Annotated in this window: 61 protein-coding genes and 2 tRNA genes (2 of these 63 cut by a window edge); 25 read left to right on the plus strand and 38 right to left on the minus strand. The window is 68.3% G+C overall.

All coding sequences use genetic code 11. The features are described from left to right. From ACFVHY_RS17645 to ACFVHY_RS17670, 6 genes are all read left to right on the plus strand, one after another. Positions 1–25: the end of a hypothetical protein gene (locus ACFVHY_RS17645; RefSeq protein WP_390274176.1), read on the plus strand. Its footprint begins 557 nt before the window's first position; the window shows 25 of its 582 coding nt (coding positions 558–582); the start codon falls outside the window, past its left edge; the stop codon is at positions 23–25. A 49-nt stretch (positions 26–74) separates the two neighbouring features. Next, positions 75–575 (plus strand): helix-turn-helix domain-containing protein, encoded by a 501-nt coding sequence (locus ACFVHY_RS17650; RefSeq protein WP_390274178.1) that lies wholly within the window; start codon positions 75–77, stop codon positions 573–575. A 39-nt stretch (positions 576–614) separates the two neighbouring features. Further along, positions 615–1040, plus strand: coding sequence for a VOC family protein (locus tag ACFVHY_RS17655; RefSeq protein ID WP_390274180.1), 426 nt, complete (start codon positions 615–617; stop codon positions 1038–1040). 60 nt (positions 1041–1100) lie between these two features. Continuing rightward, positions 1101–1952: an esterase/lipase family protein gene (locus ACFVHY_RS17660; protein ID WP_390274182.1), complete on the plus strand. Its 852-nt coding sequence runs from the start codon at positions 1101–1103 to the stop codon at positions 1950–1952. Positions 1953–2036: 84 nt separating this feature from the next. Further along, positions 2037–2112: transfer RNA gene (locus tag ACFVHY_RS17665), tRNA-Thr, on the plus strand. A gap of 152 nt (positions 2113–2264) precedes the next feature. Continuing rightward, entirely contained in the window at positions 2265–3419 is a 1155-nt protein-coding gene (locus ACFVHY_RS17670; RefSeq protein ID WP_390274185.1) for a hypothetical protein, read from the plus strand. A 22-nt stretch (positions 3420–3441) separates the two neighbouring features. Here the strand turns inward: ACFVHY_RS17670 and ACFVHY_RS17675 are convergent, their stop codons facing one another. Both ACFVHY_RS17675 and ACFVHY_RS17680 read right to left on the minus strand, forming a co-directional pair. Continuing rightward, on the minus strand, positions 3442–4158 hold the full coding sequence (locus ACFVHY_RS17675) for a phytanoyl-CoA dioxygenase family protein (protein WP_390274188.1): 717 nt from the start codon (positions 4156–4158) through the stop codon (positions 3442–3444). A gap of 110 nt (positions 4159–4268) precedes the next feature. Further along, positions 4269–4829 (minus strand): TetR/AcrR family transcriptional regulator, encoded by a 561-nt coding sequence (locus tag ACFVHY_RS17680; RefSeq protein WP_390274191.1) that lies wholly within the window; start codon positions 4827–4829, stop codon positions 4269–4271. Positions 4830–4982: 153 nt separating this feature from the next. Between ACFVHY_RS17680 and ACFVHY_RS17685 the strand changes: the two genes are divergently transcribed. Beyond that, positions 4983–5825 (plus strand): alpha/beta fold hydrolase, encoded by an 843-nt coding sequence (locus tag ACFVHY_RS17685; RefSeq protein WP_390274192.1) that lies wholly within the window; start codon positions 4983–4985, stop codon positions 5823–5825. Between the two features lie 96 nt (positions 5826–5921). Here the strand turns inward: ACFVHY_RS17685 and ACFVHY_RS17690 are convergent, their stop codons facing one another. The 4 genes from ACFVHY_RS17690 to ACFVHY_RS17705 form a co-directional block, all read right to left on the minus strand. Then, the gene (locus ACFVHY_RS17690) at positions 5922–6101 is read right to left on the minus strand and encodes a hypothetical protein (protein ID WP_078111764.1); all 180 of its coding nucleotides are present in this window, start codon (positions 6099–6101) and stop codon (positions 5922–5924) included. Positions 6102–6204: 103 nt separating this feature from the next. Further along, positions 6205–6729, minus strand: a complete 525-nt coding sequence (locus tag ACFVHY_RS17695) for an SRPBCC family protein (protein ID WP_390274195.1) — start codon at positions 6727–6729, stop codon at positions 6205–6207. Beyond that, on the minus strand, positions 6726–7169 hold the full coding sequence (locus ACFVHY_RS17700; RefSeq protein WP_390274197.1) for an ArsR/SmtB family transcription factor: 444 nt from the start codon (positions 7167–7169) through the stop codon (positions 6726–6728). The genes ACFVHY_RS17695 and ACFVHY_RS17700 overlap by 4 nt, the downstream gene beginning before the upstream one ends. A gap of 47 nt (positions 7170–7216) precedes the next feature. Beyond that, complete coding sequence (locus ACFVHY_RS17705) at positions 7217–8503, minus strand: DNA polymerase III subunit delta' (RefSeq protein WP_390274200.1); 1287 nt, start codon at positions 8501–8503, stop codon at positions 7217–7219. A gap of 172 nt (positions 8504–8675) precedes the next feature. Between ACFVHY_RS17705 and ACFVHY_RS17710 the strand changes: the two genes are divergently transcribed. Then, the gene (locus ACFVHY_RS17710; RefSeq protein ID WP_078111767.1) at positions 8676–10136 is read left to right on the plus strand and encodes an adenylate/guanylate cyclase domain-containing protein; all 1461 of its coding nucleotides are present in this window, start codon (positions 8676–8678) and stop codon (positions 10134–10136) included. Between the two features lie 155 nt (positions 10137–10291). On the opposite strand, the gene topA is transcribed toward ACFVHY_RS17710, so the two are convergent. From topA to ACFVHY_RS17725, 3 genes are all read right to left on the minus strand, one after another. Continuing rightward, positions 10292–13405, minus strand: a complete 3114-nt coding sequence (gene topA, locus ACFVHY_RS17715) for a type I DNA topoisomerase (protein ID WP_390274202.1) — start codon at positions 13403–13405, stop codon at positions 10292–10294. A gap of 185 nt (positions 13406–13590) precedes the next feature. After that, positions 13591–14175: a hypothetical protein gene (locus tag ACFVHY_RS17720; protein ID WP_390274204.1), complete on the minus strand. Its 585-nt coding sequence runs from the start codon at positions 14173–14175 to the stop codon at positions 13591–13593. A gap of 173 nt (positions 14176–14348) precedes the next feature. Then, positions 14349–14552 carry a cold-shock protein gene (locus ACFVHY_RS17725; RefSeq protein ID WP_004022110.1) on the minus strand — a complete coding sequence of 68 codons (204 nt, stop codon included), beginning with the start codon at positions 14550–14552 and terminating at the stop codon, positions 14349–14351. 337 nt (positions 14553–14889) lie between these two features. Here ACFVHY_RS17725 and ACFVHY_RS17730 point away from each other — a divergent pair, with 337 nt between their 5' ends. Both ACFVHY_RS17730 and ACFVHY_RS17735 read left to right on the plus strand, forming a co-directional pair. Then, entirely contained in the window at positions 14890–17217 is a 2328-nt protein-coding gene (locus ACFVHY_RS17730) for a DEAD/DEAH box helicase (RefSeq protein ID WP_390274206.1), read from the plus strand. Continuing rightward, positions 17210–17761 carry a hypothetical protein gene (locus ACFVHY_RS17735; RefSeq protein ID WP_390274208.1) on the plus strand — a complete coding sequence of 184 codons (552 nt, stop codon included), beginning with the start codon at positions 17210–17212 and terminating at the stop codon, positions 17759–17761. The genes ACFVHY_RS17730 and ACFVHY_RS17735 overlap by 8 nt, the downstream gene beginning before the upstream one ends. Positions 17762–17779: 18 nt before the next feature. On the opposite strand, the gene ACFVHY_RS17740 is transcribed toward ACFVHY_RS17735, so the two are convergent. The 9 genes from ACFVHY_RS17740 to ACFVHY_RS17780 form a co-directional block, all read right to left on the minus strand. Continuing rightward, on the minus strand, positions 17780–18151 hold the full coding sequence (locus ACFVHY_RS17740; RefSeq protein WP_390274210.1) for an Rv3654c family TadE-like protein: 372 nt from the start codon (positions 18149–18151) through the stop codon (positions 17780–17782). Then, positions 18148–18543: a TadE family type IV pilus minor pilin gene (locus tag ACFVHY_RS17745; RefSeq protein WP_390274213.1), complete on the minus strand. Its 396-nt coding sequence runs from the start codon at positions 18541–18543 to the stop codon at positions 18148–18150. Before ACFVHY_RS17745 ends, ACFVHY_RS17740 begins: the two co-directional genes overlap by 4 nt. Then, the gene (locus tag ACFVHY_RS17750; protein ID WP_390274307.1) at positions 18543–18791 is read right to left on the minus strand and encodes a DUF4244 domain-containing protein; all 249 of its coding nucleotides are present in this window, start codon (positions 18789–18791) and stop codon (positions 18543–18545) included. Before ACFVHY_RS17750 ends, ACFVHY_RS17745 begins: the two co-directional genes overlap by 1 nt. 139 nt (positions 18792–18930) lie before the next feature. Then, positions 18931–19305 carry a VOC family protein gene (locus tag ACFVHY_RS17755; protein WP_390274215.1) on the minus strand — a complete coding sequence of 125 codons (375 nt, stop codon included), beginning with the start codon at positions 19303–19305 and terminating at the stop codon, positions 18931–18933. 34 nt (positions 19306–19339) lie between these two features. Further along, positions 19340–19963: a type II secretion system F family protein gene (locus ACFVHY_RS17760; protein ID WP_390274218.1), complete on the minus strand. Its 624-nt coding sequence runs from the start codon at positions 19961–19963 to the stop codon at positions 19340–19342. Further along, positions 19960–20811 carry a type II secretion system F family protein gene (locus ACFVHY_RS17765; protein ID WP_390274221.1) on the minus strand — a complete coding sequence of 284 codons (852 nt, stop codon included), beginning with the start codon at positions 20809–20811 and terminating at the stop codon, positions 19960–19962. The genes ACFVHY_RS17760 and ACFVHY_RS17765 overlap by 4 nt, the downstream gene beginning before the upstream one ends. Beyond that, on the minus strand, positions 20808–22016 hold the full coding sequence (locus tag ACFVHY_RS17770) for a TadA family conjugal transfer-associated ATPase (RefSeq protein WP_390274223.1): 1209 nt from the start codon (positions 22014–22016) through the stop codon (positions 20808–20810). Before ACFVHY_RS17770 ends, ACFVHY_RS17765 begins: the two co-directional genes overlap by 4 nt. Then, positions 22013–23074, minus strand: a complete 1062-nt coding sequence (ssd, locus tag ACFVHY_RS17775; RefSeq protein WP_390274225.1) for a septum site-determining protein Ssd — start codon at positions 23072–23074, stop codon at positions 22013–22015. Before ssd ends, ACFVHY_RS17770 begins: the two co-directional genes overlap by 4 nt. A 955-nt stretch (positions 23075–24029) precedes the next feature. After that, positions 24030–24785 (minus strand): oxidoreductase, encoded by a 756-nt coding sequence (locus ACFVHY_RS17780; protein WP_390274227.1) that lies wholly within the window; start codon positions 24783–24785, stop codon positions 24030–24032. Between the two features lie 394 nt (positions 24786–25179). Between ACFVHY_RS17780 and acs the strand changes: the two genes are divergently transcribed. The 3 genes from acs (at position 25180) to ACFVHY_RS17795 (ending at position 28890) form a co-directional block, all read left to right on the plus strand. Beyond that, positions 25180–27120: an acetate--CoA ligase gene (gene acs, locus ACFVHY_RS17785; protein WP_390274229.1), complete on the plus strand. Its 1941-nt coding sequence runs from the start codon at positions 25180–25182 to the stop codon at positions 27118–27120. 192 nt (positions 27121–27312) lie between these two features. Beyond that, the gene (locus ACFVHY_RS17790) at positions 27313–27822 is read left to right on the plus strand and encodes a phage holin family protein (protein ID WP_390274231.1); all 510 of its coding nucleotides are present in this window, start codon (positions 27313–27315) and stop codon (positions 27820–27822) included. A gap of 3 nt (positions 27823–27825) precedes the next feature. Continuing rightward, positions 27826–28890 carry an alpha/beta fold hydrolase gene (locus ACFVHY_RS17795; protein ID WP_390274233.1) on the plus strand — a complete coding sequence of 355 codons (1065 nt, stop codon included), beginning with the start codon at positions 27826–27828 and terminating at the stop codon, positions 28888–28890. Here the strand turns inward: ACFVHY_RS17795 and ACFVHY_RS17800 are convergent. The 4 genes from ACFVHY_RS17800 to nth form a co-directional block, all read right to left on the minus strand. Then, positions 28805–29998, minus strand: a complete 1194-nt coding sequence (locus tag ACFVHY_RS17800; RefSeq protein WP_065630682.1) for a MarP family serine protease — start codon at positions 29996–29998, stop codon at positions 28805–28807. The two genes, ACFVHY_RS17795 and ACFVHY_RS17800, sit on opposite strands and share 86 nt — an antisense overlap. Continuing rightward, the gene (locus ACFVHY_RS17805) at positions 29995–30831 is read right to left on the minus strand and encodes an NUDIX hydrolase (RefSeq protein ID WP_390274235.1); all 837 of its coding nucleotides are present in this window, start codon (positions 30829–30831) and stop codon (positions 29995–29997) included. The genes ACFVHY_RS17800 and ACFVHY_RS17805 overlap by 4 nt, the downstream gene beginning before the upstream one ends. Beyond that, positions 30828–31448: a TlpA disulfide reductase family protein gene (locus tag ACFVHY_RS17810; RefSeq protein ID WP_240199209.1), complete on the minus strand. Its 621-nt coding sequence runs from the start codon at positions 31446–31448 to the stop codon at positions 30828–30830. Before ACFVHY_RS17810 ends, ACFVHY_RS17805 begins: the two co-directional genes overlap by 4 nt. Positions 31449–31528: 80 nt before the next feature. Beyond that, positions 31529–32218: an endonuclease III gene (gene nth / locus ACFVHY_RS17815; RefSeq protein ID WP_390274309.1), complete on the minus strand. Its 690-nt coding sequence runs from the start codon at positions 32216–32218 to the stop codon at positions 31529–31531. Between the two features lie 334 nt (positions 32219–32552). Between nth and ACFVHY_RS17820 the strand changes: the two genes are divergently transcribed. Both ACFVHY_RS17820 and ACFVHY_RS17825 read left to right on the plus strand, forming a co-directional pair. Next, a complete protein-coding gene (locus tag ACFVHY_RS17820; RefSeq protein ID WP_058251089.1) occupies positions 32553–32816 on the plus strand; it encodes a hypothetical protein in 264 nt (87 codons plus the stop codon). A gap of 179 nt (positions 32817–32995) precedes the next feature. Beyond that, complete coding sequence (locus ACFVHY_RS17825) at positions 32996–33670, plus strand: Crp/Fnr family transcriptional regulator (protein ID WP_004022089.1); 675 nt, start codon at positions 32996–32998, stop codon at positions 33668–33670. A gap of 191 nt (positions 33671–33861) precedes the next feature. Here ACFVHY_RS17825 and ACFVHY_RS17830 read toward each other — a convergent pair whose 3' ends face one another. From ACFVHY_RS17830 to ACFVHY_RS17860, 7 genes are all read right to left on the minus strand, one after another. Next, a complete protein-coding gene (locus tag ACFVHY_RS17830; protein ID WP_078111781.1) occupies positions 33862–34683 on the minus strand; it encodes an MBL fold metallo-hydrolase in 822 nt (273 codons plus the stop codon). Positions 34684–34760: 77 nt separating this feature from the next. After that, on the minus strand, positions 34761–35903 hold the full coding sequence (locus tag ACFVHY_RS17835; RefSeq protein ID WP_390274238.1) for a flotillin family protein: 1143 nt from the start codon (positions 35901–35903) through the stop codon (positions 34761–34763). 77 nt (positions 35904–35980) lie between these two features. Then, positions 35981–36217, minus strand: coding sequence for a hypothetical protein (locus tag ACFVHY_RS17840; RefSeq protein ID WP_390274241.1), 237 nt, complete (start codon positions 36215–36217; stop codon positions 35981–35983). Between the two features lie 40 nt (positions 36218–36257). Beyond that, a complete protein-coding gene (locus tag ACFVHY_RS17845) occupies positions 36258–37508 on the minus strand; it encodes an MFS transporter (protein ID WP_390274242.1) in 1251 nt (416 codons plus the stop codon). Positions 37509–37567: 59 nt separating this feature from the next. Further along, the gene (locus ACFVHY_RS17850) at positions 37568–38329 is read right to left on the minus strand and encodes a TSUP family transporter (RefSeq protein ID WP_390274244.1); all 762 of its coding nucleotides are present in this window, start codon (positions 38327–38329) and stop codon (positions 37568–37570) included. A gap of 8 nt (positions 38330–38337) precedes the next feature. Next, the gene (locus ACFVHY_RS17855) at positions 38338–38811 is read right to left on the minus strand and encodes a RidA family protein (RefSeq protein ID WP_390274246.1); all 474 of its coding nucleotides are present in this window, start codon (positions 38809–38811) and stop codon (positions 38338–38340) included. Positions 38812–38813: 2 nt separating this feature from the next. Next, positions 38814–38978, minus strand: coding sequence for a DUF4177 domain-containing protein (locus ACFVHY_RS17860; RefSeq protein ID WP_004022081.1), 165 nt, complete (start codon positions 38976–38978; stop codon positions 38814–38816). Positions 38979–39021: 43 nt separating this feature from the next. On the opposite strand from ACFVHY_RS17860, the gene ACFVHY_RS17865 reads away from it, so the two are divergent. Together ACFVHY_RS17865 and ACFVHY_RS17870 are read left to right on the plus strand one after the other, a co-directional pair. Beyond that, on the plus strand, positions 39022–40092 hold the full coding sequence (locus ACFVHY_RS17865; RefSeq protein WP_078111783.1) for an ArsA-related P-loop ATPase: 1071 nt from the start codon (positions 39022–39024) through the stop codon (positions 40090–40092). After that, a complete protein-coding gene (locus ACFVHY_RS17870; RefSeq protein WP_078111784.1) occupies positions 40092–41186 on the plus strand; it encodes an ArsA family ATPase in 1095 nt (364 codons plus the stop codon). Before ACFVHY_RS17865 ends, ACFVHY_RS17870 begins: the two co-directional genes overlap by 1 nt. A 181-nt stretch (positions 41187–41367) precedes the next feature. On the opposite strand, the gene ACFVHY_RS17875 is transcribed toward ACFVHY_RS17870, so the two are convergent. Further along, positions 41368–41676 (minus strand): WhiB family transcriptional regulator, encoded by a 309-nt coding sequence (locus ACFVHY_RS17875; protein ID WP_004022078.1) that lies wholly within the window; start codon positions 41674–41676, stop codon positions 41368–41370. 321 nt (positions 41677–41997) lie between these two features. Between ACFVHY_RS17875 and ACFVHY_RS17880 the strand changes: the two genes are divergently transcribed. The 4 genes from ACFVHY_RS17880 to ACFVHY_RS17895 all read left to right on the plus strand — a co-directional run bounded on the left by ACFVHY_RS17880 (position 41998) and on the right by ACFVHY_RS17895 (position 46437). Further along, on the plus strand, positions 41998–44445 hold the full coding sequence (locus ACFVHY_RS17880; RefSeq protein WP_390274249.1) for a penicillin-binding protein: 2448 nt from the start codon (positions 41998–42000) through the stop codon (positions 44443–44445). Positions 44446–44516: 71 nt separating this feature from the next. Further along, a complete protein-coding gene (locus tag ACFVHY_RS17885) occupies positions 44517–45524 on the plus strand; it encodes a metallophosphoesterase (protein ID WP_390274251.1) in 1008 nt (335 codons plus the stop codon). Then, positions 45521–46246 (plus strand): haloacid dehalogenase type II, encoded by a 726-nt coding sequence (locus ACFVHY_RS17890; protein ID WP_390274254.1) that lies wholly within the window; start codon positions 45521–45523, stop codon positions 46244–46246. The genes ACFVHY_RS17885 and ACFVHY_RS17890 overlap by 4 nt, the downstream gene beginning before the upstream one ends. Continuing rightward, positions 46243–46437, plus strand: coding sequence for a hypothetical protein (locus ACFVHY_RS17895; RefSeq protein ID WP_390274257.1), 195 nt, complete (start codon positions 46243–46245; stop codon positions 46435–46437). The genes ACFVHY_RS17890 and ACFVHY_RS17895 overlap by 4 nt, the downstream gene beginning before the upstream one ends. Before the next feature lie 71 nt (positions 46438–46508). Here the strand turns inward: ACFVHY_RS17895 and ACFVHY_RS17900 are convergent. After that, positions 46509–46582, minus strand: a tRNA-Pro gene (locus ACFVHY_RS17900). 200 nt (positions 46583–46782) lie between these two features. On the opposite strand from ACFVHY_RS17900, the gene ACFVHY_RS17905 reads away from it, so the two are divergent. Then, positions 46783–47208: a hypothetical protein gene (locus ACFVHY_RS17905; RefSeq protein WP_058251076.1), complete on the plus strand. Its 426-nt coding sequence runs from the start codon at positions 46783–46785 to the stop codon at positions 47206–47208. 144 nt (positions 47209–47352) lie between these two features. Then, a complete protein-coding gene (locus ACFVHY_RS17910; protein ID WP_390274260.1) occupies positions 47353–47967 on the plus strand; it encodes a lipocalin family protein in 615 nt (204 codons plus the stop codon). Positions 47968–48032: 65 nt separating this feature from the next. Here ACFVHY_RS17910 and ACFVHY_RS17915 read toward each other — a convergent pair whose 3' ends face one another. Beyond that, positions 48033–48476: a helix-turn-helix transcriptional regulator gene (locus ACFVHY_RS17915; RefSeq protein WP_390274263.1), complete on the minus strand. Its 444-nt coding sequence runs from the start codon at positions 48474–48476 to the stop codon at positions 48033–48035. Between the two features lie 211 nt (positions 48477–48687). Between ACFVHY_RS17915 and ACFVHY_RS17920 the strand changes: the two genes are divergently transcribed. Beyond that, positions 48688–49755, plus strand: coding sequence for an acyl-CoA dehydrogenase family protein (locus tag ACFVHY_RS17920; protein ID WP_390274266.1), 1068 nt, complete (start codon positions 48688–48690; stop codon positions 49753–49755). On the opposite strand, the gene ACFVHY_RS17925 is transcribed toward ACFVHY_RS17920, so the two are convergent. Both ACFVHY_RS17925 and ACFVHY_RS17930 read right to left on the minus strand, forming a co-directional pair. Further along, complete coding sequence (locus tag ACFVHY_RS17925) at positions 49742–51106, minus strand: dipeptidase (RefSeq protein WP_390274268.1); 1365 nt, start codon at positions 51104–51106, stop codon at positions 49742–49744. The two genes, ACFVHY_RS17920 and ACFVHY_RS17925, sit on opposite strands and share 14 nt — an antisense overlap. A gap of 21 nt (positions 51107–51127) precedes the next feature. Continuing rightward, positions 51128–52504, minus strand: a complete 1377-nt coding sequence (locus ACFVHY_RS17930) for a DUF2252 domain-containing protein (RefSeq protein ID WP_390274271.1) — start codon at positions 52502–52504, stop codon at positions 51128–51130. 274 nt (positions 52505–52778) lie between these two features. Between ACFVHY_RS17930 and ACFVHY_RS17935 the strand changes: the two genes are divergently transcribed. Next, positions 52779–53309: a hypothetical protein gene (locus ACFVHY_RS17935; RefSeq protein WP_390274274.1), complete on the plus strand. Its 531-nt coding sequence runs from the start codon at positions 52779–52781 to the stop codon at positions 53307–53309. 76 nt (positions 53310–53385) lie between these two features. On the opposite strand, the gene ACFVHY_RS17940 is transcribed toward ACFVHY_RS17935, so the two are convergent. The 4 genes from ACFVHY_RS17940 to ACFVHY_RS17955 all read right to left on the minus strand — a co-directional run. Then, positions 53386–53859: a Dps family protein gene (locus ACFVHY_RS17940; RefSeq protein ID WP_068969841.1), complete on the minus strand. Its 474-nt coding sequence runs from the start codon at positions 53857–53859 to the stop codon at positions 53386–53388. 75 nt (positions 53860–53934) lie between these two features. Further along, on the minus strand, positions 53935–54366 hold the full coding sequence (locus tag ACFVHY_RS17945) for an organic hydroperoxide resistance protein (protein ID WP_390274276.1): 432 nt from the start codon (positions 54364–54366) through the stop codon (positions 53935–53937). 130 nt (positions 54367–54496) lie between these two features. Further along, the gene (locus ACFVHY_RS17950) at positions 54497–55186 is read right to left on the minus strand and encodes a hypothetical protein (protein WP_390274278.1); all 690 of its coding nucleotides are present in this window, start codon (positions 55184–55186) and stop codon (positions 54497–54499) included. Positions 55187–55249: 63 nt separating this feature from the next. After that, on the minus strand, positions 55250–55297 hold the 3' portion of the coding sequence (locus ACFVHY_RS17955) for a lipase family protein (protein WP_390274281.1). Its footprint extends 1242 nt past the window's final position; the window shows 48 of its 1290 coding nt (coding positions 1243–1290); the start codon falls outside the window, past its right edge; the stop codon is at positions 55250–55252.

A 55297-nucleotide genomic window follows, 5' to 3' on the forward strand; every position in this document is an offset into this window, starting at 1 on the left:
GTTCCGGCGCCGCGACCGCGACTGAGGTCACCGAACATCCGACGGCGACATGTCGACGTGGGCATCATCAATTCATGCCCAGCGCACACCCGGCCCGTCACCTGCTGCGCGCCAAGGATCTCGCGGACGTGCGATTCGCCGAGCCGCTGACGGTCGACGACATGGCCGCCGCGGCGAAACTGTCCCGCGCCCACTTCTCGCGGGCCTTCGCAGCCGCATACGGACAGTCGCCACACGCGTATCTGCAGACTCGGCGACTGGAACGGGCAGCGGCCATGCTGCGAACGACAGACCGCACCGTCGCCGACATCTGCATGGCGGTGGGTCTTTCCAGTGTCGGTTCGTTCACCACGAGCTTCACCCGCGCATTCGGCAAGACGCCGACCGCATACCGGGATTCGTTCCCACCCGCTTCCACGTACGCACGGATACCGGCGTGCGTTCTGCGCGTCTACTCGCGCCCGGCGCCGACGAGCCGGACCGAGCCCCCCCCGGGAAGTGAAGCAACACGCGACGGACCAGGTGAGGACAGCACACGGGGAGAAGACCTCGACGGCCGCAGCGACCTACGTTGATCTCACCACCGCAACATCCCTCAAGCGAAGGAATACAACATGATTCGGATCGCCAGCGCCCAACTGTGGGTACACGACCAGGACGAGGCGCTCGACTTCTGGACGTCGAAGGTCGGACTCGAGGTTCGTTCGGACGCGTCCCTGCCCGAGATGGGCGGATTCCGTTGGCTGACCGTCGGCCCGCCCGGACAGGACGAGGTGAGCATCGTCCTCATGGCAATCCCCGGACCACCGGCCATCGACTCCGGCGTCGCGGAGGAGATCCGCAGCCTGATGTCGAAGGGCTTCGCCGGCACGGTCTTCCTCACCACCGACGACTGTCGGCGGGATTATGAAGCACTGACCGCGCGGGGCGTCGAGTTCACCGAGACACCCGAAGAACGGCCGTACGGCATCGACGCGGGTTTCCGCGACCCGTCGGGAAACAGTGTTCGCCTGACGCAACTGGCCGAGGTACTCGCCTAGACCGCCCGGCGTTCCGGCAATCGCGGGTCGCGTCGCCGCGTCGTCGGCGACAATCCGACCATGAACAGCATCCGATCCGGAGTCACGGCGGCTGTGCTCGCGCTGGCCGCCGCAGGTCTGTGCCTCGTGGCCGGCACCGCGAACGCCGCGCCGTTCCCGGTGATCACGGATGCGCCGACTGCCATCGCCTCTCGATATCTCAGCCCGGCAACCGAGTCGCCCGCCGGCGCCAACCGCTTCGCCTGTCGCGACCGCGACGGACGCAATCCGGTCGTGCTGCTGCACGCGACTGCCATGAACCAGAGTGCGAACTGGGCGTATCTCGCGCCGACCCTGGCCAACGCGGGGTACTGCGTGTTCAGCCTGACCTACGGCCAGACGAGCTGGAGCGGCAACACCGGCGGCCTGGGCAACAAGGACCAGTCCGCCCGTGTGGTCTCGGCCTTCGTCGGACGGGTGCTGGCTGCCACCGGCGCCGACAAGGTCGACTTCGTCGGCCACAGCCAGGGCGGCGCGATCGCACAGCTCGTCACCCAATTGCCCGGACGCGCCGAACAGGTGGGCACGATCGTCGGGCTGTCCGCGTCCAACCGGGGATACTCCCGGGTCGGCTCGATCACCGACCGGCTACCGGCCCGTGCCCCCGGTCAGAGCTACTGGGGTCCGACGCATCGCTCGATCCGATACGTGAACCTCGCGACGCGATTCGACGTGATCTCGACGCCGTACACCGTGACCTTGATGCCGCCCGGCCCCAACATCACCAACACGGTGATCCAGGACGTGTGCCCGGCGTCGAAGATCGGTCACGTCGGGATGGCCTACTCCCCGACCGTCGCTGCGCTCGTCCGCAACGCACTCGATCCGCGGCATCGGGTGCCGGTCGTCTGCGGTTCCGACTTCCCGGGTTGACCTGGGCCCTCCGGCTTCGACGACCCGGGTTTTGTTCGTGCCCCCGTCCCTCGCTAGACTCGTCTGCGCTGCCTCGCGTAGCACGCCGCCCTAGCTCAGTCGGTAGAGCAATTCACTCGTAATGAATAGGTCAGGGGTTCGATTCCCCTGGGCGGCTCCATCTCCTCCCCGGCCACGCCTCCTCGACGTAGCCGACCGTTCGAACCGCCCCACAGCAGGGCTTCGAGTAGATGTCCCGATTTGTGTCATTCAGACGACAGCGAGCAGCCCGCTCGTCGTCTAATATCTGATCGACAAAGAGGGGGCCCAGGGGTGGCAGGATATCGGCGCGGCACACGACGCGCCGTCGAGAACGACGGCGTCGGTCCTCTTCGACGACCCTCGGGCCTCTCCAACGCCTCTCTCACCCTCGGCGCGCTCTCGCTGGCCACCGTCATCCCGACCGCGGTCGCATCGATCAACGTGACCACCCTGGTCCACGCTCTCGCCGCGCCGGACACCGTCCAGGTGGCCACCGAATCGACCACAGGGTGGAGCCAACCGATCCCGTTGTCGCCGGGCGCCGGCGGCCCCGCCGCCCCGTCCGTCGCTGCGACACCGACCGGCGGGCCGGCCGCTCCCATGACACGCGACCTGTCTTCCACGGGTACACCGAGAACGCTGGTCATCGACTTTCCGCACTCGGTCGGACCCATCATCGCCGGCGGTCCCCGAACCCGCGCAGTGTTGTCGACGGAGCTCGACGACGAACTCAAAGAACGTGCGGTGCAACAGAACCTGGCGGTCATGACCGTCATCGCCGGACTCGACGCGAACAGTCCGTTCGTCGTCTACACCGGCGACGCCCAGGGCTCCGGCGGGCCCGGCGCGCCCGGTGTACCCGAGGGCGGCACCAGCCTGACTCCTCCCCCGCCGGGTACCGACGGGCCGGTCATCGTGCTGGTGTCGGATCCCCGTGGGCCGTGGAGCATTCGAGTCTGGCTGGAGACCATCCCGCTCGTCTCGGCGCTCCTGAAGTCGATCGGATGGAAGGTCGACCCGCCCCGGACGGACCGCCCTGTCGAGACGCCACGCCCCGATGCCGGCACGGGCAGCGAGCCGGAGGTCACCGAACCACCACGCGGTCGGCCCATCGAGCCGACCACCGACCGTGGCGACACCACATCCGACGCCGGAGCCGATGCCGAGACGCCCAGGGATACCGTCGAAACACGGGACGTGAGCCGGGAAACCCTGCGGGACATCGTGGTCGACGATGACCAGGACTTGCCGACCGAGTCCTCCGATGTCGAAGACGACGGGGGCACCGGATCGGAATCAGGCGAAGCGGGCGACGACGGTCCGTCCGAGGGTTCGGGCAACTCGCGATCCGACTCGACGAGCCGTGACAACTCCGACGCGGGCGACGACAGCGATTCTTCCGACCGCGGTGGTTCCGGCAGCGAATCCGCGGAATCCGCCGCCTGATCCGTCGTCGTAGATCAGCTGCTCAACCGAACACGGACCCGAGTGGTGCTGCCGAGTCGGGCGACAACGGCGAGGTCAGCATCACCGGCCCCTGCGCCATGAATCGTGGAGTTGCACCACGATGTTCGTCAGCCGCGTGCACGGTGAACGGATGGACCACGTAGATGTCACCGGGATTGCCGGTCGCGTAGGCGACGCGACGCTCGCGACTCGCGGCGTCGAGTAGCGGACCGGCGTCGAAGGGGCTCATCCCGTCGTTGTCGAGAACCGTGACAGCGTCGCGATGTGACCCCACCCGGATGCGTGTCGGTGCGTCGGTCGGTCCGACCTCGGAGAGCAGGGTCAGGATCAGCACGGTGTGGGGCCGTCGACTGACCACCCACGATCCTTCCTCGCGCGGTGTGTTTGCGTCGATGTGCCAGCCGCGGTCATCGACCGTCGGCGGAAGCGGGAAGCGGACCGGTATGTTGCCGAGGGCTCCCCGCGGTGTCCAGCCGCCGACGCCACAGATCGCATCGAGCGCCTCGGTCAGCTCCGGACTGTTCGCGAGCAACCCGAATGGGCCGGCTCCCACCATGTCCGACGCCCAGCGCACCGGATCGGTCCAGGCGTCCGGGTCGTTCTCGGACAGACCCAGCTGAGCCCACAATCCTGCCCGCGCCCGGTCCGCGGCCTCGCGCAGCGACGGACGCTCGATCTTGAGGAAACCGTCTGCGCTGAACCTGTCGACGTCGATCACCGTCGCAGCCTCCCACCATCGGGCGTCTCCCGCGAGCGATTTTCGCCGCACCGAGGGCGACAGATCACCAACCGTCGAGAAGCTCACGGCCGCAAAACTTCTGGAATCGACTACCGAAGAGCTTGGTCGATCAGGACCTCGGCGGCGGCTCGTGCATCGTCGGCGGCACGCGCCGAGCCCGCGATCGCCGCCGTGGTCTGGGCCCCCTCGGCGAGGATGGACAGCTGCGCACCGAGGCCGTCGGGGCCTCCCAACTCCGCCACCAGACCCGCGACGTAACGCTGGAAATCAGCTTTCTGCGCACGAACCGCGGCGGCGACCGAGGGCATCTCGGCCCCGAGTTCGCCGTAGGCGTTGATGAACGCGCACCCGCGGAACTCGTCGGTGCCGAACCACTGGAGCAAGAAGTCGAACACGGCGAGCAACCTCTCCCGCGGCGATGACAGCCCCTCCGCACACGCGGCGATCCCGCTGTTCCACTGCCGGGTCCGATCGTCGAGCACCGCGAGGATCAACGCCTCCTTCGACGGGAACATCGAGTAGATCTTCTTCAGCGACATCCCCGCCGCATCGCGGACCTTGTCCATCCCCACCGCGTGGACCCCGTGTGCGTTGAACAGGTGGTCAGCGGCACGGACCACCCGCTCGCGCGGGTCCACGGCGTCGGCCACCTCGATCTCCTCTTCTGCCGGTTCCCGGCTGGGGGTTGCGCGGGGAACGATCGTTCTCTAGTGTAGCAATCACCGGCGAGAACGACCGTTCTCCCGCCCGCCGCATCGATTCCGATCCCGATCGGGTCGCCTCAACAGAGAGAAGTGATCGCAATGGGCTACATCAAAGTCGGCACCGAGAACTCCACCGACATCGAGCTGTACTACGAAGATCACGGCACCGGCCAGGCCGTCGTGCTGATCCACGGCTATCCGCTCGACGGCAACAGCTGGGAACTGCAGGCGCGCGAGCTCATCGACGCCGGCTACCGCGTGATCACCTATGACCGTCGCGGGTTCGGGAAGTCGAGCAAGGTCGGCACCGGCTACGACTACGACACCTTCGCCGCGGACCTGAACACCGTCCTGGAGACGCTCGATCTCCGCGACGTCATCCTCGTCGGATTCTCCATGGGCACCGGCGAACTCGCCCGTTACGCCAAGAACCACGGCACCGACCGGGTCGCGAAGTTCGCGTTCCTGGCGTCGCTCGAACCGTTCCTGGTGAAGACCGACGACAATCCCGAAGGCGTCGACCGGTCCGTCTTCGACGGTATCGCCGCGGCCGCCAAGGAGAACCGCTACGCCTGGTACACGCAGTTCTACAAGGACTTCTACAACCTCGACGACAACCTCGGCACCCGCATCACCCAGGAGGTCGTCGACGCGAACTGGAACACCGCGGTCGGCAGTGCGCCGGTCGCCGCCTACTCGGTCGTCCCCGCCTGGATCGAGGACTTCCGCGACGACGTTGCCGCCGTGCGCGACTCGGGCAAGCCGACCCTCATCCTGCACGGCACGGCCGACAACATCCTGCCGATCGACGCCACCGGACGCCGCTTCCACCAAGCCGTTCCGGACGCCGAGTACGTCGAGATCCCCGATGCGCCGCACGGCCTGCTGTGGACTCACGCCGCCGAGGTGAACGAGGCGCTGCTGGGGTTCGTTCAGAAGTGAGCGTCCCGGGGTGAGTTCGCCCAGCGAGCACACCCGCGTGACAGCAGGACGGCCGCCAGATGGATTCTCCATCCGGCGGCCGTTTGCCGTCTGTCCCTACCGGGCGTCGTCGTCGACCCGTTCCGCGTCCTCGGCGGTCTCGTCGGACGCCTCGGCGTCCTTGTTGTCGGCGAGGGGGTCGTAGCCGGGAACACCCTCGAGCACCGTCAGTTCCTGATCGATGGCGGCCGAGACGGCCTTGGCATCTTCCTTGATCTTGCGGATGAAGTCCGACATCGCTCGCTCCTCGCTCATCGTCCGGCCGCGGCACGCGACCGTGACCTCATGATAGGTCGAGGCCCGCGTCACCCCCCGGCGATCGGAGTCCGGGCGCGACCGATCAGTCCCGGAACTTGTCCGCGTACGACGACGACAGCGCCGGGTAGTAGGCGTCCCAGTCGACCTCGGCGACGCCACGGCCGGCCTCGGCTGCCACCAGACGGTCGAGGTAGTACTCCCATCCCGGGCCCACGTTCTCGGCCATGTCGGCCCGTGGCAGTCCCTGGGCGAAGGTCAGTGTCGTCGTTCCGTGGGCTTCGGCCAGGTCCAGTTCCAGCCGCCACACGTCCTCACCCCCGTCCTGGGCCGGGGACTTCGATTCGACGACCAGCCGGCGCGGCGGATCACATTCCAGGATCGTGAACCGCTCCGGCTCCACGTCGTCGCCCTCGGCGGTCATCCGGAAGTCGACGAACCCGTCGACGGGGTCGCCGGCCCATGTTCCGATCCAGCGTTCGAGCCGCGCGGGTTCGGTGATCGCCGCCCATACGGCGTCGATCGGCGCGGCGAACGTCCGCTCGAGCACCACGTGCGGCACGCCGGCCCGCACCTCTCGGCGGCCGGTGGCCGTGATGTCCGCAGTCATCCTGTCTCCTTGTGTCGTTTGCCTGAATCGGGCTGTGCAAGAGGGGAGTCCGCGGATTCCTCATCGACGAACTCGCGCACGGTACGTCGCACCTCGAGGTCGAGCGCGTCGAGATGACGCTCGTCGAATCTCGGCTGCACGGCGTGCGAGTCCACGGCGTCCGAGTCCACGGCGTGCGAACCCGCAACCGCCGAGTCCACCGCGTCGAGCCACGCCCGGACCCCGGCCAGCGCGCCGGACGCCAGCTCGTAGTGCCGCTCCCGGCCGTGGTCGACGGCCGTCGTCACGCCCGCTTCGCCGAGCACCCGAAGATGACGCGAGATCGCCGGCCGGCTGATCGGGTGGTCGGCCGCGAGATCGACGACGCGCGCCGAGCCGCGAGCGAGCCGCTCGACCAGCGCACGACGCACCGGGTCGGCGATCGCCTCGAAGTCATCCATGCCCTATTAGTAACACAAGAGTTACCAATAGGGAAGGGTGAAGCTGTCTACGCCCCGACCGGGCGTGCGAGCGCGAGTCCGATCCGCGCGACCATGTCGTCGACGGCGAACTTCGGCTTCACGTTCATGTCGAGGGCCTCCCGGCACGCGAGCACGGCTTCGACGCACTGCAGCAGCTGCTCGGGCTTGGCGTAGCCGGCGAGCGGGTTCGCGAGGTCGTCGGCTTTATCCGGATGCATCGCGGTGACCTGGGCGCCCACGCCGACGACGAGCGCGTCGCGGAACAGCGCGGCGAGGTCGACCAGGGCACGGTCGAGGACGTCGCGTCCGACCCGGGTCGCCCTCGACTTCTGCCGCTTCTCCAGTTCCTTGAGCGCGCCGGCACTTCCGCGCGGCATCCGCGCGGTGCCCTTGCCCGTACCGCCCGCCCCGAGCGCGGTCTTCATCTCCTCGGTCTCGGCCGCGTCGAGTTCGGCACTGATCGCCTTGGCGGCCTCATCGGCCGACCGGACGAGCTCCTCGGCGGCGGCATAGGCGGTCGAGTCGCGGGCGGCGGCACGCGCCAGCCCGAGTGCCTTCTCGCGCTGCGTGCGCGCCTCGGGATCCGTCGCCAGTCGACGCGCGCGCCCGATGTGGCCGCCACACACCGACGCCGCCCACCGAGCCTGCCCCGGATCGAGACCGTCGCGCTCGACGAGAACCCGCTCGATGTCGGCGGTCGTCGGCGTCACCAGTGCGACGTGCCGGCAGCGCGACCGCAGGGTCACCGAGATGTCCTCCGGGTCCACCGACGGCGCACACAGCAGGAACACCGTGCGTGACGGCGGCTCCTCGACGACCTTCAGCAGCGCGTTCGCGGCCTGCTCGGTGAGCCGGTCGGCGTCCTCGACGATGACGATCTGCCAGCGCCCCGTCCCCGGCCGGCGCGCGGCGGCCTGCACGATGTCGCGCATCGCCCCGACGGCGAGACTCAGCCCCTCCGGTACGACATGGCGGACATCGGCGTGGGTCTTCGCCATCACCGTGACGCACGCACGACACTCGCCACAGCCGACGTTCGCGGCGTCGGGCGCCTGGCACTGGAGAGCCGCGGCGAAGCACTGCGCGGCCACCGACCGACCGCTGCCCGGTGGTCCGGTGAACAGCCACGAGTGGGTCATCGACGCCCGCGACCACCCCGCATCGACGGCCGGGATCTCGTCGTCGGCGAGGAACAGGTCGTCCGACGTACCCGCGTCGAGCCTCGCCGCAAGAGCACGCGCGGCCCGGGCGGCGGCCCGCAGATCGTCGGCGATGGCCTCTTGCCCGGTCAGCCGATCGAAGACATTTGTCACAGCAACACCCTAATCCGCAGTTCGGACACGCCTGAGGCGCGGAACCGTGTTTAACGATTGCAAGCAGCCAGCTACCGTAGTCTCCGTGGTTCAACAACGGTCGCGGTGGTCAAAGGGCCTGCATCTGGCCCGATGGCTGATTCATACGCCGTGGCCCATTCTCGCGCTGGACATGCTGCGGGCGAACCTCGTCGGCGCACTGTTCACCTTCGCGTTCCTGCGCTTCGGCATGCCGATCCAGGATTCGATCAGCCTCGACGAGATCACCGCGCTGAACCAGGTCATCTTCGCTGCCTACCTGTTGATCGCGATGGTCATCGGCGGGTTCGCCAGCATCCAGCTGTCGCTACCGGTGCTCATCTGGCATCGGCGGCGCACCCGACTGGACAACGAGGCCGCACGACGCCGCGCCCTCGCGCTACCGATGCTGCTGACCGCGGTGAACGCCGCACTGTGGGTCGTGGGCGGCACGCTGTTCACGCTCGTCAACCTGACCGTGTCGTCGAAGAACGCCTTCATCGTCGCGATCGCCAGCACGATCGGCGCGATGGTCACGTGTGCGCTCAGCTACATGCAGGCGGAGAAGGTCATGCGGCCGATCACGGTCGCGGCGATGGCCAACAATCCCGACAACGCCATCGCGCCCAGTGTCACCACCCGCATCACCGCGTTCTGGGTGATCAGCGTGGTCGCCCCGATGCTGGTGATCATCGGGATGATCGTGCTGCACCGCCTCGGCATCATCGAGGCCGACTCCACCGGCCTGGAGCGGCCGATCCTGTGGATGGCGATCTCGGCGCTCGCGTTCAGCGTGATCGCGATCGTGCGCGTTGTCGCCGCCATCAACGACCCGATCAAACAGCTGCGGCGCGCACAGTCCAAGGTCAGCGAGGGCGACCTCAACGTCGCGGTGAAGATCTACGACGGCAGCGACCTCGGCCTGCTGCAGGCCGGGTTCAACGACATGGTTGCCGACCTGCGCGAACGTCAGCAACTGCGCAACCTGTTCGGCCGCTACGTCGGTGAGGACGTCGCGCGGCGGGCCATCGAGACCGGCACCGAACTCGGTGGCGAGGAACGCTACGTCGGCGTCCTGTTCGTCGACATCGTCGGCTCGACGCGCCTGGCGGTGAATCGGCCGCCCCGCGAGATCGTCGAACTGCTCAACGAGTTCTTCCGTGTCGTCGTCGGCGTGGTCGGTCGCCACGGCGGGTTCGTCAACAAATTCCAGGGCGACGCCGCGCTCGCCATCTTCGGTGCGCCGCTCGACCTCGACGACTTCGCCGGCCGGGCACTCGCGTCCGCGCGCGAACTGCGGGCCGAGCTCTACGAGACCCTCGGTGACACCGACATCGGCATCGGGGTATCGGCCGGCAAGGCCATCGCCGGGCACATCGGCGCCGAGCAGCGACTGGAGTACACCGTCATCGGCGACCCGGTCAACGAGGCGGCCCGCCTCACCGAGCTCGCGAAGGACGAACCCACCCGCGTCCTCGGGTCCGCACGCGCGGTGTTCCTGGCGTCTCACGAGGAAGCCGAGCACTGGGAGATCGGCGAGGGCGTCGAACTCCGCGGCCGCGGGATCGAGACGCTCCTCGCGCGCCCGCACCTCGAGCCGGACCGGCGGGACTGAGAGACCCTCCCCAGCCTCTGAGGTGTGCGGAGCGTAAGCCGCCGGGCCGAGCAAGCGACGAAGGAGCGCGTCGAGGTCGACCACCCTCCCCTTCGCCCGCACCTCAGCGAGCAGGGGACTCGCCTTCGCATGTCCCCAGCGATTGTCGGGCGCTCCTACTCGGTGTCCGGCGTCGCCTTCTTGGCCGCCGTCTTCTTGGCGGTCGACTTCTTGGCTGCGGTCTTCTTCGCCGTCGTCTTCTTGGCTGCGGTCTTCTTCGCCGCTGTCTTCTTCGCCGCTGTCTTCTTGGCTGCTGTCTTCTTGGCCGCTGTCTTCTTGGCGGGGGCCTTCTTGGCGGCCGCCTTCTTCGTGGTCTTCTTCGCAGCCTTCTTGGCCGGGCCACGTGCCCGACGATCGGCGAGCAACTCCATCGCGCGCTCCGGGGTGATCGAGGCGACCTCGTCGCCCTTGCGCAGGCTGGCGTTGGTCTCGCCGTCGGTCACGTACGGTCCGAACCGTCCGTCCTTGATGACCATCGGCTTACCGCTGACCTCGTCGTCCTTGCCGAGCTCACGCAGCGGCGGTGCGGCGGCCTGACGACCGCGACGCTTGGGCTCCGAATAGATCTTCAGCGCCTCGTCGAGGGTGATCTCGAAGAGCTGCTCCTCGGTGCCGAGCGACCGCGAGTCCGAGCCCTTCTTGAGATACGGGCCGTACCGGCCGTTCTGCGCGGTGATCTCGTCGCCCGACTCCGGGTCGACGCCGACGACGCGCGGCAGCGACAGCAGCTTCAGAGCATCCTCGAGGGTGACCGTCGAGATGTCCATCGTCTTGAACAGCGAACCGGTGCGCGGCTTGGGACCGGCCTTCTTCGCCGCCTTCTTCGCGGTCTTCTTCGCCGCCGGCTTCGTCTTGGTGGCCGTGCCCCCGCCGGGTGAATCGAGCGGGACGACGTCGCCGTCGGCGGTGTCCGAACCTCCGGTGCCGCCGCCCGACCCGCCGTCACGCGGCGTCGGGCCCGCGGGAATGGTTGCGGGCGTGTCCCCGTCGTCGTCATCGTCGTCCGACGGCAGGACCTCGGTCACGTACGGACCGAAACGTCCTTCCTTGGCGACGATCTCGTGACCGGTGGCGGGGTCCGTACCGAGCGAACGCCCTTCTTGCGGTGTCGCGAAGAGCTTTTCGGCGACCGCGAGGGTCAACTCGTCCGGGGTGATGTCGGCGGGCAGGTTGGCGCGCTGCAGATCCTCTTCCGCACCGTCCGCGGCGACATTGCGCTCGAGATACGGCCCGTAACGGCCGACCCGCACATAGATCGGGCGGCCCTCTTCGTCGTTGAACAGACGGATGGAGTTGACCTGCCGTGCGTCGATCTCCTCGAGATTGACACCGACGAGCTTCTTCAGACCGCCGTATTGCGCGATTGCCGAATGGGCGGAACGGGTTTCACCGTCGGCACCGGAATGGTCGTCGCCGAAGTAGAACTCCGACAACCACTTCGTGCGGTTCTCGTTGCCCGTTGCGATCTGATCGAGGTCGTCTTCGAGGGTCGCCGTGAAGTCGTAGTCGACGAGGCTCTGGAAGTACGCCTCCAGCAGACCGACGACCGCGAACGCGATCCACGACGGCACCAGGGCGTTGCCCTTCTTGACCACGTATCCGCGGTCCTGGATGGTGCCGATGATCGACGCATAGGTCGACGGTCGGCCGATCCCGAGTTCCTCGAGCACCTTCACCAGCGACGCCTCGGTGAACCGCGCGGGCGGGTTGGTGGAGTGACCGTCCGCGGTCAGGTCGGTGGCCGTCAGCGACTGCCCCTCGGTGAGCTGCGGCAACCGGTTCTCGGCGTCGTCGGCCTGACCGCCGCTGAGCTCGTCGACCGTCTCCACGTAGGCCGACAGGAAGCCCGGGAAGGTGATCGTGCGACCTGACGCGGCGAAGGTGCAGCGCTCCCCTGACGACGCGGTACCGGCGATACGCAGGCTCAGCGTGGTGCCCTTGGCGTCGGCCATCTGCGACGCGACCGTGCGCTGCCAGATCAGTTCGTACAGGCGGAACTCGTCGGCCTCGAGTTGTCCGGCGACCTGGCCGGGGGTACGGAAGGTCTCACCGGCGGGTCGGATCGCCTCGTGTGCTTCCTGGGCGTTCTTGACCTTGCGGGTGTACTGGCGCGGCGTCGGGTGGACGAAGTTGTCGCCGTAGAGCTCGCGGGCCTGGGCGCGGGCGGCGTTGATCGCCGACTCGCTGAGGCTCGTCGAGTCGGTACGCATGTAGGTGATGAAGCCGTTCTCGTACAACCGCTGCGCGATCCGCATCGTGCGGTCGGAGGTGAACCGCAACTTGCGGCCGGCCTCCTGCTGCAGCGTCGAGGTCATGAACGGCGCGTACGGACGGCGCGTGTAGGGCTTCTCCTCGACCGAGGTGACGGTCATCCCCGCACCTCGCAGGCCGGTGGCCAGACTCTCGGCGCGGTCGGCGTCGAGCACGATGACGCCGTCGGACCTCTTCAGGACACCCGTCGACTCGAAGTCGCGTCCCGTGGCGACCCGGGCTTCGTCGACGTTGACCAGCCGCGCCTTGAAGGTCTGCGGATTGGAGCTGTCCGCGCTCTCCGCGCTCGCGTCCATCGTCGCGGAGATGTCCCAGTACTCGGCCGACACGAACGCCATGCGCTCGCGCTCCCGCTCGACGATGATGCGGGTCGCCACCGACTGCACGCGGCCCGCCGACAGCTTCGGCATGACCTTCTTCCACAGCACCGGCGACACCTCGTAGCCGTAGAGGCGGTCGAGGATGCGTCGGGTCTCCTGCGCGTCGACGAGGTCGATGTCGAGGTCACGCGGGTTCTCGGCGGCCGCCCGGATGGCCGGCTCGGTGATCTCGTGGAACACCATGCGCTTGACCGGGATCTTCGGCTTGAGCGTCTCGAGGAGGTGCCAGGCGATCGCCTCCCCCTCGCGGTCACCGTCGGTGGCGAGGTAGAGCTCGTCGACGTCCTTCATCAGCGACTTGAGTTCGCTGACGGTCGACTTCTTGTCGGGCGACACCACGTACAGCGGCTCGAAGTTCTCGTCGACGTTGACGCCGAGGCGAGCCCAAGACTGTCCCTTGTACTTGGCCGGGACGTCGGCGGCGCCGCGGGGAAGGTCGCGGATGTGGCCTCGCGAGGACTCCACCACATAGTTCGCCCCCAGGTACCCGGCGATCTTGCGGGCCTTGGTCGGGGACTCGACGATCACGAGGCGTCGAATACCCCTGTTCGAGCGGGATGCGGTGCTGGTCTCTGCCACCGGGGCGTCCTTCGGTTGACTGGGTGGAGAACGTTCCTGCGTGTCAGTTCAGGTGTGTTCGATGGGTTTGTACCTTATGTATAGCGCCGTTTGCACATCTGAATTCCGTCTCGGACCCGGCGAGGTGACCGATCCGACACCGTTCCGACCCGTTGTAGCAGCTCAACGGCTCGAATGCGGCATGACTAATGCTCGTCGACCGGAGGCCAGTCGGCGACGGCCTCGGCACAGGGCGGCACACCGACGTACTCGTGCAACCGGGACAGGCGCCGGTGGCCTGCGATCCGCAGGGCCGGGGACTGCCCGCGCGTACCGACGAGGGTTGGTGCGATGCCGACCCGCATCAGCGCCGTGGCGAGTGCCGCGTGCGAATCCGGAGCGTGGGGATCCAATCCGAGCTGGTAGCGGCCGGCATCCAAGTGACCGGCGGCGATCACCCACAGGCGCAGGGCCCGAAAACTCGGAACCCAACCGGGGGGCATCGCCTTGACCGCTCCCGCGGACCAGGCCGCGTGCAGGGGATCGAGTTCATGGCAGGGCGCGGTCCGGGCCAGCGGGGTGCCCTCGTCCGAGACCGTCGACTCGGCTTCGAGGCCGGCCGCACGCATCTCGACGACGATCTGCTCTGCCCGCCAACGGTCGGCGACCACGATCGAGACCCGCGTACCGGTTTCGGAGCGGACGGCCTGTCCGTGCGCCGCGAGCAGCCCCGCGAGGTCGGCGTACGCGGGCTGTTCGGTCTCCGCGGAGAAAAACGACAACTGGCCCACGAGTCGAGACTAGTGCTGTGTCCCGGAAACAGGTGGCCGGTTCCGGTGGCGGGTTCACGACGCGCGGAGCGCTACGGAACAGGAGCCAGACAACAAACCGCTCCCGCCTCGACGAATCGAAACGGGAGCGGTGGTTTGCCCCGACTGCGTGGTGCAGTCACACGCGGGTCTTCTCAGACAGCGCGGACGCCGGTGGCCTGCGGCCCCTTGGTGCCCTGACCGACCTCGAACTCGACCCGCTGGTTCTCCTCGAGGGTGCGGAAACCGGATCCCTGGATCTCGGAATAGTGGACGAACACGTCGTCGGAACCCTCATCAGGCGCGATGAAGCCGAAGCCCTTTTCCGCGTTGAACCACTTCACAGTTCCCTGTGCCATTCTTGCAATCCTTTACATATCAACTGTCGCGACACGATGGGTCATCGTGTCGTGGCCGGTCGACCGCCATACCTCAAAGAGCCCCGCGAAGATCTGCATCGATCCGCCAAACTAACCTCAGTACCACGGCTGCAACATGCTTGTCGCCCACCGGGCGGTGGGTCGCGAAAGCTGCGGCCGGAACCAGTCAATCATGTTCGGCCCCCCAGCGATAGTCACACGAACCAAAGTGAGTCAAAACCTCGTCAAACTTCAGACCAACGACACCAGCCGGTAACATCGACGCAGGTCGGAGACCCGTCGCTGCACCACTATTTCGAAGAGTTCTCACCAGAAGATGCAGTACTCCACATTCGGGACAGGCCTGTTGGCCCGCACCCTCGCGGGGTCCGACGCCGACCCCTCCCCCCTCACCCACCTCTCGGTAATCCCATCGCGCTCACCGTCTTTCGACGCCTGGCCGGAGTGGGTGCCGCAACCCCTGATCGACGCCTACGCCGACAACGGCATCGAGAAGGTGTGGACTCACCAGGCGCGCGCGGCCGACGCCGCATTCCGCGGCAATCATGTAGCCATTTGCACCGGGACCGCATCGGGCAAATCGATGTCGTATCAAATGCCCATTCTCACTTCTTTGCTGAACGAAAAGAATGCGACCGCGTTATACCTCGCGCCGACAAAAGCTCTCGGCGCCGACCAGATCCGGGCGGTGTCCTCGATCATCGCCGGACGACCGGAGTTCGGGCACCTCCAACCGTGCGCATACGACGGCGACACCGACCCCGAGATCCGGCAGTGGGCGCGCGCCCATTCGCGCTGGATCTTCACCAACCCCGACATGCTGCACATCGGCATCCTGTCCCATCACCACCGATGGCGTCAGTTCTTCCGGCATCTGCGATTCATCGTCGTCGACGAATGTCACCACTACCGTGGCGTGTTCGGGTCCCACACCGCCCTGGTGATGCGGCGTCTGCTGCGGATCGCGCGGGCCGCCGGTGCCGATCCGGTCGTCATCGGCGCGAGTGCGACGGTCGCCGAACCGGCGGAGGCGCTGGGCCGGTTGATCGGTGAACCGGCCGTCGCGGTGACCGAGGACGCATCTCCCCGCGGGGAGCGGACCGTCGCCCTCTGGGAGCCCGATTTCCTGCCGGTGGTCACCGGGGAGAACGGTGCACCCGTGCGACGCTCGGCCGGCGCCGAATCCGCCCGGCTGCTGGCCGATTTCGTGGTGGAAGGTGCTCGTACACTGTGTTTCGCCCGGAGCCGGCGGGGCGTCGAGCTGACCGCACTCAGCGCACGACACCTGTTGTCACAGAGCGCCCCCGAGCTCGAGTCCCGGGTCGGCGCGTACCGGGCGGGATACCTGGCCGACGATCGGCGACGTCTGGAGAAGGCCATCTCCGACGGTGAACTGCTCGGCGTGGCCACCACCAATGCGCTCGAACTCGGCGTGGACATCAGCGGACTCGACGCCGTGATCGTCAGCGGGTACCCCGGCACGGTCGCCTCGTTCTGGCAGCAGGCCGGGCGCGCGGGACGCCAGCGCGAGTCCGGCGACTCGCTCGTCGTGCTCGTCGCCCGCGACGACCCGCTCGACACCTACCTCGTGCATCATCCGGAGTCACTCCTCGGCAAACCCGTCGAGGCCACGGTCACCGACCCCGCCAACCCGTACATCCTCGGTCCGCACCTGCTGTGCGCCGCCATGGAGAAACCGCTGTCGGACAGCGAGATCGACGCCTGGAACGCCCGCGACGTGGCGCAGGACCTGGCCGCAGACGGCCTGCTGCGCAAACGTAAGTCCGGCTGGTACGTCACCGCCGGGACCGAACCCCACGCCGACGTCGACATCCGCGGCGGGATCGGCGGGCAGGTCCTGATCGTCGACACCACGACATCGCAGCTGCTCGGTACCGTCGACACCGGCCGGGCCATGTCGACGGTGCACCCCGGCGCCGTCCACATCCACCAGGGCGAGACCTATCTCGTCGACGAGCTCGACCTCGACGACGGTCTCGCGCTGGCGCATCCGGAGGACCCGGACTGGACGACGTCGGCGCGGGAGACGACGGACATCAGCATCACCGCGACGCTCGCGAGCCGGCGATTCGGCCCGCTGACGGTCGCGTTCGTGGAGGTCGACGTCACCCATCAGGTCGTCGGCTACCTGCGCACGTTGCGCACCGGAGAGGTGCTCGACGCCGTCGAACTCGACATGCCCGAGCAGACGCTGAGCACCCGAGCCGTGATGTACACCCTCACACCGGAGGCACTCGCCGACGCCGGTATCGACGAGACCCGGTTGCCCGGTTCGTTGCACGCCGCTGAACACGCGGCCATCGGCCTCCTCCCTCTGGTTGCGACCTGCGACAGGTGGGACATCGGTGGACTCTCGACCGACCTCCACCCGGACACCGGTCTGCCGACGGTCTTCGTCTACGACGGGTACATGGGCGGTGCCGGTTTCGCCGAACGCGGGCATTCGGCGTTCCTGACCTGGATCGACGCCACCCGAGACGCCGTGGCCAGCTGCGGTTGTGAGAGCGGTTGCCCATCCTGCGTCCAGAGTCCCAAATGCGGCAACGGTAACGATCCGCTCGACAAGAATGGCGCAGTAGCCGTCCTGGATCTTCTCCGTCGGGAATACTTGGCCCATGCATGACGAGGCATCCGACCGGGGGACCCACACGTATCGCCAGGTCACCCGACCCTCTCGTGCGTTCTTCCTGCTCGCCCGCCCGACGCAGAACACCGACCAGTTGCCGTCGTCCATCGGCGAGCGCGACGTGTTCTTCTCCGAAGACGAGGCGCTCGACGCCCTGGACCTCCACTACGCCTGGTGCGCGGCCCGCTCCGGAGGTTTCACCGATGTCGTGACGACGGCACAGTGGTATCTGCAGACGGCGATGGTCGGTCCGCGGGTCTCCGCCTCCCTCGGTGAGGTCTATCTGGCGTCCACCGATGCCCAGTCCGGCGAAACCTGGGCAGCAGCAGGCGGTTTCCTCACCGAGGGGGAACTCATCCACTGGTCGTCGTTCGTCCGGGCCGCCCGATCGTGGATTCCGCTCAACACCGGGACCGATTCGCTCGAACTCGCCTATCGCGGCGACACCGACGTGCACTTCCACCAATTGTGGTTCGCGCCCATGCAGTCCATCCGCGTGTATCCGAAGCGGATCTCCGTCGAATCCGACGGTCTCGGGTAGAGCCGTCCTTCGGCAGGGTCAGTCCACCGGTCCCGCGCGCGCCTGGGCGGTGGCGGCGCTCGTCCCGAAACTCCCGAGTACCACCGGCACCCGAACCGTCACCACCACATCGTCTCCGGCGGTACGGCACTCCACGAGCTCGGCGCCGGAGTCCTGTCGGCGGCTCAGATCTCGTGCCGCCGCGCACGGATTCGGCTCACCCGCGGCATGATCGATCGCCGCGGCCAGAGCGGACAGATCGGCCGCCGACTGGGCGCGGTGGCGGGCGAGCACCGCTGCCCCGACATAGATCACCATCACGAGAACCGCAGCCAGGGCCGCGATCACGAATGCGCCCAACACCGTTGCGTGACCGTCGTCGTCGGCGATCAGCCCACGACGGCGCGTCATGGCCCCACCCCCGGCGCGAACACCACCTGATCCCCACCGGTCGGCTCCTTGGCCGCGACCGCCCGGGCCGACACCGTGAGACCCGGCAGCATCGCCACACCCGATCGGACCTCGACCACGACGACCCGATCGTCCGCATCCGAGATCGACACCCGCGCATCGTCTCCGACCAGCCGTTGCGCGACCTCGCGCCCCGAAGCATCACCCGCAGCGGACAGGCGAGCCACCTCGCGCGCCGCGTCGGTACAGCGGATCTGGGTGGTCACCGCGGCGACCGCACCCACGGCGATGAGCACCATGACGACGATCGCCGCGATCGCGTACGCGGCCTCGACGGTCACGAGGCCCGATTCGTCGGCGAGCAGGCGTCGCAACCCCTTTCGGCGTGTCATCAACCGACCGAGGTGTTGAGCGCCTTTCCGATGATGCCCGTCAGGGCACTCACGATGTTGTCACCGGTGACCACCGTGTAGAGGATCGCGCCGAACGCCGCCGCGGCGATGGTGCCGATCGCATACTCCGCCGTGGACATGCCCTCCTCGTCGGCCATCAGGCGCGTCATGTGCGCGCCGAGACGTCCGATCGCATCCCTCCGCTCGTGCGGCGCGGCGGCTTCGGTGGCGTCGTGGGTCCGGAACATGGTGCGTGACATGGTCTCTCCTGGGAGTCGATGGAACCGAGCGAACGGTGTTGCACGTACTTGGACGCAGCGCGTCGCCGTTCGGATCCCTCGGATTTTCCGACCCTGCCGTTCCAGCGCAAACCCGGACGATTGCCGGCTACGAGGTCGACCACACCCCGAGTTCGTTGCCGCTCGGATCCGTGAAGTGGAACCTACGACCACCGGGAAAAGCATAGGGGCCGTTCACGATCTCGCCACCCGCCGCGCGCACCCGCTCCACTGAGGCGTCGAGATCGTCGGAGTAGAGCAGCACCAGCGGACCACCGCGTACGGCTGCGACCTCGCTCGTCGCGAGACCCCCGACCTCGGGCAGGTCCGGGCCGCCCGGATTCGCGATCCCCGCGTACGCGGGGCCGTAATCGTTGAACTGCCAGCCGAACGCAGCTGAGTAGAACGCCTGCGCCGCGGCCGAGTCGGTGACAGCGAGTTCGATGTAGTCGATGGCGTGGTGTCGGTGCCCGGAGTCGGTCATGGGGACAGTGTGCGTCGTCGCACCGACAAGCACGTCAGATCGAACCCAGAACCGACGAGGCGAGCCCGACGACGACCGGGACGATCCCGAGACAGATGAACGCGGGCAGGAAGCACAGTCCGAGCGGGCCGCTGATCGCGACACCGGCCCGTTCGGCGGCGGCGAGGGCCTCGTCGTGCGCCCGGCGTCGAACATCATCGGCGAGTTCGGCGAGGCCGCCCGCCAGCGACGAACCGGCCCGCGCCGACCGGCGCGCCATCGCGGCGAGTGCATCGAGATGGTCGTCGGACGTCTCGCCGTCCGGTCCGTCGAGCAGGGCCGACCATGCCGCATCCGGATCGGCGCCCAGCTGCAGCAGGTCGGCGACGTGAGCGAGGGGCGCCGCCATCGACGCCGGCGCGCGTTCGGCGACCACCGAGGCCGCGGTCCCCACTGGCAGACCCGCGCGTAGACACACGCCGAACAGATCGAAGGCCGCCGCGACCGCGAACGGGTCGTCGGCGGTGGGACCGGCACCGAGCCACCGCGGCGTGCGATCGGCCGGCGGTGGCGGATCGGTCACCCGATAGAGCAGCCAGCGCGGCGCGGGCCAGATCCACAGCGCGGCCGCGAGCAGCACCGCCGCACACGCAGTGGCGGTGAGGCCGCCGGCGATCATCGTGCCAGCACCTTGCCGGTGATGCGCTCGGACCAGCCGATCCCCGCCGCGACCAGAGCGCACCCGACCACCAGCAGGATTCCACCCAGGCCACCGCCGAGGAGGACCTGGATCGGACCCGCACCGGTCGCCTGGCCCAGTGCGATCCCGAGTAATGGCAGACCGGCGAGGACCGCCGCCGTTGCCCGCGGTCCCGACAGTCCGGCTCGTGTCCGATCCGCGAAGCCACGCCGCGCCTGGAGATCCGAGCGCACCGCGCCGAGCAGGTCGACCATCGGCAGGCCGCGGTCTTCGGCGATCTGCCAGGCCACGCCGATACGACGCCAGGACGCCTCGCCCGAGGTCCTGCCCGCCGAGCCGACCCCGGACACCGGGTCGATCACCGACCCGCCCAGGGCGGCCCGGCACGCCATCGCCTCCAAGCCGTTCGCGATCTCCGCTCCGGTGACCGGGTCATCGGGATCGCGACGTCGGAGTTCGGCGACCGCGACCTCGCAGGCCCGGACCGGTGGCGCACCCACCGACAGTTCGGCGATCATCAGCGACAGCGCGAGGAGCAAGTCGTCCGACTGGCGGTCGAGGCGCTTCTCGGCCGACCGCCGCCGACGTACCCACAGCACGACCGTCACGACGATCGCGGCAGCGACGGCGGCCGCCAACCCGCCGATCAGGAGTGCCCCGAACGGGACCGTCATCGGGATCAGCACAGCCGGAGCCGATCTCCGGGCGTGGCGGGGTTGTCCGGACACCGTCTGGAGTCGGTGTCTCGCTCGCGGCGCGGCCGACAGCTGCACAGCGACGCCCACGGCTCCCAGGACCAGCGAGACGGCGACCGGCGTCGACATCATCGTCGGTCCCCCGACACCGGCCCACGCCCGGCGACCAACCGGTCGAAGTGATCGCGCTCCGCCGTGAAACCGCTGTTCCGCAACCAGATCGGCACGATCGTCACGCGTCCGGCGTCGTCGCGCCGGACGACCCCGATCTCGGCGAGTCCGCGGGTCCCGCCCGCGTTGCGCGCCACGCCGAGCACCACCTGCAGTGCGGCACCCAGCTGACTGTGAAGTGCGTCGCGGGCCATGCCTCCGAGGGCGGCGAGGGCCTCCATCCGCGCCGGCACCTCCGAGGTCGAGTTCGCGTGGACCGTGCCGGCACTTCCGTCGTGCCCGGTGTTCAGCGCGGTGAGGAGGTCGATGACCTCACCGCCGCGAACCTCTCCGACGATGATCCGGTCGGGTCTCATCCGAAGTGCCTGACGGACCAGGATCCGCACCGGCACCTCGCCCACGCCTTCGACATTCGACGCGCGCGCGACCAACCTCACCACCTGCGGATGGCGCGGGGCCAGTTCGAGCGCATCTTCGACGCAGACAACCCGCTCGCGCGGATCCATCGCTCCGATCAATGCGTTGAGCAGGGTCGTCTTGCCGGTCCCGGTGCCGCCGATCACCAGGAATGCCAGGCGGTTCCGGAGGATGTCCCCGATGATCGGCACCACCGCGGACGGGATCGCGCCGCTCTCGACGAGGCTTGGCAGATCCTTGGACGCCGAACGCAGGACCCGCAAGGAGATACACGTCCCGTCCGCGGCAAGCGGCGGGATGATCGCGTGCAGCCGAACGGTGTATCCGCGCCGACCGACGTTCGACAGCTGCCCGTCGACCCAGGGCTGGGCGTCGTCGAGCCGCCGCCCGGCCCCCAGGGCCAGCCGACCCGCGAGGCGGCGTACCGACGCCTCGTCCGGGAAGCGGATCGTCGTCTGCTCGAGTCCGGATCCGCGGTCGACCCAGACCTCGGCGGGACCGGCGACCAGGATGTCGGCGATGCCGGGTTCGGCGAGGAGTTGCTCGAGCTTGCCCGCCCCGGTCAGCTCGGTCTGCAGGAAGCGGAGGGCGGCGAGCAGGTCGGTGTCACCCAGCACTCCCCCGGCCTCTGCGCGGATCGCGTCGGCGATGACGGCCGGACTCGGGTCGGCCGCATCGGCGGCCAGTCGCGAACGAACCCGGTCCAGCAGCGCCTCGTCGGCCGGTCCGTCGATTCGCGCCTGGGTCACGACGCACGCTGTCGGCGCTCGGCGACCCTGGCGTGCACGGTGTGAGCCGCGCGTCCGAGCGGACTGCGGGGCCGCAACCGCAACGGACCACCCTCCAGCCGCCCCGCGAGACGGGGCTCCGGCCGATAGGCGGCGAGCAGTGGGAGTCCGATGGCATCCGCGATCTGTTGCGGACGCAACCCGCCGGGCGACGGACCGCGCACCACCAGCTCGACGGCCACCTCGTCACCGACGACACGGTCGACGATGCGTCGAGCCGCGGCGCATCCGCCGACGGTGGGCGTGGTCACCACCACCACGACATCGGAGGACGCTATCGCGGCGCGCACCACCGGCGCGTCGGACCGGGGCAGGTCGAGCACGACGAGATCACCATGGGTGTGTCCTGCGTCGATGACCGCGGTGACCGCCTCGACACTCAACCCGGCGCTCGGCCGGCGTTGCGAGGTCAACACCGCCAGGCCCTCGCCCGCGCTCGGCAACGCCTGGTGGAGCGCCGTACCGCCGACGACGCCGCCGTCGAGCGAGAGATCCTGCCACCGCAGCCCGCGGCGGCGCTCGACGCCCAGCAGGAGATCGGCTCCGGCGCCCATGTCGTCGAGGTCGAGCAGCAGCGTGGGCGACTCGGTACCTGCCGACGTCAGCGCGACCGCCGCGGCCAGGGTCGACGCCCCGGCACCACCGTGAGCACCGATGAGCGCCACGACACCCGCGGGTCGGCGTCTGGGTACCCGGCACTCCGTCAGTACCCGGACGAGGCGTCCTTCGTCGGCCGGGAGCGTCGATGCGTCTTCGATGCCCAGTTCCATCGCCATCCGCCAGATGTGTGCTCCCGGTTCGGCCGCACTCACCAGTACGAGACCGGGTCGCCGAGGTGGGCGCACCCGGGCGAGAACAGTGATCGCGGACGGGTCGGCCGCGACGGCCCGGGCGGTCAGCCATTCGCGACGGCAGTCGTCCGCCGGCGCGCTGAGCACGTGGTATCCGGCTGCGGCGGCGCAGCGAGCGACGTCGTCGTGGAGGTCGGGATCTACGAGAACCAGGAGTTCATCGGGCATGCAGCCGATCATGCGGCAGGTGCGGCATTGCAACGGGTGGGATCGCAGGCGGTTGGGGACGGCGACGGAGGCTGTGGACAAACTCTCGTGACCGACGGGGTCTCGGGATACAAAAGACCCCAGACAGAGGACAACCCCGGCCAGGGGGGGAGGAGGCCGGGGTCGTCACGTTTCAGCCCCGGGGGGTCGGGCTGAAACGCACCGGTATGAGAACCGGGTACCGATGACTATACACACGGTTTTGGATTATTTGCAAGCACAACAATCCCATTCACTAATGTCCGTTCTACTGCCGAGTAACCAGAAGATCGAATGCGACGCCCGTTCCGGGCGCATATTCGGGAATCGCGATTCCGGCCCGCGAATCGCGCAACGTCTTTGCAACGTTCCCGCTCGAGGCCGCCGAACCCCGGATCGGACACCTACCGCCCCCGAACCATCAGCCGATTCCGTCGAAGATTGTGCGTCACAGCGTGTTTCGTCGCCAATCGCAAGTCGTTCAACATTCCGGCGCCGAACGCTTGATGTGATCGGCGTCACGGTGTAGAACAGTGGTTACGGAATCTCGGAAGGCCAAGTTCGATCCGGAAGAGAAGGAACGGACCCCCACGCCGAGCACTTCCCAGCACGGGCGGCAAGCACCCACGCGGAGCACGCCGCATATGGCAAAAGTGTTGTGCGCCTGCGACATCACAGTCAGGACGACCGACCGCCACCACTCGATGCGCCACCGCCTTCCTCTCGTGAGGCGCCAGGCCCGAGAGGAATGGCCCACAGCTGGCAGCACGTGGACGGTCAGCAATCCCGACTCGTGATCAATCGCCGAGGCGGTGACCACAACCCACCAAGCACGCTTGGTAACTTGAGTCCGTGCTACGCGGGCGGCAACCGCGTCGTTTACGACGCCGGCGGCCGCCCGCAGTGCTGTCCGGGCCGTGTTCGAGACCGCGCGAGACTACGCCGACCGGGCCGCGTCCGCGATCGACTTCGCCTCGGCTGCACCGGCTTCCAGGGCCTCGCAACAGAAGATGATCCAGTCCCGCAGCCCCGACTCGGTACCCGCCCCGAAGCTCGTCGCCAACGTGCGATAGTCGCCGACCCGCTTGAACCAGGTCACCTCCGGCACGCCGAGGCAGTGCGGGTCCAGCCCGGTCGCGGCGCCGACGAGCCGGGACGCGGCACGAGCGACGACACCGTTGGCAGCGGGGAAGGCGTCGACCGCCAGCAGCTCGCCGTGCACCACCGCCACGAGCACCGGCGCCGGAACCGAGGTGGCTCCGGTTGTCAACTGGCCCAACAGGTTGAGACGTTCGGCGACATCCGTCCCACTCCGGGGCCGCCCGAGAACTTCCGGGTCGTCGACGAGGTCCGCGGCGGCGAGGGTGTGCAACCTCGCCAACGCCTGTGCGGGTGCTCGGCGGATCACCGAGGTGAGTGTGAGCAGAGAATCGCCGTCGAGGGCCTGCGATACCCGCATCGCGCCGGCCAGGATCGGATCGTCGAAGTCGCCATCGCGTCGAAGTTCGACACTTCCCCCGTCGATCGCGGCCGAGGACCGGCCCGCCCGCCACGACGCCTCGGTGGCGGTCTTGTCCCATCCCCGCAGGTTGGCGGGGTGCCGGTGCACTGCGGACAGGGCATCCCGTGCTCGATCGGCGGCGGCGGCGACGCCGGGCAGCTCCAGCAGGGGCAACAGTGGGTCGGTGGTCACGAACCGACGATAGTTGCGGCCGCGGACCGCTCTCCAGGTCGCCCTCGGTTCGGTCGATCAGGGCTACCGATTCGAAGACCCGCGGCGTCAACCGAATAGATACCGACGATCCATTGTTAGTCACCGTTTCAGATATTGCGCACCTGCAATTGTCCACCGTGTTCGTCAGTTGACTGACTGAAACGCATCGCTCCCGTCGTCGGCGCGGTCCAGAGGGCATCCCGACCGCTCGTCGCCGCCCACCCGCCGTTCGTCGCCAATCGATCACGCTCGCATACCGGACGGTTTCAGCCTAGGCCGCGACGTGACTACGCTCACACTGATTGCCCGTTCTGACGCCCGGTCACCCTACTGTTGGGTGACCGCCGTCGACAGCGAAAGGCCCTTGTCACCGATGTCCTCCACCGTCCAGGCATTTCCTCCCTCCGACGAGTTCGTCGCCCAGGCCAACGGCACCGCCGAGATGTATGACCATGCCGATGCCGATCGCCTCGAGTTCTGGGCCGAGCAGGCCCGGCGGCTGGACTGGGCCACCGATTTCACCACCACCCTCGACTGGTCCGACGCCCCGTTCGCCAAGTGGTTCGTCGGAGGCAAGCTCAACGTCGCGGTCAACTGCGTGGATCGGCACGTCGCCGCAGGCAAGGGCGACCGCGTCGCCATCCACTGGGTCGGTGAACCCGGCGACACCCGCGACCTCACCTACAGCCAGCTGCTCGCCGAGGTCAGCAAAGCCGCCAATTACTTCGCCTCCATCGGGCTGGTCGCCGGCGATCGCGTCGCCATCTACATGCCGATGGTCCCCGAGGCCCTGATCTCGATGCTCGCCTGCGCCCGCCTCGGACTCACCCACTCCGTGGTCTTCGCCGGCTTCTCTTCCGGAGCGCTACGCTCCCGCGTCGACGACGCCGAGGCCAAGCTCGTCATCACCACCGACGGGCAGTACCGCCGCGGCCAGCCGGCGCCGTTGAAGACCCAGGTCGACGAGGCGCTCGGCGCCGGCGACGACGCGGCGAGATCCGTCGAGAAGGTCCTCGTCGTGCGTCGTACCAACCACGACCCCGACCTGAACTGGGTCGAAGGACGCGACGTGTGGTGGGAAGACACCGTCGACGTACAGTCCGACACCCACGACGCCGAGGCCTTCGACGCCGAACACCCACTGTTCCTGCTCTACACCTCGGGCACCACCGGCAAGCCCAAGGGGATCGTCCACTCCTCCGGCGGTTACCTCACCCAGGTCAGCTACACGTTCCACTACGTCTTCGACCACAAAGAAGGCCGCGACGTGTTCTGGTGTGGCGCCGACATCGGCTGGGTGACCGGCCACTCCTACCTCGTCTACGGTCCGCTGTCCAACGGCGCGACCGAGGTCGTCTACGAGGGGACCCCGAACTCCCCCAACGAACACCGCCACTTCGAGATCATCCAGAAGTACGGCGTCACCATCTACTACATCGCGCCGACCCTGATCCGCACCTTCATGAAGTGGGGACGGGAGATCCCCGACGCCCACGACCTGTCCAGCATCCGGCTGCTCGGCAGCGTCGGCGAACCGATCAACCCCGAGGCCTGGAAGTGGTACCGCGAGGTCATCGGCGGCAACTCCGCGCCCATCGTCGACACCTGGTGGCAGACCGAGACCGGCGCCATCATGATCTCGCCGCTGCCCGGCGTGACCGCGACCAAGCCGGGATCGGCGATGAAGCCACTGCCCGGCATCAGCGCCAACATCGTCGACGACCAGGGCAACCCCGTCGGCGCCGGTGAGCAGGGCTACCTCGTACTCGACCAGCCGTGGCCGTCGATGCTGCGCGGCATCTGGGGCGACGACGAGCGCTTCCGCGAAACGTACTGGTCACGGTTCGCCGAGCAGGGCTGGTACTTCGCCGGCGACGGCGCCCGCTACGACGAGGACCACGCCCTCTGGGTCCTCGGACGCGTCGACGACGTCATGAACGTCTCGGGCCACCGCATCTCCACCGCCGAAGTCGAGTCCGCGCTCGTCGGGCACTCCGGTGTCGCCGAAGCCGCGGTCATCGGCGCCGCCGACGAGACCACCGGCCAGGGCATCGTCGCCTTCGTCATCCTGCGCGAGGGCGTGGAGAACACCGGGGACCAGCTGATCGCCGAACTGCGCCAGCAGGTGTCGGTGGAGATCTCGCCGATCGCCAAACCCCGGGAGATCAACGTCGTGCCCGAACTGCCCAAGACACGCTCGGGCAAGATCATGCGCCGCCTGCTCAAGGACGTCGCCGAAGGACGCGAACTCGGCGACACCTCCACCCTCGTCGACCCCTCGGTCTTCGAAGCGATCCGCGCGAAGAAGGCCTGAGGCCGTTCGAGTTCTCCAGGGCCTGCCGACCTGAGGTCGGCAGGCCCTGTCCGTCTTCGCGCCACTCCATTCGACGGGTGGCTCGCCGCTCCATTCGACGGGTGGCTCGCCACCCCATTCGACGGGTGGCTCGCCACCCCGATCGCCCACGCATGGCAACATATGGCCATCAGCCGAACAACGGAGGATTCTGTGAGCCCCAACGAGCACGGCCTGCCCGACGCGGGCCGGGACTCCGTCCCGTCGATCCCGCTCTCCGACGCCAACGCCGGCCGCAACGGCGAACCGACGATCGGAAGCCTGGTCAAGGACGCGACCGCCAGTGTCTCCACCCTGTTCCGATCCGAGGTCGCGCTGGCCAAGGCCGAGCTGGTCACCGAGGCCAAGAAGGCAGGCGCGGGCACCGGGCTGCTCATCGTCGCCGGTGTGATGGCGCTCTACGCGAGCTTCTTCTTCTTTTTCTTCCTCGCCGAACTGCTCGACGAGTGGGTCTGGCGCTGGCTGGCGTTCCTCATCGTGTTCCTCATCCTGGTGGCGGTCACCCTGATCGCCGCGTTCGTCGGATACCTGTTCTTCAAACGCGTGCGCGGACCCGCGAAGACGATCGAGACGGTCAACGAATTGCCGACCGTCCTGCCCCACCGCGGCGCGGCGCACGACACCTCCACGCACCCGAGAATCCCGCCCGCCCGCGAAGGGTGATCCGTGAGCGAGGAGCCCGACCCCTCGACCGTTCGTCTCCCGGGTGATTGGGAGCATCTCGACGTCCGCGCCAACGGAGTCCGTTTCCACGCCGTCCAGCCCGCCGGCGTTCCCGCCGACGACCGCCCGCTCGTACTGCTGCTGCACGGTTTCGGCGAGTTCTGGTGGAGCTGGCGACATCAGCTGACCGCACTCACCGACGCCGGCTTCCGCGCCGTCGCCGTCGACCTCCGCGGTTACGGCGACACCGACAAACCACCGCGCGGCTACGACGGCTGGACCCTGGCCGGCGACACCAACGGCCTCGTCCGCGCGCTCGGACACACCCGGGCCACCCTGATCGGACACTCCGACGGCGGCCTGGTCTGCTGGGCGACCGCCACGCTGCACCCACGCGTCGTCGACCGGATCGTCGTCATCGCGTCCCCGCACCCCCGCGCCCTGCGTCGACGCGTGTTGCGCGACAAGGCACAACGCGCACAGTTCCTGCCGCTGTTCCTGCGCAACCAGATCCCCCGCCTCGGTGAACGGCAGGTCACCCGCGACGACGCGGCCTTCGTGTCCGACTACTTCGCGGAACGGTCGTCTGCTCCCTGGCGCGGTGAACCCGACTACGCGCACACCGTCGAACTCAACCGGTCGGCCATGCTGATACCCAACGTCGCGCACTGCAGCCTGGAGTACCGGCGCTGGGCGTTCCGTTCGCAGTTCCGACCCGACGGCGCCCGCTTCATGGAACTGATGGACCAGCGGCTGCATCTCCCCGTGCTGGCCCTGCGGGGCCGCGACGACCCGTACATCCTCGACGACGCGATGGCCGACAGTCACCGGTGGGCGGCGCACCAGACGTACCGGCAGGTCGAGGGCAGCGGCCACTTCGTCCATCAAGAACAACCGGCCGCGGTGACCGAGCACATCCGCGAGTTCCTACGCCACGAACCCGCACCCACCGCCGACGGCACGCGCCGATCGGCCCGCAAGGTCAGGCGAGGACGCAGCGTTGCGTACTCACCCGCTCGCTTCGTCGCTCGGATTCGTCGAAGTCGGAGCGCACCTGACGGGCGGTGAGCACGAAACCGGTCTCGTCGGCGGCATTCTCGGCCGCGCCGAAGACCACGCCGAGCACCTCGCCGTCCGAATTGAGCAGCGGCCCACCCGAATTGCCCTGCCGGATCAGACCGCGGACGGCGTAGACCTCACGGGTCACCTGCCCGGTCCGGTAGATGTCGTCACCGGTGTGGGCGAAGACCGCACGCACCCGCAGCGGGCTCACGTAGAACGGTCCGGCCTCGGGGAAACCGAGTGCGATGGCGTCGTCCCCCGTCGACGCGGGGCGTGAGGCGAACCGCAGGGCCGGCGCCCGGAGGCCCGGGACGTCGAGGACCGCGATGTCGTTCTCGCTGTCGAAGAGCACGACGCGCGCCGGGAGCTGCGCCCCCGTCGAGGTCTGGACCTCCAGACGTTCGGTGCCCGCGACCACGTGCGCGTTCGTCATGACGCGCTCCGGAGAGACGACGAACCCGCTCCCCTCGAGAGCCTGCCGGCAGCTCGGCGCCACGCCTTCGATCTTCACCACGCTGGGACGCGCCTGCGTCACCACCGGCAGTTCGGCCAGCGCCTGATCAGGAGGGTCGACGTTCGTCGACGGGGTGCTGACGAACGGGAGCTTCGGGAGTCCCGAACTGTCCAGGAGCGCCTTGAAGTCGTCCGGGATGTCGTCGACCCACTGCGGCGACACCGCGTCGACCCCGGTGAGCACCTTCGAGTCCCGAACCGCCCCGGCGATCGCCGGATCGGCGGACTCGCGAAGCGGAATCGCCAGCAGGCCCGCGGCCAGCAACACCGCGACCACCTGCAGGAGCGAGCCGACACCGCTGTCGACGGCGCGCAGCCCGGGCGACCGGATGCCACCGCGAGCCGCACGTCCCAAGACCATGCCGGCCACCTCGCCGACGACCACGAGCACGACCAGCACCAGAATCCCGGCGAGCACCCGCACCTGCAGATCGTCGAACTGCTCGATCAGGCGGGGCGCGAGCAGCAGACCGGCGACGGCGCCGAGTGCGACTCCGATGAACGCCAGGGCCGAGGCGACCGCACCCGACCGGTACCCGCTGGCCGCCGCGAGCAGCGCGATGCCGATCACGATGATGTCGACCCACGTCGAGCCGGTCATCGGGCACCTCCGGACTCGGCGTTACCGGCATCGACCACGTCGCGGTCGTCCGGGTGCAGCTCCGCGAACCCGGATTCCTGCCGGCTCCCGGCGAGCTCGATCATCTTCTCCAGCGAACGAACGTCGGCGGAGTCCCACGGACGGTCCCAGCCGGACACCTCGCTGATGGCGGCGATGAGCCCACCCGTGAATCCCCAGACGAGCAACTGGTCGACGAAGAACGCGGGCCCCTGGTAGACGATGCCGACCGCCTTGCGGCGGACCTGGAACCGGTTGTCCGGGTTCAGCAACTCGCGCAGGTTGATCCGGTCCACGCGCGCGGTCTCGCCTCGGTCGACGACGCGCACCTCGCTCGGGCGGTGCCAGTAACCGATCACCGGGACGACGTCGAAGCCCGAGACCCCGACGGGAAAGCTCGGCAGGGTCGCGAGAATGGTCACCCCGGAGGCGTCGAGGCCGGTCTCCTCGGCTGCCTCGCGCAGCGCCGTGCCCACCGGGAAGTCGTCGCCGGGATCGGCCGCGCCCCCGGGGAACGCGACCTGCCCGCTGTGCTGGCGAAGTGTGGGAGCGCGCTCGGTCAGCAGGACCTCGGCGTCGGCCGGCACCCCACCGGGATGATCGTCGGCCGACTGCCACGAACCCGAGAACAGGATCAGAACGGCCGCCGACCGGGAGTTGGTCGGCAACATCGACGCCCAGCGCGATCGATCACCGCCGCGGTTGTCGACGCTTGTCGTGACGGCGCTGACATCGTCGGTCAACGCCCGCAGCCACGGCGGGATCTCGTCACGCGGGACCAGCGGTCCCGCATCGGCGCGCGAACGCCCGCTCATATCCGCACGCCCAGATGCTCGGCCACCGAATCGGCGATCTCCTCCGGACTGTCGAAGACACCGGGATAGACCTCGGCGACCGTGCCGTCGGGTCGAAGGAAGACGGTCGACGGGAACACCCTGGGCGCGTTGATGGCTGCGGCCACCTTTCCGTCGAGGTCGAGCACGGACGGCAAGCGGACTCCGATCTCGGTGAGCAGCGTCAGCGGAAAGAACGGGTTGCTACCGCCTTCCTTGGCGTGCAGGGCCAGCACCGTGACCCGGTCGCCGGCCCGCGCGGCGAACTCCTCGAAGTAGGGCAGCTCGGTCTTGCACGGACCGCACCACTGCGCCCAGACGTTGATGACGAGCGGCCGGCCGGCCGTCGAGGCACCGAGGTCGTAGGGCGCTCCGGTACTCAAGCAGGGTTCGACGACGCCGTCGAGGACGGAGTCCGGCGACTCCGGCAGTCCGGTGACCGGGCAGTCCGGCAGGTCGGCGGTGCTACGCGCCTCCGCCAGACGCGCCTCGTCCACCGGCGCATCGATCGGGCGGACTCCACTCGACGAGGGCGGTGCGCTCGACATCGGCGACGGATCGTCCCCGCGCGGCCAGATCGCCACGATCAGCGCGATCATCACGACCACGAAGACCACGGTCCACCGCGCGGCAGGTGGGAAACGAGAACCCCGGGGTGACGCCGGCCCGCTTGGTTCGCTCACGGGGCCGCGATCCCGGCCAGCGCGAGGAGATGCTCGGTCTCCGGCCCCTTCACCAAGGCCGCGGCCTCGGCCTTGTCCATCGGTCCGGCGCCCACCGACGGACAGTCCTTGGCGAGGATGCACACCCCGCACGCCGGCTTGCGCGCATGACACACCCGTCGGCCGTGGAAGATCACCCGGTGCGACAGGTCCGTCCACTCCCGTCGCTCGATCAGCTCGCCGACGGCGTGTTCGACCTTCACCGGATCGGTCTCCTCGGTCCACTGCCAGCGCCGGACCAGGCGGCCGAAGTGAGTGTCGACGGTGATGCCGGGCACACCGAAAGCGTTGCCCAGCACCACGTTCGCGGTTTTGCGCCCGAAACCGGGCAGGGACACCAAGTCCTTCAGATTGCCCGGGACCTCCCCGTCGAACCGCTCGACGAGCGCCTGCCCGAGTCCGATGATCGAGTTCGCCTTGTTCCGGTAGAAGCCGGTGGGTCGGATCATCTCCTCGAGCTCGGTGCGGTCCGCCCCGGCATAGTCCGCGGCCGTCCGGTATCTGGCGAACAGCGCGGGGGTGGTCATGTTCACGCGGACATCGGTGCACTGCGCCGACAGGATCGTCGCCACCGAGAGCTCGAGCGGGTCGGTGAAGTCGAGTTCGCAGTACACGTGTGGGAAGGCGACCTGGAGGGTCCGATTCATCCGTCGAGCGCGCCGGACCAATCCGAGATGGGTCTCCTGCTTGCGTGCCGGGGTCGGTCCCGCGGCCGCAGACTTGCGTGCGCTCACCTGATTCAGGTTAGCGATGCGCACGGCGGAGCCCGATTCCGCTGGCCTCCGACACCGGGGCGAAGCACTCTCGTACACCCCCTGAACGGAACATCACCGCAGGTCAGAACCGCGTGTTCGCCCTGGGAGAAGAGCTGGTCACGGCCACATCGGGGTGCTCACGCGCAACCTACGGTCAGGTAACAAGTCAATGACGGCGGCCCTCTCGATGCGGTTCCGGGCGGGTCGATTGTGTTTACTTGTCCCCATGCACGGTCTCGCGGCGCTGCTGTTCCCGGCTGTACTCATGTTGTTCGCCATGGGCATGGACAAGGTCCAGTCCCGGATCGACCGCTCGGCGGTCTCACGCGATGAGGTGGAGGACTTCCTCGACTCGGCCGACGCCCAGAATGTCCAGACCCTCGCCCGCGAGGGGATGCCGGCCGCGCTCGACGAACTCCGCGACCGCCGGGTCACCCGTCACGAATCAGCGGTGTCCGGCCACACCGAATCGCCGCAGCGGGCCAGCTGACCGGCCGTCGCCGAACCCGCAGTGGTCCCGCCCGGTCACCTCATCGACACTCCGCCAATCGGACACACCCGCAATGAGCTTCCAGTGACCCATCCAACACATATGCTTGTGCGCGGGGTAGCGTAGCCAACGGCGCGATCTGACGCGGGCTGTAGAGAGATTCGAGAAAGGTTCCCTAGGTGGAAGAAGTACTGGCGCGGGCGGGCATATTCCAGGGCGTCGAGCCCTCCGCCGTCGCGGCGCTGACCAAGCAGCTTCAGCCCGTCGACTTCCCTCGCGGACACGTGATCTTCCACGAAGGCGAGCCCGGCGATCGGCTCTACATCATCATGTCCGGCAAGGTGAAGGTCGGCCGACGCTCGCCCGACGGACGCGAGAACCTGCTGACGATCATGGGCCCGTCCGACATGTTCGGCGAACTCTCCATCTTCGATCCCGGGCCCCGAACCTCGTCGGCGACGACGGTCACCGAGGTCCGCGCGGTGTCGATGGACCGTGACGCGCTGAAGGCGTGGATCAAGGACCGTCCGGAGATCGCCGAGCAGCTGCTGCGCGTGCTGGCACGCCGCTTGCGCCGCACCAACAACAACCTCGCCGACCTCATCTTCACCGACGTCCCCGGTCGCGTCGCCAAGCAGCTCCTGCAACTCGCGCAGCGCTTCGGCACCCAGGAGGGCGGCGCGCTGCGCGTGACCCACGACCTGACCCAGGAAGAGATCGCCCAGCTCGTCGGCGCATCGCGCGAGACCGTCAACAAGGCGCTCGCCGACTTCGCCCAGCGCGGATGGCTGCGCCTGGAGGGCAAGAGCGTCCTCATCGCCGACTCCGAGCGTCTCGCGCGCCGCGCGCGCTGACTCGAGTCGCTCGCTGCGCTCGCTCCTCAGGGAGCAGAGAGCAAGTCGCTGCGCTCGCGCTGACTCGAGTTCACCACGAAGCCGCTCGCTCCTCCGGGAGCGAGCGGCTTTGCTCCTCCCCGCTCCCCGCGGCGCGAGCGGCTTTGCTTCTCCCCGCTCCCTGAGGTGCGAGCGAAGCGAGCCTCGAAGGGTCAGGCCTCGCGCAGATACTCCAACTGCGCCTTGACCGACATCCGCGCGGCGGGCCACAGCTTCTTGTCGACGTCGGAGTACACCTTGCGCACCACCTTCATCGGCTTCGCGTCGCGGGCCGAGACACCCATCGTGTCCAGAGCGGCGACGATCTGGTCGATCCGCTCCTCGCGATGCGCCTTGTAGTACCGCGCGACGGGCCCCAGATCGGGATGGTCCGGGCCATGCGCCGGGAGCAGTGCCGCTCCTTCCCCTTCGACGATCAGACGGTTCAGCGAGTTCAGATAGTCGCGCAACCCGCCGTCGGCGGGATCGAGCACGGTCGTGCCACTCCCGAGGATCGTGTCGCCGGTCAGGACCGCACGCTGTCCGTCGTGTTCGACGAGGAAGCTGACGGAATCCCCCGTGTGTCCCGGGGTGAACAGCACCGTGATCCGCAGACCCGCGGCCTCGATCACCTCACGGTCCCGCAGTGGCGCCCCGTTGCGGCAGTGCTTCTCCAACCGAGCGCGTACCGGCGCACCCGTGCGCTTGTGCAGGCGCGACACCCCGCCGGTGTGGTCGAAGTGCCGGTGGGTCACCAAGACCAGTGCGACCCCGGGCAATTCGGCGAGGCGCCGGGCGTGGTGTTTGTACTTCGGCGGTCCCGGGTCGACGACCACGCATTCCTCACTGCCGGGAGCGCGCAGCACGTAGGTGTTCGTGCCGTCGAGTTCCATCATCCCGGAGTTGTCGCACAGCAGGACCGACGCGAAGGGGGTCACTTCCCGCAGCACCCCGTAGGCAGGGTGCGTGGGTGCGGCGTCGTTCGGTGAGCTCATGGTCCCCGAGCCTATCCACTCGGTGCGAGGAACCGGGCGAAGCCCGACGATCCGACCACGCCGAGTCGATCCCCGGGTCAGACCCCGCCGACCGGGGTACCGTTCACGGACTGCTCGCCGGCCGACCCGTCCACCACCGTGGGCGCCACCTGATCCTGCAGGCTGCGCAGCAGCGCGGCACCCTGGGTGATCACACCGGTCATGATCTCGTTGACGCCCTCGGCCCCGTTGTACACGGTGAGGTTCGCGGTGCTGAGGCCCTTGGCGACCTCGCCGACGAGCGTGGGCAGGGCCTCGATGAGCTGCTGATCGAGGGCGATGCGGTTGTGTTGTGCGGCGGCCGCCGACTGGATCTCGACCGCCTTGGCCTCCGCCTCGGCGATGATCTGTCGTCGTAGCGCCTCGGCCTCGGCCGGTTTCACCACTTCGGAGATCAGCTCCTGCTCACGGAGTTCGGCCTGCGCCTGCGCGAGCACGGACTGTTCGCGGATGACCTCCTGGTTGACCCGCGCCTGCGCGAGCGGACCGGCCTGGGCGGCTTCGGCATTGGCCTTGTCGGTCTCGGCCTTGATCGCAGCCCGCTTGATCGCGGTCTCCCGCTCGTAGTCGGCCTGGTTCCGCAGCGACTCCTGCTGCGCCTTCGCCGACTCCTGGTCGGCGCGAGCACGTTCGACCGCCGCCTCGCGCTGCACCTTGGCGATGTTCGGGGCAGCCAGCGCGTTGATGTAACCGGAATCCATGTCGTCGATCGACTGGATCTGGAACGAGTCGACGACGAGACCGATCGATCCCATCTCACGCTTGGACGCGTCGAGCACCTGACGGGCCAGGGTGTCGCGCTCGCGGATGATCTGCTCGACGGTCATCGAGCCCACGATGGAACGCAGGTGACCCGAGAAGATCTGTCCGGTCAGTTGATTCATCTCGTTCTCCTGCTCGGAGATGAAGCGCTGTCCGGCGTTGACGATCGACGCCACGTCATTGCCGACCTTGTGGGCGATGACCGCCCGCACGTTGAGTTGGATACCCTGGGTCGTCACACAGACCTCGCGGATCGTCGCCTCGTGCAACGCCATCGACAGGAAACGGACCTTCCGGAAGAAGGGCATGACCCACTTCCCGTGCCCGACGACGACCACGAACGGCGCATCGTCGAAGTCGGACTTGGCGCCCGAGATCAGCATCGCCTCGTCGGGTTCGGGAACGTAGTAGCCGAGCATGGTCTCTCCTCGAGCGGCAGGCGATATGTGTCGACGTCAGATCCTGCCGCATCCGGGACCTTTCGACGATCGGTTGTTCACATGGTTCGGTTCGCCGTGCCCGGGACCGGAAGCCATGGCTCGACGTCGACGACTCGGCCGGAACGTTCGGCGATGACCAGAACGGGCGCGTCGAGGCCGATCGGTGCGGCGGCGCGGGCGAGGAACCGCTCGGTTCCGCCGGCCAACGGCAGTTCGATCTCCCCGAGGAGTTCGCCGCCCGGTATCGACATCGTCACCGTCCCGGTACGCCCGACGAGTTGCGATGCTGCCATCCGACGGCCTCCCCAGTGTCCCCGATCCGTGTGTCGAACCCTAGGCCATGGCGGTCCGTCGTCGGTCGCGAACACCGTCGAGCACCACGTAGGCCGCCGTCAGCACCGCGATCACAGCGGCGCCGAGCACCAGCACCCCGTAGCCGAAGGCCCCGACGACGAGTCCGGAGAGCGCGCCCGCGGCGGCGCCGGCCAGACTCATCGCGGTGTCCGAAACCCCCTGCGCCGGTGCGCGTCGCGCGGTGTCGACATTGTCGGTGAGGAGCGTGGAGGCCGCCACGGTCGACGCCGACCATCCCACGCCGAGCAGGACCAGCGCGACGACGAGACCCGTCTGCGATTCCGCGAAGACGAATCCGACGACGCAGCTGACGACGAGTGTCGCCTGACCGCCGAGGATCACCGGGATCCGGCCGGCCCGGTCGGCGAGCAGGCCCATCACCGGTGCGAGCGCGTACATTCCGGCGATGTGCGCGCTGATCGACAGGCCGACCAGCGTCACCGAGGCGCCGCCGTGATGCATGTGGACCGGCGTCAGCGCCATCACCCCGACCATGACCGCGTGCGCCGACACCACCGCGGCCATCGCGGCCCGCGCCGGCGGCGAGTGCGTGATCGCCGAGAGCCCCTCGGCCAGCGACACTTTGACACGACCACCATCCGTCTCGCCGGTCGCCACGACCAGCGGGTCGGGGCGGAGGCCGACGAACAGCACGGCCGCCGCCCCGAAGCACCCGACCGCACCCACGAGGAACGGACCCGACAGATCGACCATCGCGAACCACCCGGCGACGGTGGCGCCGACCGGGACCACCGCCGGCCCGATCACCGCGCCGACCATCGTCGTCCACACCACGAGCGAGAGGTCGCGGCCACGGGTGCCGGCCGACGACAGATCCGTTGCCGCGAAACGTGCCTGCAGGCTCACCGCGGTGCCCGACCCCACCCCGGCCATCCCGACGAGCATCAACGCGAACCAGCCGCGATCGACGGCGGCGGCCACGACCAGCGAACCGACCCCGGCGATCACCAGGCCCGTGGTCAACGCGGGACGCCGCCCGCGTCCGGCGGCCAGTGACGCCAACGGGAGACCGGCGGCCGCGGCCCCCAGCGTGACCACGGTCGTCGGTATGCCGGCCAGGGACGCCGTTCCCGACAGTTCCTCGCCGAGGATCGCCCCGAGCGCCAGGGCTCCGCCCATCGACAGGCCGGCCAGGATCTGGGCCGTGCACAGCAGGACGATGGTCCGCCGTTGCACGGCGAGGCGACTGGAGGCGGCGTCGATGTTCACCCGATCAGCATCGACGTTGACCCGGCGCCCGCCAAGTCGGATCGCACCCCGGCGCGGTTTCAGCCGACGATCAGGTCGTACCCGAGCTTCCCCACCATCACGACGACGACGGCCAGCAGGACCCACCGCACGAACGAACTGCCGCGGCCGATCGCCATGTGCGAGCCGATCTGGGCGCCGACGATGTTGGCGACGGCCAAGCCGAGTCCCAAGAGCCACAGCACATTTCCCTGCAGGCCGAAGACCGTGAGGGCGCCGAGGTTGGTACCGGTGTTGATGACCTTCGCCATCGCCGAGCTCTCCAGGAAACTCGTCCCGACCAGCGCGGTCAGGCTGATGATGAGGAACGTACCGGTCCCGGGACCCATCACCCCGTCGTAGAAGGCCACGACCACACCGGCGAGCACCAGACCCGCGATCGTCGAGACGCGCGAGCGCGGTCCCGTCGACGCGTCGGTCCCGAAGCCGGGATTGAGCGCGACGAACAGTCCGACGCCGACCAGCATGACCAGCACGATCGGCGTGAAGATCTCGGTGGGCAGGACGACGGCCACCGACGCGCCGAGGGCCGAGAAGACGAGCGCCGCAACGAACACCGGGATCAGGCGACGAAGATCGATCCGGACGTGCCGCACGTAGCGCCACGCCGCCGACGCGGTCCCGAAGACCGCCGCCAGCTTGTTGGTCCCCAGGGCCGTCGCGATCGGCAACCCCGGCTGGGCGATCAACATCGCCGGGATCAGCACGAGGCCACCGCCGCCGACCACGGCGTCGACCCATCCGGCCGCGGCGGCCGCCGCGATCAGCAGCGCGACGTCCAACGGAGACGTCAGGCCACTTCGACGATCAGTTCCACCTCGACCGGTGCACCGAGCGGGAGTTCGGCGACCCCGACAGCGGACCGGGCGTGCACGCCGGCGTCGCCGAAGATCTCACCGAGGACGTCCGAGGCCCCGTTGATCACCGCCGGCTGCCCGGTGAAACCCGGTGCGGACGCGACGAACCCCACGACCTTGACCACCCGGACGACCGAGTCGATCCCGACCAGCGCGTGGATCGCGGCGAGGGCATTGAGCGCACAGACCCGGGCTGCCGCAGTCGCCTCATCCGGCCGAACGACGCCTTCGGCGCCCTCGTGGACCTTGCCCCGCGCCGACAGTTCGCCGTCGACGATGGGCAGCTGTCCCGAGGTGTAGACGAGGTTGTCGGTGCGCACGGCCGGGGTGTAGCTCGCCACCGGTGGCACCACCGACGGGAGTTCGATGCCCAGTTCGGCCAGTCGATCGGTCCACGTGGTCGCCATGGTCAGCCCTTCGGTCGCTTCAGGTATGCGACGTGCTGCTCGCCGGTGGGACCGGGCAGAACCGAAACCAGTTCCCAACCGTCTGCGCCCCACTGATCGAGGATCTGCTTCGTGGCGTGCGTCAGCAGCGGCACGGTTACGTATTCCCACGCGGTCACTTCACTCATGGACTCACCCTATCTGGCGACGGCCAATGGATAAGGTGTTGCGGTGGCCAACGAACAGGGCTCACGATCCGGGTCGGGTGAGGCGCTCGATTCCGGCGTGACAGACAACTCCTCCGTCGCACGCGACAACGAGTGGCCGGCGGCCGCCGCGCGCGCACGCCTGCACTTCGTGACGGGCAAGGGCGGGACCGGCAAGACCACGATCGCCGCGGCGCTCGCACTCGCGCTCGCCGCCGACGGCAAGAAGGTCCTCCTCGTCGAGACCGAGGGTCGCCAGGGCATCGCGCAGGTCTTCGACATCCCGCCGCTGCCACCCACCGACACCCGCATCGCGACCGCCGAGGGCGGTGGCGAGGTGTCCGCGCTGGCCATCGACATCGAGCACGCCCTTCTCGAGTACCTCGACATGTTCTACAACCTCGGCTTCGCCGGCCGCGCGATGAAGCGGATCGGCGCGATCGACTTCGTGACGACCGTCGCTCCCGGACTCCGCGACGTCCTGCTCACCGGCAAGATCAAAGAGCGCATCATCCACACCGACAAGCAGGGCAACCGCGTGTACGACGCGGTGGTCGTCGACGCGCCGCCGACCGGCCGGATCGGCAATTTCCTCGACGTCACGCAGGCCATGGCCGACCTCGCCAAGACCGGCCCGATCCGCAACCAGAGCGAAGGTGTCGTCCGCCTGCTCCACTCGGAGGAGACGATCATCCACCTGGTGACGCTCCTCGAGGCGATGCCGATCCAGGAGACGATCGAGGCGATCGACGAACTGCGGGGCAAGAACCTCAACCTCGGCAGTCTCGTCATCAACCGCGTCAGCGAACCCCATCTGCCCGCCGAGGTGATCGACGAGATCGCCGAAGGTCGGGTCGACGCAGGGCGTGTCGAGGACGGCCTCACCGCCGCCGGGCTCAAGCTCGCCGACGGGGACCTGGCCGGCCTGCTCACCGAGACGATCGAGCACGCGACCCGCCTGCAGGCGCAGCAGATCGCCAAGGCGCAGCTCGACGAGGTGGAGATGCCGACGCTCGAACTGCCGTCCCTCGGTGACGGCGTCGACCTGGGGTCGATCTACGAGCTGGCCGACCTCCTCCAGAAAGCGGGTGCGTGATGCCACTCGACCTCAAGATGGGCGCGGTGCTCACCGACCCCGCGACCCGCGTCGTGATCTGTTGCGGCGCAGGCGGAGTCGGCAAGACAACGACTGCTGCGGCGATGGCGATGTACGCCGCCGAACAGGGCCGGACCGTGGCCGTGCTGACGATCGACCCGGCCCGGCGCCTGGCGCAGTCGCTCGGGATGTCCGAACTCACCAACGACCCGCAGCCGGTCTCGATCGACGGCAAGGGCACGCTCGACGCGATGATGCTCGACATGCGACGCACGTTCGACGAGATGGTGCTCGAGTACTCCACTCCCGAACGCGCCGAGGCGATCATGCAGAACGCCTTCTATCAGACGGTCGCCTCGTCGTTCTCCGGGACGCAGGAGTACATGGCGATGGAGAAGCTCGGCAAGCTCCTCGAGCAGGACCACTGGGACCTGATCGTCGTCGACACCCCGCCGTCGCGCAACGCACTGGACTTCCTCGACGCCCCACAGCGGTTGGGGTCGTTCCTGTCCGGGCGTCTGATGAAGGTACTGGTCGGCGGCGGCCGCGGCGTCGGCCGGATGGTGACCGGCGCGATGAGCCTGGCCATGCGTGGTGTCTCGACGATCATCGGCGGCGAGATGCTCCGCGACGTGGCGACCTTCGTGCAGTCACTGGACTCGATGTTCGGCGGCTTCCAGGACCGCGCCGCGAAGACCTATGCCCTGCTGAAACAGCCGGGCACCCAGTTCGCCGTCGTGGCTGCGGCCGAGGCCGATGCCCTGCGGGAGGCCGCGTTCTTCGTCGACCGCCTGTCCGAGGAGTCGATGCCGCTGGCCGGACTGATCCTCAACCGGACCCACCCGAACCTGACGTCGATCCACGAGGAGGCCGCGCTGGTCGCCCTCGAGTCGGTCACCGACGAACTGGCTCGCGGTGTACTCCGGATTCACGCGGATCGGGCCGCCACCGGGAAGCGCGAACTCCATCTGCTGCAACGGTTCACGGCGTCGCACCCGCGGGTGCCGATCGTCGGGGTGCCGGCGCTGCCGTTCGAGGTGGCCGATGTGACCGCCCTGCGCGCGGTGGCCGAGCAGATCACCGGCCGCGGCTGATCACCGAGCGCGACGAGCCGTCCCCCGCTGGTTGAGCAGGCGAGGAGCGTGCGACGAGCCGTCCCCCGCTGGTTGAGCAGGCGAGGAGCGTGCGACGAGCCCGTCCCCCGCTGGTTGAGCAGGCGAGGAGCGTGCGACGAGCCGTGTCGAAACCACTCGACACGGCTCGGCGGAGAAAGGGTCAGACGGCGTCGCGGTGCCGCCGGCGCTGCGCGGCGAAGAACGCCGACCAGGACGTGACCTCGGGATGCTGGCGGAGGAGTGCGCGACGCTGACGTTCGGTCAGTCCACCCCAGACGCCGAACTCGACGCGGTTGTCGAGTGCATCGGCGCCGCATTCGAGCTGGACCGGGCAGTGGCGGCAGATCGTGGCGGCTTTGCGCTGGGCCGCGCCCCGCACGAACAGATCATCAGGGTCTCCCCCTCGACAACGCGCTTGAGCAACCCACGCCAAGCGATCCTCTTCGTTGGAAACTGCCGCTGTCGCCATCCGCCACCCCTACCTGTCGTATCTGCGTAGCTGCGAGAACGTCTCAACCTCGCTGCTCAAGCCACATTTGCAGCGAACTGTTAAGTGAGTCACATTCTGCACTCAATCTAGGGATCTGTGCTTGGGGGCGCAACCCCTGGAGCCGACAAAGTGGGACAACCGTGCAAACTCATCCGAACGGACGGCCCGCGGGCGGCGGCCTCCGGCGCATCCACCGGTGATCCACGGGCACCCCGACCGTCGGCTCGGGGCCACGCTGCGCCGATGCCGCGGGCGAGGCAGGGCGATGTTCGGAATTAACGCACGTATCCTGTCGGGGTGATGTCGAAGAAACTGTGGTCGCTGGCGTGGGCGAGCCTGCTGGCCGGAGTTCTCGTCGCCGGCCTGCTGTACCCCGTGGCCAGCGGAATCGGCGTCGTCTCCAACCGAGCGGCGGCCGCTGTCGAGAACGTGTCCTCCGAACTGCTCAACGGCACGTTGCCCGAGGTCACCACCATGACCGACGTCGACGGGAAGCCGATCGCGGTGCTGTTCGACCAGTACCGGTATCAGGTCGGCTACAACGACATCTCGCCCGACATGATCCGGGCGATCATCTCCGTGGAGGACCGCCGGTTCCTGGAACACGACGGCGTCGACTGGAAGGGCACCATTCGTGCGGCGCTGAAGAACTCGTCGTCGGGCGAGGTCCAGCAGGGTGCGTCGACACTCGACCAGCAGTACATCAAGAACTATCAGCTCCTGGTTCTCGCACGGACCGAGGCGGACCGCCAGGCCGCGATCGAGACCACACCCGCGCGCAAGCTCCGCGAGGTGCGCATGGCGCTCACCCTCGAGCAGACCCTGATCGATCAGGCGAAACGCGACAAGGGCCTCGACGACGCCGCCGCCAAGCAGGAGGCGAAGAAGCAGATCGTCACGCGGTACCTGAACGTCGTCCCGTTCGGCAACAACGCGTACGGCATCGAGGCCGCCGCGCAGACCTACTTCGGCATCCCCGCCAAGGACCTGCGCGTCGAGCAGGCCGCGTTGCTGGCCGGCATGGTGCAGTCCAGCTCCGCGCTGAACCCGTACTCGAACCCCGAGGCCTCCCGCGCGCGCCGGAACGTCGTGCTGGACACGATGATCGACAACTTTCCGGAACGACGCGCCGAGCTCGTCGCGGCCAAGGAGGCGCCCCTGGGCGTGCTCCCGAGTCCGCGGACCCCGACCCAGGGCTGCATCGCGGCCGACAACAACGGCTTCTTCTGCGACTACGCCCTGCAGTTCCTGGCCGAGAACGGCATGTCCCGCAATTCGGTCCTGCGCGGTGGCTACATCATCCAGACCACGCTCGACCCCGAGGTCCAGCGCTCCACGGTGCGCGCGGTGAAGAGTCAGGCCAGCCCGACCGCCGACGGTGTCGCCGACGTCATGAGCACGGTCCGCCCGGGCACCCGCTCGCACGACGTGCTGTCGATGGCCTCGAGTCGGGACTACGGTCTCGACCTCGGCCGGGGCGAGACGATGCAACCGCAGCCGTTCTCCATGGTCGGCGACGGCGCCGGCTCGGTGTTCAAGATCTTCACCGTCGCGGCCGCGATGGAGAAGGGGCTCGCCGCCGGTTCGAGCATTCCCGTCCCCGGGTCGATCGCCGTCGAGGGCATGGGCAACAGCGGCGGTGTCAACGGCTGCCCGCCCAACGCCTACTGCGTACGCAACAGCGGCCGGTACCCGGCGTCGATGTCGGTGACCGATGCACTCGCCCAGTCCCCGAACACCGCGTTCGTGAAACTGCTACAGCAGGTGGGTGTCAAGCCGGCCGTCGACATGGCCGTTCGACTCGGCCTGCGCTCGTACACGATCCCCGGTTCGTCGGGTCAGGGCGAGAAGAGCATGGCGCAGTACGTCAAGGACGGGAATTTCGGTTCCTTCACGCTGGGACCGCTACCCATCAACGGTCTGGAACTGGCGAACGTGGCCGCCACGATCGCGTCCGGCGGGACCTGGTGCCCGCCCAACCCGATCAAGTCGATCAGCCGGATCAAGCGCGACCAGTACGGCAACCCGGTGATGGATGCAGACGGACGACGCGCGCTGGTATCGGTGCCGTTCACGGCACCGCCGTGCGAGCAGGTCGTCGACGAGGGACTCGCCAACACCCTCGCCAACACCATGAGCAAGGATGACGTGGGCGCCGGAACCGCCGCCGCTGCCGCAGGTTCCGCGGGCTGGACGTTGCCGATGGCGGGTAAGACCGGCACCACCGAGGCCTATCGATCCTCGGCCTTCCTCGGATTCACCAACCAGATCGCGGGTGCCGCGTATGTCTACAGTGACGGCCCCAATCCCCAGGGCGTCTGCACCAGCCCGCTCCGTTCCTGCTATGACGGCAACGTGTTCGGCGGCATGGAACCCGCGCGGACCTGGTTCCAGGCGGTGCGGCCCGTCGCGACCAAATTCGGGCCGGTCCGTCTGCCCCCGGTCGACCGCTCGTACTGGAACGGTAGCGACCGGGGCCGCATCCCGCAGGTCAGCGGCCTGCCCGCGAGCGAGGCCACATCACGCCTGCAGGGTGCCGGGTTCAAGGTCAGCGAGCTCGACGTGGACAGCGGACGCCCGCAGGGCACCGTGGTCTTCACCGCACCGTCCGACTCGGCCATGCCCGGCAGCACCGTGACGATCTACGTCAGCAACGGGCGCCGGGCCGACGGTGACGAGGGCGGTCCCACCGAGACCACCGTCGTGGTACCCGGTGTCGGCCCGGTGGTGATCCAGCTACCCGGCTGACCCGCGGTGTGGGTACGACCCGCTCCGCAAACCGGGTCGGGATCGTTGTGGGGGATGCGTATTCTGGGGTGATGCAGCACTCCGAACTCGACATCGCACGCCTCGGCATCTCTCGCCTCGGTCCGTCCGGTTCCGGGGTACCCGCGCGCGCTCTCGCCGGCGCGGCGGGTCTCGCCGCCGCCGGACTGCTCTACTCGACGGTGATCGAGCGCAACGCCTTTGCGTTACGACACACGACGCTGTCCGTTCTCGAACCGGGCGCCTCGCCATTACGTGTCCTGCACATCAGCGACCTGCACATGATGCCCAACCAACGCCTCAAGCAGGCGTGGATCGCCGAGCTCGAGGCGCTCGAACCCGACCTCGTCGTCAACACCGGGGACAACCTCGCGCACCCGCAGGCCGTACCGTCGGTGATCCAGTCGCTGGGCGGCTTGCTGTCGCGGCCCGGCCTGTTCGTCTTCGGGTCCAACGACTATTTCGGCCCCAAGCCGAAGAACCCCTTCAAGTACTTCAAGAAAGACCATCAGCGCACGCACGGCGAGCCCCTGCCATGGCAGGATCTGCGTGCGGCGTTCACCGAGCGTGGATGGCTCGACGCGACGCACACGATCCGCGAGCTGGAGGTCAGCGGCGTGCGGGTCGTCGCGGCGGGCGTCGACGATCCCCATATCGAACGAGACCGCTACGAGACGATCGCGGGCCGTCCGAACCCCCTGGCACACTTGCGGCTCGGACTCACCCACTCCCCCGAACCCCGGGTCCTCGACCGGTTCGCCGCCGACGGTTACGACCTGGTGATGGCCGGCCACACGCACGGCGGCCAGCTCTGCTTGCCGTTCTTCGGCGCGCTGGTGACGAACTGCCAGCTGGATCGATCCCGGGTCAAGGGGCCGTCGAGCTGGGGGTCGTCGATGAAGCTCCACGTGAGCGCGGGTCTGGGCACGTCGCCGTATGCCCCCGCACGCTTCTGCTGCCGCCCCGAGGCCAGCCTGCTCACCCTCACGCCGGTGTCGCACGGTGATGCCGACTACGACGCCGACCAGTCGCTCCCGCAGCTGGCCCGGGAGACCATGTGAGCGTTGACCTTCAGCCCCGCGTGAAGGTCCTGGCGTTCGACACCTTCGGGACGGTCACCGACTGGTTCACCGGGATCTCCGGTGCCGTCGCCGCCGTCGCGCCGGAGGTCGACGCCGCGGCGTTCGCCAAGGAGTGGCGACGCCGGTACTCGCCGATCCTGGCTCGCGTCGAATCCGGCGAACTGCCGTGGCGTCGCCTCGACGACCTGCAGACCGAGACGCTGCACGACGTCGCCTCGCTGTTTGCGCTGTCACTCGACGACGATCGGGCCCGCACCCTCGTCCGAGCGTGGCGGACGATTCCCGCCTGGCCGGACGCGGCCGAGGGTCTGCAACTCCTCAAACGCGATCACATCGTCTGCGCACTGAGCAACGGCACCGTCGCGCTGCTCACCGACATGGCCCGGCACAACGCGTTCCCCTGGGACGTGATCGGCGGGTCCGACCTCTGGCGGCACTACAAACCTGCGCGCGAGACCTACTGCGGGCTGGCGGTTCTGCTCGAGGTGGAGCCCGCCGAGGTGATGATGGTGGCCACTCACCAGAGCGATCTCGACGCCGCGCGCTCCTTCGGCCTGCGGACGGCCTTCGTCGAGCGGCCGGACGAGTGGGGCGGGGACGAGAAGGATGATGCCGGCTCGCCGGACAACGACTTCCACGCGACGGATCTCCTCGACCTCGCGCGGCAGCTGAGCCCATCGGTGACCGGCCCGTCCCGATGACCCTCGACGACCTACTGCGCTGGGAGGATTCGGGGGCGTCCTGGCGGGTGGTTCATCACGGACCGGATGGGGTCACCCTGGGCCTGCTGCGCTGCGACGGTGGCGAGGAGGTGGACCGCGTCGTCACCGACGACCCGATCATCCTGGCCCACATCGGTGGCCGGTCGTCGTCGGACGAGGACCCGGACTGACCCCGCAGAGACGAGGGGACCCCGACCGGATCTCTCCAGGTCAGGGTCTCTTCTGCAATCTCAACCTTGCGTCGGGGTGGCGGGATTCGAACCCACGACCTCTTCGTCCCGAACGAAGCGCGCTACCAAGCTGCGCCACACCCCGTGTGTAGCCTGCGATAGCTTATACCCCGCCCCCGCCGACTACTAAATCGCCTGGTCAAAGATGTGCCCGGTGTGGCTGAAACCCGTGCGGAGGAGCGTCGCGCACCCCATCCTTGATGTGGTCCATCCGTACCAGTGCCGCCGCGCCGTCGGTCGGGACCAGGGAGTCGGCGTACAACCACTGAAAGGACACGCCAAACAATGAGCGCTTCCCCCGATCAGCAGGCCAACTCGTCGGCCAAGCAGGGTTTCGCCTTCGGTATCGCGATCGTGGCCGCCGCGCTGCTCTTCGTGGCCGGCTTGGTCTCGATCTTCCAGGGCATCTCGGCCATCGCGAACGACGACCTGTTCGTCGCCGGCCAGAACTACATCTTCGAGTTCGACCTCACCACCTGGGGCTGGATCCACCTGATCCTCGGCATCGTCGGGGTCCTCGTCGCCGGCGGTCTCGCGGTGGGCGCCGACTGGGCGCGGATCTCGGCGATCATCATCGCCTCGCTGTCGATCATCGCCCAGTTCCTGTGGCTTCCCTACTACCCGGCGTGGGCCATCCTGATCATCGTGCTGGACCTGATCGTGATCTGGGCTGTCTCCACCTGGAACCCCAACAACGAATACAACCTGTGACCGACCGGCGCTGACGCAGTGACAACAATCCGCTGAGACGAGGGCTGCGGGGAACCAATCCACGACGCGCATCCGGTTCGAATCGTCTGGTGACGTTGCTCCGATCCGGGGTAGCGCGACGACGAACCGCCCGAAAGGAACACCATGCGCATCACCCGGTCCCTCGCAGCCCTTGTCGCCGGCGTCCTCCTCAGCGTCGGCTTCGCCGCCGGGACGGGTCCGGCGCAAGCCGCACCGCTGGCCCCCGTGGCGAAGGTCGAGGTGGATCGCTACCTCGGCAAGTGGTGGCAGCTCGCCACCGTGCCGTCCTTCTTCGGGGTCACGTGCGCCCGGGACACCAGCGCGACCTACACCTTCATCGACGCCACGACAATCGGAGTCGACAACCGGTGCACCGGCCCCACCGGCATGCGCGGTGGAGTCGTCGGACGTGCGACCGTCGTCGACCCGCAGACCAATGCCCAACTGAGCGTTCGCTTCCCACAGACACCGGGCAGCATCAACCCGGGCGGCGCACCGAACTACATCGTCGCCTACCTCGAAGACGGGCCGGATCCCGCCGGGCCGTACCGGTACGCGATCGTCGGTGATCCCTCGCGCGGATCGGGATTCCTGCTGTCGCGCGACAAGGTGGTCCCCGACTCGGAGTTGCGTCGGCTGACCAAGGAGATCGAGAAGGTCGGGTACAACCCGTGCACGTTCCTCGTCTCCCCGACCACCGGCGGGCGCAGCGACTATTCACCGCTCTGCACCGTGTGACGGTCAACGCCAGACGATGACGACGACCCCGGCGCAGACATGAAAAGGTCTGCGCCGGAGTTGTTTCAGCTGGCCTCGGCGTCCGGTCCCGACGCCGGCGCCATCCGGCGGAACTCGTCGGGGGTGCACCCGAACTTCGACCGGAAGCGGTTGCGCATCGTCGCCGTCGAGGCGAATCCCGACGCGTGGGCAATGGCCTCGAGTTTCAGGTTGCCCGGACCCGTGAGCAGCCCCTCCGCCCACTCCAGGCGTCGGTCGGCGATCATCTCGGCGAGCGACGTGGTGCCACCGGCGAGCACCCGGTACAGGTGCCGACGGCTCACGTGCAGGTGCCGGGCGACGACCTCCACACTGAAGTCGGGATCACGGAAATTGCGCTCGATGAGGTCGGCGACCGCAGCACGCAGGTACCGCTCGCTCGTCCGGATGTCCGAACGTACTACACTCGAATCCGATTCCGGCACAACACGTATCGACTGAACGTCACGATCATTGAGGACTGCGGTCACCAGGATTCCTTCCACGCGAGACTGCTCCCACCCGATACACGAGTTTATCGACGGCCACACCTGCGGTCTTGGGCCTTTGGTCCCACTTTCACGGATTCCGGTCCCGCGATTGTGCTGCGTGACGCGAACTTCCGTGATCAGCCGCAACGGTGGAGTCGGTCAGTCGTCCAACTTCCCTGCCGGTCCGGACGCTCGTCGTACTGTGAGAGTCGTGACCACCCAGGACGCCGGAGCCGAGCGACGAGCCGAGTTGCGAACAGCAGCGCTCAGGGTGGCCGATGAGGTCCTGTTCCCGGCGGCCGGCGAGGTGGACCGCACCGGAGCGGTGCCCGAATCCCACTGGCGAGCGCTGGCCGACGCCGGCCTGTACGGCATCGCGGCGCCGGTCGAGGCCGGCGGGCCGGGACTCGAATTCGGTGAGGTCATCGAGATCCTCGAGGTGCTCACCAGTGGGTGCCTCGCCACCGCTTTCACCTGGATCCAGCACCACGGCGTCGTCCTGTCCCTCTCCCGGAGCACCAACGACGACCTACGTGGCGAATTCCTCGACGCGACCGTGAGCGGACGGCTACGCGCGGGCGTCGCCTACGCCGGAGTCGTCCCCACGCCACCACGGATGGTCGCGACGCGCACCGACGACGGCTGGCTCCTGAACGGGCACGCGCCGTTCGTCAGCGGCTGGGGTGTCGTCGACCTGCTCCAGATCTCGGCGCGCGACGCCGCGACCGATGACGTCATCTCCGCGATCCTGCGCATGCCCGACCTGGTCGGCGGCAGGTCGTCCGCAGCGGTCCGGGCAACACACGTGGATCTGTCCGCCGCCGCCGCGACGACCACGGTGTCCCTACGCGTCGACGGTCTGAGGGTCCCGTTCGATCGCGAGGTCACGCGCGTGGGCCTCGCGGAGTTCCTCGCGACCCAGAACGTCGGCGTCCGACTGAACGGCACCCTTCCGTTCGGCCTGGTGCGGCGCTGTGCGGCACTGCTCGATGTCGGCGGCCATCACCGGGAGGGGCGGGCGCTGCGCGAGCGCGCCGACGTCGCCCGAACCGCGCTCGACGCCGGGATGGCAGATGCCACCGCACTGCTCGCGGCCCGGGCCGACGCCGCAGCTCTGGCTCTCGACGCCGCGGCCGCGCTGGTGTCCGCGGACGGCGGCCGCGGCGTCGTGCGCGGAAGCGATTCCGAACGGTTGTTCCGCGAAGCCGCGTTCGTCCTGGTGGCCGCGAGCCGCCCGGAACTCAAAACAGCTCTGCTACACCGCTTCAGCGGTACCTGAAGTCGCGCAGGAAGAGTGCCTCGGCCAGGGCGATCCGCTCGATCTCGGACGGGTCGACGCTCTCGTTGGGTGCGTGGATCAGGCACCGCGGTTCCTCGACGCCGAACAGCATGATCTCGGCGTCGGGGAACAGCGACTGGAGAACATTGCACAACGGGATCGATCCACCCTGCCCCTGGATCAGCACTTCGCTGTCGTAGGCGGTCGACAGGGCGCCGGTGAGCGTGTCATACGCCGGACCGCTGGTGGATCCGGCGAAGGGCGCGCCCACCGCCTCGCGCTCGAAGGACACCCGTGAGTTCCAGGGCGCGACGCGGCGGAGGTGCTCGACGAGCGCGTCCTGCGCAGCCATCGGGTCCATCCCCGGTGGCACGCGGAGGTTGATGCGCGCCCGCGCCCGCGGCTGCACCGCCGCCGACGATCCGACCACCGGCGGGCAGTCGATGCCGAGCACCGTCGCGGCCGGGCGCGCCCACACCATGTCGGACACCGATCCTGATCCGACCAGGTCGACCCCGTCGAGAACCGTTGCATCGCTGCGGAATCGGTCGGGCGGGTAGGACACACCCGGCCAACGGGCGTCGGCATCGAGTCCGGCGACGGTGGTGTTGCCGTGCTCGTCACGCAGGGTCGCGAGCATCGAGATGAGCGCCGCGAGTGCATCCGGGGCGGCCCCGCCGAACATTCCGGAGTGCATCGCCGACCCCAGCGTCTCCACGGACACGACGACGTTCGCGATGCCGCGCAGCGTCGTCGTCAGACTCGGTTTCCCGACCGCGAAGTTGCCGGAGTCCGCGATCAGGATCGCGTCGGCGGCAAGCAATTCCGGATTGCGGACCGCGAAGTCCTCGAGGCCTCCCGTCCCCTGTTCCTCGGACCCCTCGCCGATGATCTTCACCGTCACCCCGGCCCGGCCGGCGAGAGCGCGCAACGCGGTGAGGTGCACGGCGATGTTGCCCTTGCAGTCGGCAGCTCCGCGGCCGTACCACCGCCCGTCCCGCTCGGTCAGTTCCCAGACGGGAGAGTCCCATTCGTCGTCGCCGAGCGGCGGTTGCACGTCGTGGTGGAAGTAGAGCAGAACGGTCGGAGCACCCTCCGGGCCGGGAATGGACCCGGTGATCGCCTTGCTGCCGTCGCTGGTGGCATGCGCGGCGGCGTCGTCGACGCCGACGGCACCGAAGGCCGCCAGCAGCCAGTCGACCATCCCGTCACACTCCTCGACGGGAAACTGCTGTGGGTCGTGCACCGACCGGAACCGGACCATCTCCGCGAGATCCGATCTCGCCTGCGGCATCAGCGCGGCGACCTGCTCCCGCAACGACGTCTCATCCTCGCGCGCAGTCGATTCCACCAGCAACCTCTCCTGTCGGACTCAACTCTTACCCTCGGCCGCCAGGTCGTACACCTCGAGCTCGCCTCGACCGATGGCCTCCATCATCCGGGTGTGGTCGGAGTCGTTGAGATCCGCGTACGCGAGCGAGAACTCGGCGATCGCGTCACTGAAACCCTTCGTGGTCCCGAGGTACTCGGCGATCCGGAACCGGCTCGCGGTCCGGGCATGTGCCTGACCGAGAACCAGCCCGCACAGCTGTGCGTACAACTTCATCCCCTCCGCGCTCAGGGCCTCGACGACGACCGAACCCTTTCCGTCGCGGAGCTGCCGCACGTAGAAGTCGCGTCGCTCACCGTTCTCGTCGATCCCGGTCGACCAGCCGAGGAAGAGGTCGCTCGTCGCCTGGAGCAGGCGTTGGCCCTCGACCACCCGCTGCCCTTGGTTGTCGAAGCCCGATGCCGGCACGTGGTCGGCGAGCACCGACCGCTGCGCCTCCTTGACCTGCAAGAACAACGGATCACCCAGCTCCTTGCCGGTGAGCAGGATGATCCACGCCCGCGTGCCGACGCTGCCGACGCCGACCACCTTGAACGCGATGTCGACGATCGCGAACTGGTCGAGGAGCGCCTGCACGTGCAACGGCACGGTGTCGCGGTAGGCGCTGACCCGCTCGCGGACCCGTTCGGCCACGATCTCGGCGGTCTCGGCCGGGAACCGCTCGTGCAGCGGTACCAGCAGCGGCGGGTCGCTGCGGATGTGCGCGGAGCCGTCGGCGCCGATCACACAGAGCTTCGCGAGGGCCTGCGCACTGTCGCGGTGCCGCGCCTTCTTCAGCGCCTTCTGCGTCCGTTCGCTCATCGACGTGTCCAGCTTGGGTCCGAACTCCGCCAGGAAATGGTCGACGTCGATCCCGGCGTACCAGTTCTCCAGAGTCGTCTTCGACGCACTGCGCGCGACCGCCCGCCGGTACGACTTGGCAACGGTCTTGGCGACCCTGCGATTGGTCGCGTCGTCGAATCCGTTGTTGCGTCCCGCGATCGCGAAGCTCGCGGCGAGACGCTTGACGTCCCACTCGAACGGTCCGATGTGCGTCTCGTCGAAGTCGTTCAGGTCGAACACCATTCGACGCTCCGGGCTGAAGAAGAGGCCCAGATTGCTCAGGTGCGCGTCGCCGCACAGCTGGGTGATGATCCCGGTGTCCGGCGTTCTCGACAGGTCGTCGGACATCACCGCGGCCGCACCACGATAGAAGGTGAACGGCGTCGCCGACATCCGCGCGTGCCGAACCGGGATGAGATCCGCGACCCGGGTCTGCGCCTGCGCTTCCAGGATGCGCAGCGGGTCGGCCCGCTCAGTCGGCGTCGGGCACGCGGCGAGTTCGACAGCGGTGGGCGGAGTGGACAGAAGTGTCGACACGGAGTGCTCCTTCACGTCGATGCGGCCCCGCCACAGGCAGAGGTCCGTGTGTCCGGGCCCGGTCGGAACCCGCGGGTGAACGCCGCCGAAAACGAAGTCCTCCGAGGGAGGATTCTCCCAGCCCGTCGGCAGTTCCGCCGATGGATCGGTGATCAATCTGCGCCACGTTCCCTCGGTCGCGTCCGGGTCGCGTCCACCGGGATCTGCCGACCGCCGCCCAAGGCGTGTGACCCGCTTCACGACTGCAACAGGTTCTAGTTGTAGCGTGAACGTCATGGACTACTGGGGTGTGATGGTCGGGTTGGGGCTCGTGGCGACGGCGCTCAGCGTCATCGGGTTCGTGCGGTACCGCGAGCGGGAATCGACGAGTCTGCAGCGTCAGACCCAGCTGGCGCGCGAACTGCGTGACCTCGCCGGCGGCGACGAGGTCCGGCTGGCCGCGGTCGACGAGTTCTCGCTGACCATCTACCAACGGCTCTTCTACGTCTCGGTGGTGGCCCCGTGGATACGGAGTGCCGCGTGGGCTCTGCTCGGCGCGGCGCTGGCCGGTGCGGGAGCGCTCGCGACCGGACCGCTCGACGGGGTGTTCGCGACCGTCGCACACATCGCGGCGATCCTCGCGTCCGCGGTGTTCGCGGTGGCCGCCCTGGTGTACGTCGGCATCGCGCTGTACCACTCGGCGACCACGCCTCGGGTGTCCTTCAGCGACTCCTATGCCGACGAGGACGCCGATCCCGCCGTCGACGCCCCCGATCCCGGCACCTCCGATCCCGGCTCCCCCGAATCTGCTCGGTCTGTCGACTGATCAGGCCCCGGCCACAACGAACCCCCGTCGCGAGTCGACGGGGGTTCGTTGCTGTGAGAGGGTCAGGCGTCTTCGCTCACGCGATCTGCGCCTGCCACATCCAGTGCAGCTGCTCGAGTTTCGACGCGAACGAGATCAGCAGGTCCTGAGTGACCGGATCGGCCTCCTCGGTGACCCCGATTCGCTCGCGGAGACCCGCGACCACTGCCTTGAGATTGTCGACGATCGACTCGACGACGTCGCTGTCCTTGGTCCATCCCTCACCGAATCCCTTGGTGTGGGCGGTCTTGGCGACGGTCTCGGCCCGGCCGTCCGGGCTCACGCCGATCGCGGTGGCCCGCTCGGCGGCCGCGTCGGTGAACTCCCTGGACACCGTGACCAGTTCATCGAGGTCGAGATGTACCGACCGGAACTGCTTGCCGACGACGTTCCAGTGCGCCTGCTTCGCGATGAGGGACAGGTCGATGAGGTCGACGAGGGTGTCCTGCAACGCCTTTCCGGCGACGGACTGCTGCTCGTCGGTGAGTGTGCTGGTGATCGGGTTGGTCATGATCAAGAACTCCCTTCTTGTCATATCTGCGCGCAGTACGACTCCGACTGCGCTGATTGCCGGTGGACCGGGCGATCAGACGCGTACGGTGACCGACGAGTCGATGTTGCCCTTGGTCGCCTTCGAGTACGGACAGAATGTGTACGCGAGGTCGGCGAGTTCCTTGGCCTTGGCCTCGTCGAGGCCGGGCAGCGAGACCTCGATGGCGACGGTGAGACCGAACCCGTTGTCCGCCGGGTCTTTTCCGATCCCGACGGTCACGTCCACGGTCGCCCCGTCGGGCACCGGGGTGTCGGCCTGCTTGGCGGTGGCGCGCAGCGCGCTCAGGAAGCAGGCCGCGTAACCCGCCGAGAACAATTCCTCGGGATTGGTCCCCTCACCGCTGCCACCCAATTCCTTCGGCGGCCGCAGGTCCAGATCGATCTGGCCGCTCGCCGAGACGACTTCGCCGTCGCGTCCGCCGCCGGACGCCTTCGACGAGATGGTGTACACCGGTTCGATTGCCATTCGAAATCCTCCTGGATGCTCAGTGCGGGTTCGGGCCAACGGTCGGTTCAACCCACCCCGCTCGCGGAACATTCCGACAAAACCGGGCGACGGCGACGTGATGGTCACGACACCGACGTCGGAGTCCGGTTCACCGTCCCCGCATCATCCGCGTGGGCTTCATCCGGGTCGACTCCGGCAGCCATTGGTTGACCGGTCGCCGGAGAGTGCACAGGGCAGCGACCACCAGGAGACCGAACTGGAGGTAGCTCAGGACGACCATGACGGACGACACGTCCGGGTATCGGAAGAGCAGGTCGACGCCGACGGGGATGCACAGCAGATGCACGACGACGGCGGCCAGGAAGAAGTTGCGGAGATTGCGGCTGTGCTGTGACGCGGCGGTAACCAGGCACGCGTACTCGATGGCCAGCACGACGACGATCATCACCAGCATGAACGGCGGGAAGAAGCCGGCAAGGGTGTCGACCTCGCTCTCGGGAGCGGAGTTCGCCGGGTCCGAGACCGCGCCTTCGAGCAGTCGGCTGCGCAGATCGTCGGTGATGGTGCCGAGGTTGAAGAAGCCGTAGATCGTCAGCACGAGACCGATCACGGCCGCACCCCACCACACGATGCGCGCGTGCACTGCCAGCGCCTGCGGCGGCGGTCCTGGGTCGCCCGGCCGCGTGGGATAGAGCGCGGACTGATCTCGATCTCGGGAGGACCGCTCGATGGCCGCCAGATCCTCGGCGTCGAGCTCGGCCTGGCTCGGGACGCGATCGGAGTCATCCGCGGGAGAATCGCCGGACGCGCCCCCGGCCGGGTCCTTCGGATCCGTCATGCCCCGATCCTGCCACTCACCCCGGCGGGCCTGCAGCGTCGAGGAGGTTCGGCCGCGAGCGGCTCACTTCCGGAACTCGGCGAGGACGAACTCCATCCCGGGCAGGAACGT

This window comes from Gordonia sp. NPDC127522 (assembly GCF_042672305.1).
In the GTDB taxonomy this organism is placed as follows: domain Bacteria; phylum Actinomycetota; class Actinomycetes; order Mycobacteriales; family Mycobacteriaceae; genus Gordonia; species Gordonia hongkongensis.

Coding starts and splice junctions, on each gene's coding strand:
- ACFVHY_RS17650 (WP_390274178.1), top strand. CDS start 75: ATGCCCAGCGCACACCCGGCCCGTCACCTGCTGCGCGCCAAGGATCTC.
- ACFVHY_RS17655 (WP_390274180.1), top strand. CDS start 615: ATGATTCGGATCGCCAGCGCCCAACTGTGGGTACACGACCAGGACGAG.
- ACFVHY_RS17660 (WP_390274182.1), top strand. CDS start 1,101: ATGAACAGCATCCGATCCGGAGTCACGGCGGCTGTGCTCGCGCTGGCC.
- ACFVHY_RS17685 (WP_390274192.1), top strand. CDS start 4,983: ATGGGCTACATCAAAGTCGGCACCGAGAACTCCACCGACATCGAGCTG.
- ACFVHY_RS17690 (WP_078111764.1), bottom strand. CDS start 6,101: ATGTCGGACTTCATCCGCAAGATCAAGGAAGATGCCAAGGCCGTCTCG.
- ACFVHY_RS17695 (WP_390274195.1), bottom strand. CDS start 6,729: ATGACTGCGGACATCACGGCCACCGGCCGCCGAGAGGTGCGGGCCGGC.
- ACFVHY_RS17700 (WP_390274197.1), bottom strand. CDS start 7,169: ATGGATGACTTCGAGGCGATCGCCGACCCGGTGCGTCGTGCGCTGGTC.
- ACFVHY_RS17710 (WP_078111767.1), top strand. CDS start 8,676: ATGCTGCGGGCGAACCTCGTCGGCGCACTGTTCACCTTCGCGTTCCTG.
- ACFVHY_RS17725 (WP_004022110.1), bottom strand. CDS start 14,552: ATGGCACAGGGAACTGTGAAGTGGTTCAACGCGGAAAAGGGCTTCGGC.
- ACFVHY_RS17730 (WP_390274206.1), top strand. CDS start 14,890: ATGCAGTACTCCACATTCGGGACAGGCCTGTTGGCCCGCACCCTCGCG.
- ACFVHY_RS17735 (WP_390274208.1), top strand. CDS start 17,210: ATGCATGACGAGGCATCCGACCGGGGGACCCACACGTATCGCCAGGTC.
- ACFVHY_RS17740 (WP_390274210.1), bottom strand. CDS start 18,151: ATGACGCGCCGTCGTGGGCTGATCGCCGACGACGACGGTCACGCAACG.
- ACFVHY_RS17745 (WP_390274213.1), bottom strand. CDS start 18,543: ATGACACGCCGAAAGGGGTTGCGACGCCTGCTCGCCGACGAATCGGGC.
- ACFVHY_RS17750 (WP_390274307.1), bottom strand. CDS start 18,791: ATGTTCCGGACCCACGACGCCACCGAAGCCGCCGCGCCGCACGAGCGG.
- ACFVHY_RS17755 (WP_390274215.1), bottom strand. CDS start 19,305: ATGACCGACTCCGGGCACCGACACCACGCCATCGACTACATCGAACTC.
- ACFVHY_RS17760 (WP_390274218.1), bottom strand. CDS start 19,963: ATGATCGCCGGCGGCCTCACCGCCACTGCGTGTGCGGCGGTGCTGCTC.
- ACFVHY_RS17765 (WP_390274221.1), bottom strand. CDS start 20,811: ATGATGTCGACGCCGGTCGCCGTCTCGCTGGTCCTGGGAGCCGTGGGC.
- ssd (WP_390274225.1), bottom strand. CDS start 23,074: ATGCCCGATGAACTCCTGGTTCTCGTAGATCCCGACCTCCACGACGAC.
- acs (WP_390274229.1), top strand. CDS start 25,180: ATGTCCTCCACCGTCCAGGCATTTCCTCCCTCCGACGAGTTCGTCGCC.
- ACFVHY_RS17800 (WP_065630682.1), bottom strand. CDS start 29,998: ATGACCGGCTCGACGTGGGTCGACATCATCGTGATCGGCATCGCGCTG.
- ACFVHY_RS17805 (WP_390274235.1), bottom strand. CDS start 30,831: ATGAGCGGGCGTTCGCGCGCCGATGCGGGACCGCTGGTCCCGCGTGAC.
- ACFVHY_RS17810 (WP_240199209.1), bottom strand. CDS start 31,448: ATGATCGCGCTGATCGTGGCGATCTGGCCGCGCGGGGACGATCCGTCG.
- nth (WP_390274309.1), bottom strand. CDS start 32,218: ATGAATCGGACCCTCCAGGTCGCCTTCCCACACGTGTACTGCGAACTC.
- ACFVHY_RS17820 (WP_058251089.1), top strand. CDS start 32,553: ATGCACGGTCTCGCGGCGCTGCTGTTCCCGGCTGTACTCATGTTGTTC.
- ACFVHY_RS17830 (WP_078111781.1), bottom strand. CDS start 34,683: ATGAGCTCACCGAACGACGCCGCACCCACGCACCCTGCCTACGGGGTG.
- ACFVHY_RS17835 (WP_390274238.1), bottom strand. CDS start 35,903: ATGCTCGGCTACTACGTTCCCGAACCCGACGAGGCGATGCTGATCTCG.
- ACFVHY_RS17840 (WP_390274241.1), bottom strand. CDS start 36,217: ATGGCAGCATCGCAACTCGTCGGGCGTACCGGGACGGTGACGATGTCG.
- ACFVHY_RS17855 (WP_390274246.1), bottom strand. CDS start 38,811: ATGGCGACCACGTGGACCGATCGACTGGCCGAACTGGGCATCGAACTC.
- ACFVHY_RS17860 (WP_004022081.1), bottom strand. CDS start 38,978: ATGAGTGAAGTGACCGCGTGGGAATACGTAACCGTGCCGCTGCTGACG.
- ACFVHY_RS17870 (WP_078111784.1), top strand. CDS start 40,092: ATGCCACTCGACCTCAAGATGGGCGCGGTGCTCACCGACCCCGCGACC.
- ACFVHY_RS17875 (WP_004022078.1), bottom strand. CDS start 41,676: ATGGCGACAGCGGCAGTTTCCAACGAAGAGGATCGCTTGGCGTGGGTT.
- ACFVHY_RS17880 (WP_390274249.1), top strand. CDS start 41,998: ATGTCGAAGAAACTGTGGTCGCTGGCGTGGGCGAGCCTGCTGGCCGGA.
- ACFVHY_RS17885 (WP_390274251.1), top strand. CDS start 44,517: ATGCAGCACTCCGAACTCGACATCGCACGCCTCGGCATCTCTCGCCTC.
- ACFVHY_RS17895 (WP_390274257.1), top strand. CDS start 46,243: ATGACCCTCGACGACCTACTGCGCTGGGAGGATTCGGGGGCGTCCTGG.
- ACFVHY_RS17905 (WP_058251076.1), top strand. CDS start 46,783: ATGAGCGCTTCCCCCGATCAGCAGGCCAACTCGTCGGCCAAGCAGGGT.
- ACFVHY_RS17910 (WP_390274260.1), top strand. CDS start 47,353: ATGCGCATCACCCGGTCCCTCGCAGCCCTTGTCGCCGGCGTCCTCCTC.
- ACFVHY_RS17935 (WP_390274274.1), top strand. CDS start 52,779: ATGGACTACTGGGGTGTGATGGTCGGGTTGGGGCTCGTGGCGACGGCG.
- ACFVHY_RS17940 (WP_068969841.1), bottom strand. CDS start 53,859: ATGACCAACCCGATCACCAGCACACTCACCGACGAGCAGCAGTCCGTC.
- ACFVHY_RS17945 (WP_390274276.1), bottom strand. CDS start 54,366: ATGGCAATCGAACCGGTGTACACCATCTCGTCGAAGGCGTCCGGCGGC.
- ACFVHY_RS17950 (WP_390274278.1), bottom strand. CDS start 55,186: ATGACGGATCCGAAGGACCCGGCCGGGGGCGCGTCCGGCGATTCTCCC.